At 72.0% G+C, this 54,853-nt stretch carries 55 protein-coding genes, 3 tRNA genes and 5 pseudogenes (1 of these 63 cut by a window edge); 29 read left to right on the plus strand and 34 right to left on the minus strand.

The window, feature by feature from the left end:
• The first annotated feature begins 99 nt into the window (after positions 1–99).
• The 8 genes and pseudogenes from dnaA (at position 100) to FU792_RS00040 (ending at position 12,078) form a co-directional block, all read left to right on the plus strand.
• On the plus strand, positions 100–1,605 hold the full coding sequence (gene dnaA, locus FU792_RS00005) for a chromosomal replication initiator protein DnaA (protein ID WP_022923463.1): 1,506 nt from the start codon (positions 100–102) through the stop codon (positions 1,603–1,605).
• Between the two features lie 523 nt (positions 1,606–2,128).
• Positions 2,129–3,262 (plus strand): DNA polymerase III subunit beta, encoded by a 1,134-nt coding sequence (dnaN, locus tag FU792_RS00010; RefSeq protein WP_022923462.1) that lies wholly within the window; start codon positions 2,129–2,131, stop codon positions 3,260–3,262.
• A gap of 42 nt (positions 3,263–3,304) precedes the next feature.
• The gene (gnd, locus tag FU792_RS00015; RefSeq protein WP_022923461.1) at positions 3,305–4,285 is read left to right on the plus strand and encodes a phosphogluconate dehydrogenase (NAD(+)-dependent, decarboxylating); all 981 of its coding nucleotides are present in this window, start codon (positions 3,305–3,307) and stop codon (positions 4,283–4,285) included.
• A gap of 43 nt (positions 4,286–4,328) precedes the next feature.
• Entirely contained in the window at positions 4,329–5,573 is a 1,245-nt protein-coding gene (gene recF, locus FU792_RS00020; RefSeq protein ID WP_033418344.1) for a DNA replication/repair protein RecF, read from the plus strand.
• On the plus strand, positions 5,570–6,130 hold the full coding sequence (locus FU792_RS00025) for a DciA family protein (protein WP_237739960.1): 561 nt from the start codon (positions 5,570–5,572) through the stop codon (positions 6,128–6,130). Before recF ends, FU792_RS00025 begins: the two co-directional genes overlap by 4 nt.
• 291 nt (positions 6,131–6,421) lie before the next feature.
• Positions 6,422–8,542 carry a DNA topoisomerase (ATP-hydrolyzing) subunit B gene (gyrB, locus tag FU792_RS00030; protein WP_149814915.1) on the plus strand — a complete coding sequence of 707 codons (2,121 nt, stop codon included), beginning with the start codon at positions 6,422–6,424 and terminating at the stop codon, positions 8,540–8,542.
• A gap of 223 nt (positions 8,543–8,765) precedes the next feature.
• A pseudogene (gyrA, locus tag FU792_RS00035) lies at positions 8,766–11,326 on the plus strand (DNA gyrase subunit A).
• Positions 11,323–12,078, plus strand: a complete 756-nt coding sequence (locus FU792_RS00040; protein WP_022923458.1) for a DUF3566 domain-containing protein — start codon at positions 11,323–11,325, stop codon at positions 12,076–12,078. The pseudogene gyrA and the gene FU792_RS00040 overlap by 4 nt, the downstream one beginning before the upstream one ends.
• A gap of 13 nt (positions 12,079–12,091) precedes the next feature.
• On the opposite strand, the gene FU792_RS18255 is transcribed toward FU792_RS00040, so the two are convergent.
• The 5 genes from FU792_RS18255 to FU792_RS17460 all read right to left on the minus strand — a co-directional run bounded on the left by FU792_RS18255 (position 12,092) and on the right by FU792_RS17460 (position 14,535).
• Positions 12,092–12,361: a universal stress protein gene (locus tag FU792_RS18255; protein WP_161600293.1), complete on the minus strand. Its 270-nt coding sequence runs from the start codon at positions 12,359–12,361 to the stop codon at positions 12,092–12,094.
• Entirely contained in the window at positions 12,288–12,989 is a 702-nt protein-coding gene (locus FU792_RS00050) for a universal stress protein (RefSeq protein ID WP_149814437.1), read from the minus strand. Before FU792_RS00050 ends, FU792_RS18255 begins: the two co-directional genes overlap by 74 nt.
• A gap of 69 nt (positions 12,990–13,058) precedes the next feature.
• Positions 13,059–13,295: a helix-turn-helix transcriptional regulator gene (locus FU792_RS00055; RefSeq protein WP_022923457.1), complete on the minus strand. Its 237-nt coding sequence runs from the start codon at positions 13,293–13,295 to the stop codon at positions 13,059–13,061.
• 7 nt (positions 13,296–13,302) lie between these two features.
• Positions 13,303–13,782, minus strand: a complete 480-nt coding sequence (locus tag FU792_RS00060; RefSeq protein WP_149814438.1) for an ABC transporter permease — start codon at positions 13,780–13,782, stop codon at positions 13,303–13,305.
• 174 nt (positions 13,783–13,956) lie between these two features.
• Positions 13,957–14,535: an ATP-binding cassette domain-containing protein gene (locus FU792_RS17460; RefSeq protein WP_275100731.1), complete on the minus strand. Its 579-nt coding sequence runs from the start codon at positions 14,533–14,535 to the stop codon at positions 13,957–13,959.
• Between FU792_RS17460 and FU792_RS17465 the strand changes: the two genes are divergently transcribed.
• The 4 genes from FU792_RS17465 to FU792_RS00075 all read left to right on the plus strand — a co-directional run bounded on the left by FU792_RS17465 (position 14,476) and on the right by FU792_RS00075 (position 15,205).
• A complete protein-coding gene (locus tag FU792_RS17465; protein ID WP_238706015.1) occupies positions 14,476–14,787 on the plus strand; it encodes a hypothetical protein in 312 nt (103 codons plus the stop codon). The genes FU792_RS17460 and FU792_RS17465 overlap by 60 nt on opposite strands.
• A gap of 34 nt (positions 14,788–14,821) precedes the next feature.
• Positions 14,822–14,898, plus strand: a tRNA-Ile gene (locus FU792_RS00070).
• Between the two features lie 28 nt (positions 14,899–14,926).
• Complete coding sequence (locus FU792_RS16565) at positions 14,927–15,070, plus strand: DLW-39 family protein (protein WP_157609162.1); 144 nt, start codon at positions 14,927–14,929, stop codon at positions 15,068–15,070.
• A gap of 62 nt (positions 15,071–15,132) precedes the next feature.
• A tRNA-Ala gene (locus tag FU792_RS00075) sits at positions 15,133–15,205 on the plus strand.
• Between the two features lie 178 nt (positions 15,206–15,383).
• On the opposite strand, the gene FU792_RS00080 is transcribed toward FU792_RS00075, so the two are convergent.
• Positions 15,384–15,629 (minus strand): DUF6457 domain-containing protein, encoded by a 246-nt coding sequence (locus FU792_RS00080; protein ID WP_022923454.1) that lies wholly within the window; start codon positions 15,627–15,629, stop codon positions 15,384–15,386.
• Between the two features lie 151 nt (positions 15,630–15,780).
• Between FU792_RS00080 and FU792_RS00085 the strand changes: the two genes are divergently transcribed.
• From FU792_RS00085 to FU792_RS18260, 6 genes are all read left to right on the plus strand, one after another.
• Positions 15,781–17,619 (plus strand): molybdopterin-dependent oxidoreductase, encoded by a 1,839-nt coding sequence (locus FU792_RS00085; RefSeq protein ID WP_202980393.1) that lies wholly within the window; start codon positions 15,781–15,783, stop codon positions 17,617–17,619.
• Complete coding sequence (locus tag FU792_RS17470) at positions 17,601–18,203, plus strand: molybdopterin dinucleotide binding domain-containing protein (RefSeq protein WP_238706100.1); 603 nt, start codon at positions 17,601–17,603, stop codon at positions 18,201–18,203. Before FU792_RS00085 ends, FU792_RS17470 begins: the two co-directional genes overlap by 19 nt.
• Positions 18,200–18,820, plus strand: a complete 621-nt coding sequence (locus tag FU792_RS00090; RefSeq protein ID WP_202804697.1) for a DMSO/selenate family reductase complex B subunit — start codon at positions 18,200–18,202, stop codon at positions 18,818–18,820. Before FU792_RS17470 ends, FU792_RS00090 begins: the two co-directional genes overlap by 4 nt.
• Before the next feature lie 4 nt (positions 18,821–18,824).
• Entirely contained in the window at positions 18,825–19,826 is a 1,002-nt protein-coding gene (locus FU792_RS00095) for a dimethyl sulfoxide reductase anchor subunit family protein (RefSeq protein WP_022923451.1), read from the plus strand.
• Positions 19,823–20,506 carry a TorD/DmsD family molecular chaperone gene (locus tag FU792_RS00100; protein WP_084484975.1) on the plus strand — a complete coding sequence of 228 codons (684 nt, stop codon included), beginning with the start codon at positions 19,823–19,825 and terminating at the stop codon, positions 20,504–20,506. The genes FU792_RS00095 and FU792_RS00100 overlap by 4 nt, the downstream gene beginning before the upstream one ends.
• A 740-nt stretch (positions 20,507–21,246) precedes the next feature.
• Positions 21,247–21,714, plus strand: a complete 468-nt coding sequence (locus tag FU792_RS18260; RefSeq protein ID WP_149814439.1) for a DUF362 domain-containing protein — start codon at positions 21,247–21,249, stop codon at positions 21,712–21,714.
• On the opposite strand, the gene FU792_RS00110 is transcribed toward FU792_RS18260, so the two are convergent.
• Complete coding sequence (locus FU792_RS00110; RefSeq protein WP_022923448.1) at positions 21,661–22,203, minus strand: hypothetical protein; 543 nt, start codon at positions 22,201–22,203, stop codon at positions 21,661–21,663. The two genes, FU792_RS18260 and FU792_RS00110, sit on opposite strands and share 54 nt — an antisense overlap.
• A gap of 749 nt (positions 22,204–22,952) precedes the next feature.
• On the opposite strand from FU792_RS00110, the gene FU792_RS16570 reads away from it, so the two are divergent.
• Both FU792_RS16570 and FU792_RS00120 read left to right on the plus strand, forming a co-directional pair.
• The gene (locus FU792_RS16570) at positions 22,953–23,177 is read left to right on the plus strand and encodes a hypothetical protein (protein ID WP_161600167.1); all 225 of its coding nucleotides are present in this window, start codon (positions 22,953–22,955) and stop codon (positions 23,175–23,177) included.
• Positions 23,177–23,419: a helix-turn-helix domain-containing protein gene (locus FU792_RS00120; RefSeq protein WP_022923446.1), complete on the plus strand. Its 243-nt coding sequence runs from the start codon at positions 23,177–23,179 to the stop codon at positions 23,417–23,419. The genes FU792_RS16570 and FU792_RS00120 overlap by 1 nt, the downstream gene beginning before the upstream one ends.
• Positions 23,420–23,566: 147 nt before the next feature.
• On the opposite strand, the pseudogene FU792_RS18665 reads toward FU792_RS00120, so the two are convergent.
• The 3 genes and pseudogenes from FU792_RS18665 to FU792_RS00135 form a co-directional block, all read right to left on the minus strand.
• Positions 23,567–24,478: pseudogene (locus FU792_RS18665) on the minus strand (alpha/beta hydrolase); the annotation flags it as partial.
• A 52-nt stretch (positions 24,479–24,530) separates the two neighbouring features.
• The gene (locus tag FU792_RS00130; RefSeq protein ID WP_022923445.1) at positions 24,531–24,842 is read right to left on the minus strand and encodes an AzlD domain-containing protein; all 312 of its coding nucleotides are present in this window, start codon (positions 24,840–24,842) and stop codon (positions 24,531–24,533) included.
• Entirely contained in the window at positions 24,839–25,606 is a 768-nt protein-coding gene (locus FU792_RS00135; RefSeq protein ID WP_022923444.1) for an AzlC family ABC transporter permease, read from the minus strand. The genes FU792_RS00130 and FU792_RS00135 overlap by 4 nt, the downstream gene beginning before the upstream one ends.
• A 75-nt stretch (positions 25,607–25,681) precedes the next feature.
• Here FU792_RS00135 and FU792_RS00140 point away from each other — a divergent pair, with 75 nt between their 5' ends.
• Positions 25,682–26,218, plus strand: a complete 537-nt coding sequence (locus FU792_RS00140; protein WP_022923443.1) for a helix-turn-helix domain-containing protein — start codon at positions 25,682–25,684, stop codon at positions 26,216–26,218.
• Between the two features lie 27 nt (positions 26,219–26,245).
• Here the strand turns inward: FU792_RS00140 and FU792_RS00145 are convergent, their stop codons facing one another.
• The 7 genes from FU792_RS00145 to FU792_RS00175 form a co-directional block, all read right to left on the minus strand.
• Positions 26,246–28,234, minus strand: coding sequence for a cell wall-binding repeat-containing protein (locus FU792_RS00145; RefSeq protein ID WP_022923442.1), 1,989 nt, complete (start codon positions 28,232–28,234; stop codon positions 26,246–26,248).
• Positions 28,235–28,365: 131 nt separating this feature from the next.
• Positions 28,366–28,923 carry an NYN domain-containing protein gene (locus tag FU792_RS00150; protein WP_022923441.1) on the minus strand — a complete coding sequence of 186 codons (558 nt, stop codon included), beginning with the start codon at positions 28,921–28,923 and terminating at the stop codon, positions 28,366–28,368.
• A 33-nt stretch (positions 28,924–28,956) separates the two neighbouring features.
• On the minus strand, positions 28,957–30,147 hold the full coding sequence (locus tag FU792_RS00155; RefSeq protein WP_022923440.1) for an alpha/beta hydrolase-fold protein: 1,191 nt from the start codon (positions 30,145–30,147) through the stop codon (positions 28,957–28,959).
• A complete protein-coding gene (locus tag FU792_RS00160; protein WP_022923439.1) occupies positions 30,144–31,235 on the minus strand; it encodes a type 1 glutamine amidotransferase family protein in 1,092 nt (363 codons plus the stop codon). Before FU792_RS00160 ends, FU792_RS00155 begins: the two co-directional genes overlap by 4 nt.
• The gene (locus FU792_RS00165) at positions 31,225–32,442 is read right to left on the minus strand and encodes an ATP-grasp domain-containing protein (protein WP_149814441.1); all 1,218 of its coding nucleotides are present in this window, start codon (positions 32,440–32,442) and stop codon (positions 31,225–31,227) included. Before FU792_RS00165 ends, FU792_RS00160 begins: the two co-directional genes overlap by 11 nt.
• Before the next feature lie 54 nt (positions 32,443–32,496).
• The gene (locus FU792_RS00170; protein WP_161600168.1) at positions 32,497–34,785 is read right to left on the minus strand and encodes an acyltransferase family protein; all 2,289 of its coding nucleotides are present in this window, start codon (positions 34,783–34,785) and stop codon (positions 32,497–32,499) included.
• A gap of 159 nt (positions 34,786–34,944) precedes the next feature.
• Positions 34,945–36,195: a flagellar basal body-associated FliL family protein gene (locus FU792_RS00175; protein ID WP_022923436.1), complete on the minus strand. Its 1,251-nt coding sequence runs from the start codon at positions 36,193–36,195 to the stop codon at positions 34,945–34,947.
• 124 nt (positions 36,196–36,319) lie between these two features.
• Here FU792_RS00175 and FU792_RS00180 point away from each other — a divergent pair, with 124 nt between their 5' ends.
• On the plus strand, positions 36,320–36,838 hold the full coding sequence (locus tag FU792_RS00180; protein ID WP_022923435.1) for a peptidylprolyl isomerase: 519 nt from the start codon (positions 36,320–36,322) through the stop codon (positions 36,836–36,838).
• Positions 36,839–36,854: 16 nt separating this feature from the next.
• Positions 36,855–37,778: a rhomboid family intramembrane serine protease gene (locus FU792_RS00185; protein ID WP_052327693.1), complete on the plus strand. Its 924-nt coding sequence runs from the start codon at positions 36,855–36,857 to the stop codon at positions 37,776–37,778.
• 64 nt (positions 37,779–37,842) lie between these two features.
• On the opposite strand, the gene FU792_RS00190 is transcribed toward FU792_RS00185, so the two are convergent.
• Entirely contained in the window at positions 37,843–38,106 is a 264-nt protein-coding gene (locus tag FU792_RS00190; protein WP_022923433.1) for a cell division protein CrgA, read from the minus strand.
• Positions 38,107–38,163: 57 nt separating this feature from the next.
• Here FU792_RS00190 and FU792_RS00195 point away from each other — a divergent pair, with 57 nt between their 5' ends.
• Positions 38,164–38,907 carry a DUF881 domain-containing protein gene (locus FU792_RS00195; RefSeq protein ID WP_022923432.1) on the plus strand — a complete coding sequence of 248 codons (744 nt, stop codon included), beginning with the start codon at positions 38,164–38,166 and terminating at the stop codon, positions 38,905–38,907.
• Between the two features lie 25 nt (positions 38,908–38,932).
• Here FU792_RS00195 and pknB read toward each other — a convergent pair whose 3' ends face one another.
• The 8 genes and pseudogenes from pknB to FU792_RS00225 form a co-directional block, all read right to left on the minus strand.
• Positions 38,933–40,987, minus strand: coding sequence for a Stk1 family PASTA domain-containing Ser/Thr kinase (gene pknB / locus FU792_RS00200; protein ID WP_022923431.1), 2,055 nt, complete (start codon positions 40,985–40,987; stop codon positions 38,933–38,935).
• Positions 40,984–41,616, minus strand: a complete 633-nt coding sequence (locus tag FU792_RS18670; RefSeq protein ID WP_338101134.1) for a penicillin-binding transpeptidase domain-containing protein — start codon at positions 41,614–41,616, stop codon at positions 40,984–40,986. The genes pknB and FU792_RS18670 overlap by 4 nt, the downstream gene beginning before the upstream one ends.
• Positions 41,502–42,440, minus strand: coding sequence for a penicillin-binding transpeptidase domain-containing protein (locus FU792_RS18675; protein WP_338101135.1), 939 nt, complete (start codon positions 42,438–42,440; stop codon positions 41,502–41,504). The genes FU792_RS18670 and FU792_RS18675 overlap by 115 nt, the downstream gene beginning before the upstream one ends.
• The gene (locus tag FU792_RS00210) at positions 42,437–43,834 is read right to left on the minus strand and encodes an FtsW/RodA/SpoVE family cell cycle protein (RefSeq protein WP_028130736.1); all 1,398 of its coding nucleotides are present in this window, start codon (positions 43,832–43,834) and stop codon (positions 42,437–42,439) included. The genes FU792_RS18675 and FU792_RS00210 overlap by 4 nt, the downstream gene beginning before the upstream one ends.
• On the minus strand, positions 43,825–44,928 hold the full coding sequence (locus FU792_RS00215) for a PP2C family protein-serine/threonine phosphatase (RefSeq protein WP_238706109.1): 1,104 nt from the start codon (positions 44,926–44,928) through the stop codon (positions 43,825–43,827). The genes FU792_RS00210 and FU792_RS00215 overlap by 10 nt, the downstream gene beginning before the upstream one ends.
• Positions 44,929–44,953: 25 nt before the next feature.
• A pseudogene (locus tag FU792_RS17490) lies at positions 44,954–45,301 on the minus strand (PP2C family protein-serine/threonine phosphatase); the annotation flags it as partial.
• Between the two features lie 2 nt (positions 45,302–45,303).
• Positions 45,304–45,771: an FHA domain-containing protein FhaB/FipA gene (locus tag FU792_RS00220; RefSeq protein ID WP_022923427.1), complete on the minus strand. Its 468-nt coding sequence runs from the start codon at positions 45,769–45,771 to the stop codon at positions 45,304–45,306.
• Positions 45,771–46,640 (minus strand): FhaA domain-containing protein, encoded by an 870-nt coding sequence (locus FU792_RS00225; RefSeq protein ID WP_022923426.1) that lies wholly within the window; start codon positions 46,638–46,640, stop codon positions 45,771–45,773. The genes FU792_RS00220 and FU792_RS00225 overlap by 1 nt, the downstream gene beginning before the upstream one ends.
• 159 nt (positions 46,641–46,799) lie before the next feature.
• On the opposite strand from FU792_RS00225, the gene FU792_RS00230 reads away from it, so the two are divergent.
• Positions 46,800–46,883: transfer RNA gene (locus FU792_RS00230), tRNA-Leu, on the plus strand.
• Positions 46,884–47,015: 132 nt separating this feature from the next.
• Here FU792_RS00230 and FU792_RS00235 read toward each other — a convergent pair.
• From FU792_RS00235 to FU792_RS00255, 5 genes and pseudogenes are all read right to left on the minus strand, one after another.
• Positions 47,016–47,822, minus strand: coding sequence for a hypothetical protein (locus FU792_RS00235; RefSeq protein WP_022923425.1), 807 nt, complete (start codon positions 47,820–47,822; stop codon positions 47,016–47,018).
• A gap of 93 nt (positions 47,823–47,915) precedes the next feature.
• On the minus strand, positions 47,916–48,182 hold the full coding sequence (locus FU792_RS00240; protein ID WP_022923424.1) for a hypothetical protein: 267 nt from the start codon (positions 48,180–48,182) through the stop codon (positions 47,916–47,918).
• A gap of 9 nt (positions 48,183–48,191) precedes the next feature.
• Positions 48,192–48,515, minus strand: coding sequence for a hypothetical protein (locus FU792_RS00245; RefSeq protein WP_022923423.1), 324 nt, complete (start codon positions 48,513–48,515; stop codon positions 48,192–48,194).
• A gap of 53 nt (positions 48,516–48,568) precedes the next feature.
• Positions 48,569–48,865, minus strand: coding sequence for a GNAT family N-acetyltransferase (locus FU792_RS00250; protein WP_022923422.1), 297 nt, complete (start codon positions 48,863–48,865; stop codon positions 48,569–48,571).
• 46 nt (positions 48,866–48,911) lie between these two features.
• Positions 48,912–49,631 (minus strand): annotated as a pseudogene (locus FU792_RS00255) (amidohydrolase family protein); the annotation flags it as partial.
• 73 nt (positions 49,632–49,704) lie between these two features.
• On the opposite strand from FU792_RS00255, the gene FU792_RS00260 reads away from it, so the two are divergent.
• Both FU792_RS00260 and FU792_RS00265 read left to right on the plus strand, forming a co-directional pair.
• A complete protein-coding gene (locus tag FU792_RS00260; RefSeq protein ID WP_149814442.1) occupies positions 49,705–50,601 on the plus strand; it encodes a sodium:solute symporter family protein in 897 nt (298 codons plus the stop codon).
• Positions 50,598–51,323 (plus strand): HAD-IA family hydrolase, encoded by a 726-nt coding sequence (locus FU792_RS00265; protein WP_022923419.1) that lies wholly within the window; start codon positions 50,598–50,600, stop codon positions 51,321–51,323. The genes FU792_RS00260 and FU792_RS00265 overlap by 4 nt, the downstream gene beginning before the upstream one ends.
• Before the next feature lie 18 nt (positions 51,324–51,341).
• Here the strand turns inward: FU792_RS00265 and FU792_RS19005 are convergent.
• A pseudogene (locus tag FU792_RS19005) lies at positions 51,342–51,473 on the minus strand (SRPBCC family protein); the annotation flags it as partial.
• Between the two features lie 331 nt (positions 51,474–51,804).
• Positions 51,805–52,518: an AIM24 family protein gene (locus FU792_RS00275; RefSeq protein ID WP_022923417.1), complete on the minus strand. Its 714-nt coding sequence runs from the start codon at positions 52,516–52,518 to the stop codon at positions 51,805–51,807.
• Between the two features lie 230 nt (positions 52,519–52,748).
• Between FU792_RS00275 and FU792_RS00280 the strand changes: the two genes are divergently transcribed.
• Together FU792_RS00280 and FU792_RS00285 are read left to right on the plus strand one after the other, a co-directional pair.
• Positions 52,749–53,789, plus strand: a complete 1,041-nt coding sequence (locus FU792_RS00280; protein WP_028130734.1) for an SGNH/GDSL hydrolase family protein — start codon at positions 52,749–52,751, stop codon at positions 53,787–53,789.
• A 141-nt stretch (positions 53,790–53,930) separates the two neighbouring features.
• Positions 53,931–54,314, plus strand: coding sequence for a DUF2237 family protein (locus FU792_RS00285; RefSeq protein WP_022923415.1), 384 nt, complete (start codon positions 53,931–53,933; stop codon positions 54,312–54,314).
• A 25-nt stretch (positions 54,315–54,339) separates the two neighbouring features.
• On the opposite strand, the gene FU792_RS00290 is transcribed toward FU792_RS00285, so the two are convergent.
• Positions 54,340–54,853, minus strand: partial view of a hypothetical protein gene (locus tag FU792_RS00290; RefSeq protein WP_022923414.1) — the 3' portion only. Its footprint extends 278 nt past the window's final position; 514 of the gene's 792 nt are visible here — the last part of the coding sequence; its start codon lies off the right edge, out of view — the gene reads right to left on this strand; the stop codon is at positions 54,340–54,342.

Consider the following 54,853-nt stretch of genomic DNA (forward strand, 5'->3'; position numbering starts at 1 on the left):
CGGCACATGCCCACCCTGTCATCCACATCCTGTGGACAAGTGTGTGGACAACCGTCACCGTCGCTTCCTGACCCGGTCCGAGAGGGGCTGAGCCCGCCCATGTCGCAGCCCGCGCCGACCTCCGAGGATGTGTGGGCCCGGGTGGTGGACGAGCTGGAGACCGGGGGGATCGGTGCTCGGGAACGCGCCTTCCTGCAGCTCACCCAGATGGTCGGCCTGCTGGACACGACGGTGCTGCTGGCGGTGCCGTACTCGCATACCAAGGAGATGCTCGAGACGAGCCTGCGCCGCCCCATCGAGGACGGGCTGTCGCGCGAGCTGAACCGGGAGATCCGGGTCGCGATCACCGTCGACGACGCCCTGCGCCAGCGCGTGGAGGACGAGGCGGACGACTCCGAGGACGACTCCCTGACCCGTGAGTCCCTCACCCGGCCGGCGTCCGGGCCGAGCTCCAGCTCCGCTCCTGATCCGGGCGAGCCGGACATCCCCGCCGTCTCCCGGTCGGCGGCGACCAGCGGCATACCGCGACCGGCGACGCCGGCCGGTCCCGCGGTCACGGGTGCGGCCGACGAGGCGCGGCTCAACCCGAAGTACACCTTCGACACCTTCGTCTCCGGCCCCTCCAACCGGTTCGCGCACGCCGCCTCGCTCGCGGTGGCCGAGTCCCCCGCCCGTGCCTACAACCCGCTGTTCATCTACGGCGAGTCCGGGCTGGGCAAGACCCACCTGCTGCACGCGATCGGCCACTACGCCCGCAGGCTCTACCCGGGCGTGCGGGTGCGCTACGTGAACTCCGAGGAGTTCACCAACGACTTCATCAACTCCATCCGCGACGACAAGGCCGGCGCCTTCCAGCGGCGCTACCGCAACGTCGACTTCCTCCTCGTGGACGACATCCAGTTCCTGCAGGGCAAGGAGCAGACCGTCGAGGAGTTCTTCCACACCTTCAACACACTGCACAACAGCGAGAAGCAGGTCGTGATCACCTCGGACCAGCCGCCCAAGCGGCTGTCCGGCTTCGCCGAGCGGATGCGGAGCCGGTTCGAGTGGGGACTGCTCACCGACGTGCAGCCCCCCGACCTGGAGACGCGCATCGCCATCCTGCGCAAGAAGGCGGCGCAGGAGGGGATGCAGCTGCCGGACGAGGTGCTCGAGCACATCGCCAGCCGCATCACCACCAACATCCGCGAGCTCGAGGGCGCCCTGATCCGGGTCACGGCCTTCGCGTCGCTGTCGTCGCAACGAGCCGATGCCGACCTGGCCGCGCACGTCCTCAAGGACATCGTCCCCGGCAGCGACACGGCGCAGATCACCGTGGCGACGATCATCCGCGAGGTGTCCGAGTTCTTCCAGATCACGGTGGACGAGCTCTGCGGGACCTCCCGCTCGCGCACCCTGGTCAACGCCCGCCAGATCGCGATGTACCTCTGCCGCGAGCTGACCGACCTGTCGCTGCCGAAGATCGGTCAGGCGTTCGGCGGTCGGGACCACACCACGGTGATGCACGCCGAGCGCAAGATCCGGGCCCAGATCGGTGAACGGCGGGCGCTCTACGACCAGATCGCCGAGCTCACCGGCAGCATCCGCCGCGCCTCGCAGCGCTGAGCCGACGCCTGCGGTGCCCGGGACCGAGCACCGTCGAGACCCGCACCTTACCCGACGGTATCCACACCTGTGGATAACCCTGTGCGTTGTTGCTCAGCGTTCACCTTCGTCACATCTGTCTCGATCGGGATGCCATCCGCCGTCGGAGGCGACGCTCACCGGCCCTGTGCGCAGGGTGTGGACAGACTGCGGATCATCGCAGGTCAGGCTGGGGAGGAGCGGTGAGCGATGGATCTCGCGCTGGGGATGCTGCGCGACCGTCCCCAGGAGGCCCCGCGCGACCGCGCAGGACGTCCACCGGGCATGCACAGCTCGACAGGCATGGTGCGTCGGCCCGCCACCAGCGAGGACGCCGGTCCGCGGACGTGGTTGTCCACAGCATCCACAACCCCGATGACGATGACGAGTTCCTTGTCATCCCCGGATCATTCCCCTGCGTCCCTGGGGACGTGCGGCAGCGCGGGGCCGACGGACGTGGCAGAGTTGCCCCGAAGACCAACATGTCCGGAAGGTTCGAGGTGTCGTGAAGTTTCGTGTCGAGCGCGATGTGCTCTCCGAGGCGGTGGCGTGGGTCGTCCGCGGCCTGTCCAACCGTCCGCCCGTCCCGGTGCTGGCCGGTGTCCTGCTGACCGCCGACCCGGAGGGAACCCTCACGTTCTCCGCCTACGACTACGAGGTCTCGGCGACCGTCACCGTCGAGGCAGAGGTCTCCGAGGGCGGTCAGGTGCTCGTCCTCGGGCGGCTGCTCGCGGACATCGCGCGGAACTTGCCGGCCAAGCCGGTGGAGGTCTCCACGGACGGCAGCAAGGTCTCGCTGACCTGCGGGTCCAGCAGGTTCTCCCTCATCCAGATGCCCGTGGGCGACTACCCGCAGCTCCCCGGCCAGGCCGAGACCAGCGGGTCGGTGCCCGGCCACTCCTTCACCCAGGCCGTCAACCAGGTCTCGATCGCGGCCGACCGCGGTGACACCCTGCCCATCCTGACCGGGGTCCGGGTGGAGATCGACGGTGAGAAGATCACCATGCTCGCCACGGACCGCTACCGGCTGGCGCAGCGTGAGCTCACGTGGTCCCCCGGCAGCAGTGACGCGGACCACGTCTGCCTCATCCCGGCCCGCACCCTCTCCGAGACCGCCAAGTCACTGGGAGCCAGCGCCTCGGTCGACCTCTCCCTCGGTGAGGCCGGTCGCGGTGACGGTCTGGTCGCCTTCGAGGCAGGGCAGCGGCGCACCACCACCCGGCTGCTGGACGGTGAGTATCCGAAGGTCACCTCCATCTTCCCGTCCTCGGTGGACTCCGTCGCCGTCGTCGACACGCAGGCGTTCATCGAGGCGGTGCGCCGGGTCGCCCTCGTCGCCGAGCGCAACACCCCGGTCCGCCTCCGGTTCTCCGAGGGTCAGCTGGCGATCGAGGCCGGCACCGGGGACGATGCCCAGGGCAGCGAGGCGGTCGAGTCCACGCTCGAGGGACCGGAGATCGAGATCGCCTTCAACCCGCAGTTCCTGCTCGACGGCCTGGGAGTGCTCGGGCAGCCCTACACCCGGTTGTCCTTCACCCAGCCCTCCCGTCCGGCCGTCATCTCCGGCCAGCCCGAGCTCGAGGGCGAGGCCGACGACAGCTACCGCTACGTCCTGATGCCGGTGCGTTTCGCCGGCTGAGGCGGCGACGCGCCAGTCCAGTTTCGACCAAGGAGGAGCACCATGAAGATCGGCATGATCGGCCTCGGCAAGATGGGCGGCAACATGCGCGAGCGGCTGCGCCGCGCGGGGCACGAGGTCGTGGGTTTCGACCTCGACGAGCAGTTGCGCGACGTGGACAGCGTCGAGGCGATGGTGGAGGCCCTCGAGGCGCCGCGCGTCGTCTGGGTCATGGTGCCGCACGGCAAGCCGACCCGGTCGACCGTCGAGCAGCTCGGCGAGCTGCTGCAGGAGGGCGACCTCATCATCGAGGGGGGCAACTCGAAGTACACCGAGGACCGTGAGCTGGACGCGCTCATGGAGCCCAAGGGCATCGGCTACGTCGACTGCGGGGTCTCCGGCGGCATCTGGGGCCTGGACAACGGCTACGGGCTCATGTGCGGCGGCCGCGAGGCCGACGTGGAGAAGGCCATGCCCGTCTTCGACGCGCTGCGCCCGGAGGGCCCGCGCGAGGAGGGCTTCGTCCACGCGGGCGACGTCGGTGCGGGCCACTACGCCAAGATGGTGCACAACGGCATCGAGTACGGCCTCATGCACGCCTACGCCGAGGGCTTCGAGCTGCTCCTCGCCAAGGACATCGTCAAGGACGTCAAGGGCTGCTTCCAGGCCTGGAGCCGCGGCACCGTGGTCCGCTCCTGGTTGTTGGACCTGCTGGTCAACGCGCTCGGCGAGACCCCCGAGCTCGAGGGCATCGACGAGTACACCACGGACTCCGGCGAGGGGCGCTGGACCGTCGAGGAGGCCATCGAGAACGCCGTGCCCATGCCGGTCATCAGCGCCGCGCTCTTCGCCCGTTTCGCCTCCCGCCAGGAGAACTCCCCCGCCATGCAGGCGGTGGCGGCACTGCGCGGCCAGTTCGGGGGGCACGCGGTGCGCATGCTCGACGACGAGGGGACACGCGACGCCGACCAGGTCGAGGTGCACCAGGGCGCCGAGCCCAAGCACGCCGAGCCGGGCGAGTCCCGCCCCGGCGACGGCTCCTGAGCACGGCCGCCGCAGCAGTCGGCCCTGACCGGACTCGACGCGCGTGCACCTGAGTCATCTCGGGATCGCCGACTTCCGGAGCTATCCGGCCGCCGATGTCGACCTGGCCCCGGGCGTCACCGTGCTGCTGGGGCGCAACGGGCAGGGCAAGACCAACCTCGTCGAGGCCGCCGGTTACGTCGCCTCCCTCAGCAGCCACCGCGTCGCCCAGGACGCCCCACTCGTACGGGCGGGCGCCCCGGGGGCGGCGATCGTCCGGGCGACCGTGGTGCGGGACGGCCGAGAGTCCCTGGTCGAGCTGGAGATCGTGCCGGGTCGGGCCAACCGGGCCCGGTTCAACCGCTCGCCGGTCGCGCGGCAACGGGACGTGCTCGGCACGTTGCGCAGTGTGCTCTTCGCCCCCGAGGACCTGGCGCTGGTCAAGGGAGACCCCGGGGAACGGCGGCGGTTCCTGGACGACCTGCTCGTCGCCCGTCAGCCGCGGTGGGCGGCGGTGCGGGCCGACTACGACCGGACGGTCCGGCAGCGCGGTGCGCTGCTCAAGCAGGCCGCCCACCTCTGGCGGGCACCCACGCGCCGGTCCGGCGGACCCCGGCTGGCACCCGGCGAGAGCCTCGAGGACGCGCGATCCTCCGCGCTGTCCACGCTCGCCGTCTTCGACGACCAGCTGGCCCAGATCGGTGGCGCGCTGCTGTATGCCCGGCTGCGGCTGCTGCGGGACCTCCAGCCCTACCTGGACGAGGCATACCGCACCATCAGCGACAGCGACACCCCCGCGCGGGCGACCTACCGCAGCAGCCTGACCGAGGGGTCCGAGACGGCTGGTCGGCTCGCGGCCGGTGAGGTTCCCGAGCAGACCGAGCTGGTCGCCGCGCTCCTGGGCTCGATCGAGGAGCTCCGCGGCCAGGAGCAGGAGCGCGGGGTATGCCTGGTCGGACCGCACCGTGACGACCTCAGCCTCACCCTGGGTGACCTCCCGGCGAAGGGCTACGCCAGTCACGGCGAGTCGTGGAGCCTGGCGCTCGCGCTCCGGCTGGCCGGCTTCCACCTGCTGCGCCACGACCTGGGCACCGACCCGGTCCTGGTCCTGGACGACGTCTTCGCCGAGCTGGACTCGGGTCGGCGCGAGCGGCTGGCCGACCTCGTGGGTGACTGCGAGCAGGTGCTCGTGACCGCGGCGGTCGCGGCCGACGTCCCGGACCGCCTGCTCGGTGAGGGGTCCAGGGTCTTCGACGTGGAGCTGGGGTCGGTCTCCCGCCGCGAGCAGGCCCCGGGTGCGGTGCCGTGACCCCGGCACAGGCCCCTGACGAGACCTCGGGGGACGAACCGGACGAGGCCGCTGGGGCGGCGCCGGAGCCGATGGACGCCGCGCGTGAGGCCCTCACCCGGGCGCGGCGAACGGCCCGCGACAAAGGGCTGCGTCCGGGCGCCGCGGGGCGGACCCGGCGCCACCGGGGGGCGGCGTCCACCGAGCCCGGTGCCGACGGCCGGCGTGACCCGCAGCTCCTGGGGGACGAGGTCGACCGCCTGGTGGCCGGCCGGGGCTGGGCCGACGACGTGCAGGTCGGCGGGGTGGTGGGACGGTGGCGTGCCATCGTCGGCGACCAGGTGGCGTCGAACGTCGAGGTGGTCGCCTTCGAGGGCAGCACGCTGACCGTCCGGGCCAGGTCCACCGCGTGGGCCACCCAGATGCGGCTGCTGACCTCCACCGTCCTCGGGCGGATCGAGGAGCTGATCGGCGAGGACGTCGTGCGCGAGATCGTGGTGCAGGGACCGGCGGGGCCGCACTGGCGCAAGGGCCCGCTCTCCTCCGGCGGTCGCGGGCCGCGGGACACCTACGGTTGAGCCGTAGGGATCAGCGACGGTGCTCGACGGCTGACGCCCCACGAGAGCCCCGAGGCACCGCGCGCGTGGGGGGACCCCTGATTGGGGGTTGCTTCGCTCACAACCGGCCTCTCGGGCCGCGGACGGGTCTGGGGAGGGTGTGGGAACTCGGAAACGGCGCGCCCGCAGGGTAGACTGAGGCGTCTTTGCCCTTTCACCCGAGGAGCCCCCTTGTCCACTGCCGGACCAGAGCACGGCCCAGGCCCCGACGACGGCGCCGACGTCGAGGGCGACCCCGCGGTCGACGTCACGATGCCGGAGCTCCCGGAGGCTGCTGCGGGGAGCGGGGACCCTGGCTCGCTGGCCACCGCCTCGGCCTACGACGCCTCCTCGATCACCGTGCTGGAGGGTCTCGAGGCCGTCCGCAAGCGGCCGGGGATGTACATCGGCTCGACCGGGCCGCGCGGTCTGCACCACCTGGTGTGGGAGATCGTCGACAACGCCGTGGACGAGGCGCTGGCGGGCGAGGCCGACCGGATCGACGTGGCGCTCACCGCGGCGGGCGCCGTCCGGGTCCGGGACAACGGGCGCGGCATCCCGACCGACATCCACCCGGTGGAGAAGAAGCCGGCGGTCGAGCTCGTGCTCACCCAGCTCCACGCCGGCGGCAAGTTCGGCGGCGGCGGCTATAAGGTCTCCGGCGGGTTGCACGGCGTGGGTTCCTCGGTCGTCAACGCCCTGTCCGAGCGGCTGGACGTCGAGGTCCGCCAGCGCGGGAAGGTCTCCACCCAGACCTACCACCTGGGTGTCCCGCAGTCCCCGCTGTCCGAGCGCGCGGCGCAGACCGACGCCGAGCGGCAGAGCGGCACGACCATCACCTTCTGGCCCAGCGCCGACATCTTCGACACCGTCGACTTCGACTACGAGACCCTCCGGGCGCGGTTCCAGCAGACCGCCTTCCTCAACAAGGGTCTGACCATCGCCCTGACGGACGAGCGACCCAGCGAGGTCGAGACCGACGTTGACGCCCTCGACGACGACCCCATCGACGGGGAGGGCGAGCAGGACGAGGACGGCGCTACCCCCGGCGTCGAGCACGGTGACCAGGGTTCGCCCAGCACCGTGAAGGGCCGGCACCACACCTACCGCTACGACAATGGTCTGCTCGACTACGTCACCTACCTCAACAAGTCCAAGCGCAGCGAGCCGGTGCACGAGGACGTCATCGCCTTCGAGAGCACCGACGAGGCGCGCATGCTCAGCCTCGAGGTGGCGATGCAGTGGACCAGCGCCTACACCGAGGCGGTCCACACCTACGCCAACGCGGTCAACACCCACGAGGGCGGCACCCACGAGGAGGGCTTCCGCTCGGCCCTCACCCGGCTGGTCAACGACTTCGCCCGGGAGCAGAAGCTGCTCAAGGAGAAGGACCCCAACCTCACCGGCGACGACATCCGCGAGGGTCTCACCGCGGTCATCAGCGTCAAGCTCGGCGAGCCGCAGTTCGAGGGTCAGACCAAGACCAAGCTGGGCAACTCCGAGGTGCGCAGCTTCGTGCAGACGGCGATGTACGAGGAGTTCGGGCACTGGCTGCAGGCTCACCCGCGCGAGGGCAAGGAGATCGTCGGCAAGGCGGTCCAGGCCGCGACCGCGCGCATCGCGGCCCGCAAGGCGCGGGACGCCACCCGCCGCAAGGGCCTGCTGGAGTCCGGTGGTCTGCCCGGCAAGCTGCGCGACTGCCAGTCCAACGACCCGACGATCTCCGAGGTCTTCATCGTCGAGGGCGACTCGGCCGGCGGCTCGGCGGTGAGCGGCCGCAACCCGCACAACCAGGCGATCCTGCCGATCCGGGGCAAGATCCTCAACGTCGAGAAGGCGCGCCTCGACAAGATCCTGGCCAACCAGGAGGTGCAGGCGCTCATCAGCGGCTTCGGCACCGGGATCGGCGAGGACTTCGACATCTCCAAGGCGCGCTACCACAAGATCGTGCTCATGGCCGACGCCGACGTCGACGGCCTGCACATCCGGACCTTGCTGCTCACGCTGCTCTTCCGGTTCATGAAGCCGCTCATCGAGGCCGGTTACGTCTACCTCGCGCAGCCGCCGCTCTACCGGATCAGGTGGACCAACGCCGAGCACCAGTTCGCCTTCACCGACCGGGAGCGCAACGCCCTGCTCGAGGAGGGTGCGGCCAAGGGCTGGCGGCTGCCCAAGGACACCGGCGTGCAGCGCTACAAGGGCCTCGGCGAGATGGACTACGGCGAGCTGTGGGACACCACGATGAACCCGGACACCCGTGTGCTGCTGCAGGTCTCGCTGGAGGACGCCGCCAAGGCCGACGAGATCTTCGCGATCCTCATGGGCGAGGACGTGGAGTCCCGGAGGGCGTTCATCCAGCGCAACGCCCGCGACGTGCGTTTCCTCGACATCTGATCATGCGGGGGGCTCCGCCCCCCGCACACCCCCCAACCGCGTGGCCCCCGCACACCCCCCGAACCGCGTGACTGCATACCGAAGGACCCATGGCTGACGACCAGACCCCCGACCTGCCCGAGATCCCCGACGCCTCCACCGGGCCCAGAGCGCCGACGCCGCCCTCGAGGCGGCGGTGACCGGCACCGGCGACCGGATCGAGCCGATCGACATCAACGCCGAGATGCAGCGCAGCTACATCGAGTACGCGATGAGCGTCATCGTCTCCCGGGCGCTGCCGGACGTGCGCGACGGGCTCAAGCCGGTGCACCGGCGGGTGCTCTACGCGATGTACGACGGGGGCTACCGCCCCGACCGCGGCTTCAACAAGTGCTCGCGCGTCGTCGGCGACGTCATGGGCAACTACCACCCGCACGGCGACGGCGCGATCTACGACGCCCTGGTCCGGCTGGTCCAGGACTGGTCGATGCGGCACCCGCTGGTGCAGGGGCAGGGCAACTTCGGCACCCCGGGTGACGACCCCGCGGCGGCGCCCCGCTATACCGAGTGCCGGATGCACCCGCTGGCCATGGAGATGGTGCGCGACATCCGCGAGGACACCGTCGACATGGTCGACAACTACGACGGCAAGACCCGGGAGCCCGCGGTCCTGCCGGCGCGCTTCCCGAACCTGCTGGTCAACGGCTCGGCGGGCATCGCCGTCGGGATGGCCACGCAGATCCCCCCGCACAACCTGCGCGAGGTCTCCGAGGGTGCGCAGTGGCTGCTGCAGCACCCGGACGCCTCCCGGGAGAGCTCTTCGACGCGCTGCTGGGGATTATCAAGGGCCCGGACTTCCCCACCGGAGCGCTCATCATGGGCAAGAAGGGCATCGAGGACGCCTACCGCACCGGCCGCGGCTCGATCATCATGCGGGCCGTCGTCGAGGTCGAGGAGATCCAGGGGCGCACCTGCCTCGTCGCGACCGAGCTGCCCTACCAGGTCAACCCGGACAGCCTGGCCAAGTAGATCGCCGACCTTGTCAAGGACGGCAAGGTCACCGGGGTCGCCGACCTGCGCGACGAGACCTCCGGGCGCACCGGGCAGCGGCTGGTCATCGTGCTCAAGCGGGACGCCGTCGCCAAGGTCGTCCTCAACAACCTCTACAAGCACACCCAGCTGCAGCAGTCCTTCGGCGCCAACATGCTCGCCCTGGTCGACGGGGTGCCGCGCACGCTGCCGATCTCGGCCTTCATCCGGCACTGGGTGGAGCACCAGGTCGAGGTCATCGTCCGACGCACCCAGTTCCGGCTGCGGGAGGCGGAGGAGAAGATCCACGTCTTCCGCGGCTACCTCAAGGCGCTGGACCAGCTCGACGAGGTCATCGCGCTCATCCGGCGCAGCCCGTCGGCGGACGAGGCACGCGAAGGACTCAAGACGCTGCTCGGGATCGACGATCTTCAGGCGCGCGCCATCCTGGACCTGCAGCTGCGCCGGCTCGCCGCGCTCGAGCGGCAGCGGATCCAGGCCGACCACGACGAGCTCGAGGCGCAGATCCTCGAGTTCGAGGACATCCTGGCCAAGCCGGAGCGGCAGCGCGAGATCATCTCCACCGAGCTGACCGAGATCGTCGACAAGTTCGGCGACGACCGGCGGACCAAGATCGACCTCTTCGACGGCGACATGTCGATGGAGGACCTCATCCCCGAGGAGGACGTGGTCGTCACGATCACCCGCGGCGGCTACGTCAAGCGGACCCCGGTGCGAGAGTACCGAGCGCAGAACCGCGGCGGCCGGGGCAAGCGCGGCGCTGCGCTGCGGGCCGACGACGTGGTGCAGCACTTCTTCGTGACCAGCACCCACCACTGGATGCTGTTCTTCACCGACCAGGGCCGGGTCTACCGGTCCAAGGCCTACGAGTTCCCCGAGGCCGGACCCACCGGCAAGGGGCAGCACGTCGCCAACCTCATGGCCTTCCAGCCGGACGAGACGATCCGCTCGGTGCTGCCGCTGCGCGATTACGAGCAGGCGCCCTACCTGCTGCTCGCGACGAAGAACGGCCTGGTCAAGAAGTCGCGGCTGCCGGACTACGACTCGGCCCGCTCCGGCGGGCTCATCGCGGTGAACCTGCGCGAGGGCGACGAGCTCATCGGCGCCGCGCTGGCGCACGGCGACGACGACGTGCTTCTCGTCTCCGGCGGTGGGCAGTCGGTCCGCTTCCCGGCGGCGGACGACACGCTGCGACCGATGGGTCGTGCGACCTCGGGCGTGACCGGGATGAAGTTCCGCGGCGAGGACCACCTGCTCGCCATGCAGGTCGTCGCGGCCGGCACCGATCCCTTCGTCTTCGTGGTCTTCGAGTCGGGTATGGCCAAGCGCACCCCGGTCTCGCAGTACCGCGTGCAGGGTCGCGGCGGCCTCGGCATCAAGGTCGCGAAGTCGACCGAGAAGGCCGGTCAGGTCGTCGGGGCGCTGCTCGTCGACGAGACCGACGAGGTGCTCGTCCTCACCGAGCGCGGCAACGTCGTGCGGTCCCGGGTGGGTGGCGAGAACGGCGTGCGCGTCACGGGCCGCGACACCAGCGGGGTCATCTTCGCCCGGCCGGGCAAGGGCGACGCCATCGTGGCGGTCGCCCGCAACGCCGAGGCTGCCGCCGAGGAGGAGCTCGTCGAGGCCGGCGGTGAGCCGGTGGGCGGCGCGGATGCACCGCCCGTGGCGGGCGATGGCGTACCGTCGGGTCAGGTCGAGCAGTCCGAGTCGACCGCCGAGGTCGACACCGACAGCACCGAGGGAGATGGAGCATGAGCGGCACGTCTGGGACGTCCGGGTCGGCTGCGTCCTCCACCGACGAGACGCAGGTGCACGAGAAGGCGCGCCCCGAGGGGACCACGGAGCCCGGTCCGGCGCCGGACGCCGACGGGCAGGCCTCAGGCGAGAGCCGCTCCGCCGCCGCCAAGATGAAGGACGGCGCGCTCGCCCGGACCGCCCAGGGACGGGACCTCGCCGCCCGCAAGGCTCGTGCGCTGCGCGGGGCCACCGCCGGCATGGCCTCCGGGTCGGCAGCCGGGGCGAGCGCGGGCCGCGGAGCCGCCGGACGCGGTGCCGCGGCGCGTGACGGGGCACCGGCCAGCACGGCCCGCACCTCGGGCAACAGGGTTCCCTCGCGACCGGCCCCCCGGCGCGGAGGGCCTCGCCGCGTCCGCCTGACCGCGCAGCGCATCGACCCCTGGTCGGTGCTCAAGATCAGCTTCCTGGTCTCGGTCGCCCTGGGCATCTCCGGCGTGGTCATGGTCGCGGTGCTGTGGACGGTCCTGTCGGGGATGAACGTCTTCTCCACGATCAACGACTTCCTCACCCAGATCACCAGCGGTGAGGCGAGCGGACCGACGATCGACCTCACCGACTACCTCGGCTTCAGCCGGGTGCTGTCGCTGGCGGCGGTGCTCGGCGTGCTCAACGTCTTCCTGCTCACCGCGCTTGCGACGCTGTCGGCGTTCCTCTACAACATCTGCGCCGCCCTCGTCGGCGGCGCCCAGGTGACGCTCTCCGACGAGTGAGCCCGGTGCCCGCTCAGGGCACCACCTGCACCGCGACCTCGCTCAGGTGGAGCATGTGCGAGGTGGTCGACCCGAGCACCATCACCGACAACCGGCCGTGCCCTCGGCTGCCGAGCACGAGCAGACCGGCGCCCTCGGTGGCGGCCAGCAGGCTCTCCTCGGTGCGGCCGGACGGCGTGTCCGTGCTGACGGTGAGCCTCTCGTCGCGCTCACGGACATGGTCGGCGGCGTGCCGGACGACCTCCTGGGCCCGGGCGAGTGCGGCCTCCCCCGCGTCCTCGATCGTGCGGTAGCCCGGGGGGCAGGCCCCAGGGGTCCTCGTGCGGTCGCTCCCAGCTGCAGACCAGCCGCAGCTCGGCTCCCCACAGCTGCGCCTGACGTAGACCCTCCTCCAGGGCCCGGTCCCCGCTGACCGACCCGTCGACGCCCACCACCACCGGGCTCCCGGGGCCGGGGACGGGGGCGTCGTGCGGGACGACCGTGACCGGGCACCGTGAGTGGCCGGTGATCCCGTAGGCCGTGGTGGTGCCGACGAGGGCCCGCCGCACCCGTCCGAGCCCTCGGGTCCCGACGACCACACCGGCGGCCTGCGCCGACGCCTCGTCGAGGGCCTGTCGCGGGCTGAGCAGCGAGGAGCGGGCCGAGACGTCGACCTCGGGCTGCTGCTCGCGGGCGAGCTGTGCACCCGCCTCGGCCGCCCGCAGCGAGGCCTGTCGGACCTTCTCCGGGTCCCACAGGCCCGCGACCTCGTCCTGGGCGTAGACGATCCGGTCCGCCGCGTGGAGCACGACCAGCGGTTGCCGGGCCCGAGCCGCTGCTCCCGCCGCCCAGCGCACCGCCTGCTCCGCGCTCTCGGACCCGTCGTAGCCCACCACCAGGGGGCGTGCCGAGCTTCCGTTCTGGTCGGTCATGATCCACCACTCCTTCGTCACGATCTATGACACAGTGTAGTAGAGACGCGGCAGGTGGGGAAGCCCTGCTCAGCCCCGACCGACCGGGGGGAAGGGGGAGCGGCTGAAGACCGCCTCGACCGGGAGCTCGAAGAACTCCGCGATCTGCAGCGCCAGCAGGAGGGACGGGCTGTACTCTCCACGCTCGAGGTAGCCCACCGTCTGGTAGTGGACCCCGAGCGCCTGCGCCAGCTCCCGCCGGCTGATGCCACGGTCCACCCGGAGCACGGCGATCCGGTTGTGCAGCGGTTCTGACTCGCTCGGCATACCGGGATCAGTATCCCTTCGCGAGCACCCCGCTCGCGCGCCGCCTGCACCGCGCTGCCGGACTGACGCCGCGCCATCCGCCGCAGCAGCACGGGAGCCACGAGCACCCCGACGACGGCCCAGGCGAGGAGCACCCCCAGCGCCAGCACGAGGCGGAACTCCCCCCCACCTCGGCGGCCGCCGCGCTCTCTGGCAGCAGCACCGAACGCACCGCGACGCCGATCCAGTAGAGCGGACTGAGCTGAGCCAGCCACTGCAGCGGCGCCGGCCACCCCGCGACGGGATAGAAGACGCCGGAGAGGGCGGCGACGGCATACATCGAGATCATCGCCCAGGCCAGCCCCATCATGGTGCGGAAGACCGATCCGAGCACGGCGCCCCAGGGCAGCATCGCCACGACGCCCAGCAGGAAGACGAGGCCCAGCAGCAGCCACCGGCCCGGCCCGGTCTCCCTCAGCTCGGGCAGCAGCACCGCGGCCCCGACCATCGCCGGCGCCCACCTGGGCTGCGCCGAACTCCAGGTCGCGCAGGAACCACATCACGACCAGGACGAGCAGCGACATGATGACGGTGGTGATGCCGTTGGCGGAGGTGTACTTGCGGATCAACGTGATCCGCGCCTGCCGCGCAGCGGCGCCGACGACGGCGCGGGGGATGGTGCTCATCGGAGGGCCTCCAGCGGAGTCGGGTCCAGGGTGGGCCGGGTGTCGGGATCGGCGGCCCCGGAGCGCTGCACGATATCGAGGTAGACGTCCTCCAGCGAGGCGGCGCGCACCTCGAGCACCTCCACCTCGCCCGGGCGAGAGGTCAGCACCTGCGTCAGGTATGCCGTGGGGTCCGCCTTGGCGTGCACGCTCACCTCGCCCGTGGCCCGGTCTCGAAGGCGCACCTCGCTGGAGCGCGAGAGCTGGAGCCGTAGGGCGTCCGGCGTGCCATCCGCGACGAGGTCGTGCACGTCGCGGCGGCCGGCGGGATCGAGCCCCGTGGTCGGCTCGTCGAGGAAGAGCAGCTCGGGTCGGCCCACCAGGCCGACGGCGACGTCCAACCTCCGGCGCTGACCTCCGGACAGCCTGTCGATCCGCTGCGCGGCGTGGTCGGCCAGACCCACCCGGGCGAGGAGCTCCTCGGTCGGCCACGGGCGCGGGACCTGTGCCGTGCCGTGGGCGCGTAGTAGGCGCCGATGACGTCGACGAGGTCGCGGACCTTCCAGGTGCCATGGTCCCGCCCTCTGCAGGACCACGCCGACGCGCGAGCGCCCGACTCCGGCGCTGCGGCCGGGTCCGTCCCCAGGACGTTCACCCTCCTGCTGGACGGCTGGCGGAAGCCCTCCAGGATCTCGACGGTCGTGGTCTTGCCGGCACCGTTTGGGGCCGAGCAGCGCGACGACCTGGCCGCGTGGGACGGCGAGGTCCAACCCGTCCAGGACGACATGCTCGCCGTAGGCCATGACGAGGTCACGGCACTCGGGTTTTGGTCGCGCTCTGGCGGGTGAGGTAACCTCGATCCTCGCGTGCGTGCACGTGTGCGGGCCTATAGCTCAGTCGGTTAGAGCGCTGTCCTGATAAGACAGAGGTCACTGGTTCAAGTCCAGTTAGGCCCACCACCCACCGGCGTCGTCGTCGACCCAGGAGATGATCGAGACAATGAAGCGCTTCCTCATGGTGGCCGCTGCCGCGGCCGGTCTGGTGGCCCTCAAGCGGGTGCAGGACCGGCAGGCCGAGCGCGACCTCTGGGCCGAGGCCACCGACGACGTGCCGGGCCAGCCCGGCCAGTAACCCCCAGGACCGCTTGGTCCACCCCTGCGCGGCTTCCCGCGCGGCACAACTGCATACCCCTCGGGGGCGTGGCGCAATTGGTAGCGCATCTGCTTTGCAAGCAGAGGGTTGTCGGTTCGAGTCCGGTCGCCTCCACCCTGGTCAGAGGCCCTTCCCGCTCCGCGGGGAGGGCCTCTTTCATGCCCGTACCCCAGGAAAGTACGGCTGCAAACGCGTCGATTATGGCCGTGACCTGCAGGTATGCGGTTACGCGCGACTCCCGTCGTGCGTATCCGATCTCGCGGTCCGGTTCACAGAACGTCCTGCGCAGCGCTCAGTCCGACCCACCCAGCCCCGCGATGCGCCGTGCGGTCTCGTCGGGGTCGGCGCCGCCGGCTACGGCGATCCCCAGGGCGTAGGCGGCGACCGGTGCGAGCGGCCGGGCGGCGTCGTGGGCGACGTCCTTGGCCAGGTTGAGCACGCGCTCGATCGTGCTGAGGTCCAGGTGCCCGCCGGCGACCGCCCCCACGGCGTCCAGCCACTCCCGGTACTGCGTCTCGATGCCCTCGACGGATCTCATGGGCCCCATCGTCGCGCCCTCAGGGCGACCTGCCACGCCGCGGCAACTTCCCGCAACTCTTATGTCCTACGACGATGCATCGTACGATGGGGTGCATAGCGTCTCCGGGTCTGGGTCGAGTGATGTGGCGGGGCGGGGCTGGGGCCCGGCTGTGGGGCGCAGGAGTTTCCTGCAGTGGAGCGCCGTGGCCGGTGGGGGAGTCGGGCTGGCCGCGTGCACGGGTGCCGAGGAGGGGCAGACGGCCGCCCAGGCCCTGGCCCCCGCGGCCCCGCCGGACCGGACGGTGTGGAACGCGTGCCTGGTCAACTGCGGCTCCCGCTGCCCCTTGCGGTTCGAGGTCCGGGACGACCAGATCACCCGGGTCCTGCCCGACGACACCGGCGACGACGAGATCGGCACCCAGCAGATCCGTGCCTGCGTCCGCGGCCGCTCGATCCGGCAGCGGATCTACAGCCCGGAGCGGCTCAAGACCCCGATGCGTCGTGTCGGCGAGCGCGGCGCCGGCGAGTGGGAGGAGATCACCTGGGAGGAGGCCTTCGACGACATCGCCGACAACCTCCGCCGGGTGCTGGAGGAGTACGGCAACGAGGCGGTCTTCCAGGCCTACGGCACCGGCGTCATCGGCGGGACGATCATCAACTCCTACGGGCCCTACGGCGGGGCGATCCAGCGCCTGATGAATATCTTGGGCGGCTCGCTCACCTACTACGGCGACTACTCCACCGGCTGCATCACCGAGGCGATGCGCGTGCAGTACGGCGGGTGGACCGATACCAACAGCCACGACGACTGGAAGAACAGCGAGCTGGTCGTCATCTTCGGCAACGACCCGATCGAGAACCGGATGAGCGGGGGCGGCGAGGTCTTCGTCACCCAGCAGACGAAGAAGAAGCACCACACCCGCGTCATCGTGGTCGACCCCAGGCTGTCGGACACCGCCCAGCAGCTGGCCGACGAGTGGGTCGCCATCCGCCCCGGCACCGACGTCGCGCTCATCGCGGCTCTGGCGCACGTGATGATCAGCGAGGACCTCCACGACCAGGAGTTCCTGGACAGCCACTGCGTCGGGTTCGACGACGAGCACCTGCCCGAGGGCGTGCCCGCCGGGAGCTCCTACCGGGCCTACGTGATGGGCGAGGGCCCGGACGGGATCGCCAAGACACCGGAGTGGGCCTCCCCCATCACCGGTGTCCCGGTGGCCACCATCGTCGACCTGGCCCGGCAGATCGGACGAGCCGCCGGTCCGGTGGCGGTGATGCAGGGCTGGTCGGCCCAGCGCCAGCAGAACGGGGAGAACCAGTCGCGGGCCATGTTCACCCTCGCGGCGATGACCGGCAGCATCGGTGTCCCGGGCGGCGGCACCGGTTCCCGGGAGGGCGCTTTCATGCTCAGCCTGGCCAAGCCCTTCGACGCCATCCCGAACCCGGTGACGACGCAGATCTCCCACTTCACCTGGACCGACGCCATCGAGCGCGGGCCGGAGATGACCGCGCTCAACGCCGGGGTGCGTGGCGCCGACCGGCTGTCGGTGCCGATCAAGTTCATCTGGAACTATGGCGGCAACACCCTCGTCAACCAGCATTCCGACATCAACCGCACCACTGAGCTGTTGCGGGACGACAGCCTGTGCGAGTTCATCGTCGTCATCGAGAACCAGATGACCGTCTCGTCCGCTACGCCGACATCCTGCTGCCCGACCTGTCAAACGCCGAGCAGATGGACATCATCAACCAGGGGCACGCCGGCACCATGGGTTACACCATCCTGGCGGACAAGGCCATCGAACCGCTCTACGATTGCCGCGGGATCTACGAGATCTGCAGCGAGGTCGCCGCCCGGATGGGCGTGGAGCGGGAGTTCAGCGAGGGCCGCACCCAGGAGGAGTGGGTCGAGCACACCGTCGAGGAGACCCGCAAGACCTACCCCGAGCTGCCGCCCTTCGAGGAGCTGCGGGAGATGGGCGTCTGGAAGATGGTCGGGGAGAGCGTGATCCCCCTGCGCGACTTCCGCGAGGACCCGGAAGCCAACCCGCTGCCCACCCCCTCGGGCAAGATCGAGATCTTCTCCGAGGAGGTCTGGGGGAACGCCAAGCGCTGGGAGCTCCCGGAGGGCGAGCGGATCACCGCGGTGCCGGAGTACGTCCGCACCACCGAGGGTGCCGAAGCCGCCCGCGCGTACACGTCATACCCCCTGCAGCTGATCAACAAGCACTTCAAGGGTCGCACCCACTCGACCTACGGCAACGTGCCCTGGCTGCAGGAGGCCCACCCGCAGCGGCTGTGGATCAACCCGGCGGACGCGACGGCCCGCGGGCTGGACAACGACGACTGGGTCAGGGTCTTCAACGACCGGGGCGCGACCCTGGTCGCCGTCAAGGTGACGCCGCGCATCGCCCCCGGGGTGGTCATGCTGCCGCACGGCGCGTGGTACGACCCCGGACCGGACGGCACCGACCGGGCCGGCACGGCCAACATCCTCACCAGCTGGCACCCGACCTCGCTGGCCAAGTCCAACCCGCAGTACTCCACGCTGGTGGAGCTGGAGAAGACGACCGCACCTGACCTGGAGGCATGATGAGCGACAACCTGGGGTTCTACCTCGACCAGAGCGTCTGCACCGGGTGCAAGGCCTGCCAGATCGCCTGCAAGGACAAGCACGACCTGCCCGTGGGCGTCACCTGGCGGCGGGTGGTGGAGTACACCGGAGGCACCTGGCAGCAGCACGGCGACACGATGGTGCCGAACGTCTTCAGCTACTACACCTCCATCGCGTGCAACCACTGCGAGGACCCGATCTGCGTGGCGGTCTGCCCGACCACCGCGATGCACAAGCGCGAGGACGGCACGGTGGCCGTGGACCCGGACAAGTGCGTCGGGTGCCGCTACTGCGAGTGGGCCTGCCCCTACTCCGCCCCGCAGTACAACCCCGAGCTCGGCCACATGACCAAGTGCGACCTGTGCGCCGACTACCGCTCCGAGGGGAAGAACCCGGCCTGCGTGGAGGCCTGCCCGTCCCGGGCCCTGGACTGGGGCCCGATCGATGAGCTGCGGGCGAAGTACGGCACGGTCGACGCCGTCGAGCCGCTGCCGGACCCGTCGATCACCAGGCCCCACCTGGTCATCACCCCCCACCGGGACGCCCAGCCCACGGGCAGCGGCACCGGCGAGATCGCCAACCCGACGGAGATCTAGTGCCGTGAACGTCCACGAGCTCCCGCTGATCCTCTTCACGGTGCTGGCCCAGATGTCGGTCGGCGCGTTCGTCGCTCTCGGGGTGGTCCAGGTGGTCGGCCGTCTGCGCCACGGCAAGGCCGCCGTCGACCAGATCGCCGACCCCGCCCTTTACGCCATCGGACCTGTCCTGGTGCTGGGGCTGATGGCCTCCATGCTCCACCTCGGCAACCCGTTCAACGCGCTGAACACCTTCCGGCACATCGACTCCTCGTGGCTGAGCCGGGAGATCGTCTTCGGCATCGCCTTCTCCGGGCTGGGCTTCCTCTTCGCGGCCCTGCAGTTCCTCCGCTGGGGCTCCCCCGCGCTGCGGCAGGCCCTCGCCGTGCTGACGGCGCTCGTCGGGCTGGGGCTGGTCTGGGTGATGTCGATGGTCTACGCGTCGCTGCCGACCGTGCCCGCCTGGAACACGTGGGCCACGCCCGCACAGTTCTTCCTCACCACCTTCCTGCTGGGCGCCCTCGCGGTCGGTGCAGCGTTCATGGGCGTCATCATGTGGCGCCGGCAGGGGCTCGCCCGGCGGTTCGCCTGGGTCGAGCGCCTGGCCCCGGTCCGCTGGCTGCTGTCCTTGCGACGTCCGGAGGAGCCGACGCCCGAGGCCGCCGTGGGCGATGCCGGCCGCCGGGAGCTCGTCGAGGCCTCCCTGCGCTGGGTCGCGACCGCCTCCATCCTGCTCCTCGGGGTGCAGCTGGTCGTCATCGTGCTGCAGCAGCGGGACCTGGCCGCCGACCCGGGTATGCCGTCCGCTTCGGTCGCCGCCTACGGCACCGCCTGGTTCGTCGCGCGCCTCGTGCTGCTCGTGCTCGGTGCCGGGCTGCTCGGCCTCACGCTCTACCGCATGGTCGCCTCCCACCGGGCGGCCCTGCTCGTGGCGACCGTGGCCACGGCAGCCTTCGCCACCGTGCTCGTCTCGGAGATCATCGGCCGCAGCCTGTTCTACGACTCGATGGCCAGGATCGGGATGTGAGCAGGGTTCCTGAGCCTGCCGGTGCGGTGCTCGCCGACGCGCTGGACGGTGTCGCGGCGGCTTGGACGGTGCTCTCGACCGCCTTCGGGCGGGAGCCGGAGCAGGCCTTCGTCGACGCCCTGCGCAGCCCCGAGCAGCTGGCGGCTTGGCCCTACGACGACCCGGCCACGAGCGGCGGGGTGCGGTTGCTCGTCCGCTCCGGCCGGGGTCGCTACGCCGGACCGGAGAGCCTGGAGTCGCTGCGCCGGGACCACCGTCGGCTCTTCGTCGGGCCCCGGCCGCTGCAGGCGGCGCCGTGGGAGTCCGTGCACCGTTCGCGCGAGGGCCTGGTCTTCGACGTGCAGACCCTTCAGGTCAGGGAGTTCTACCGCCGCTTCGGCCTGCAGAGCCCGCTGCTCAACAAGGAGCCGGACGACCACGTGGCGCTGGAGGCGTCCTTCATCGCGACCCTCGCGCTGCGCGCCCTCGACGTGCTGGAGGTCGGGGATGCTGACGGCGCGGAGGAGCTGGTTACCGGCATCCGGAGCTTCACCGACCAGCACCTGCAGCAGTGGGTGCCCGACCTGCTCCATCGGGTCGAGGAGCACGCCGAGACCGACTACCACCTCGGGCTGGCCGGCCTGACCCGCGGTGCGCTGGGCCAGCTGCACCACCTCGGCGTCGCCTCGACCCTCTCCTGATGCACCCGGACCCGGTCGCGACCGTCACCACTTGGGCCCGCGGGCTCCCGGCCGACCGGCGGGTCGTCCTGCGCTGCGCGGGGTCGGCCGACGGTGGGAGCGAGGCGACCGTCGCTGGTGGGCTGCACGACCACGTCGTGCGCTGGGAGGGTTGCCTGCGAGCGCTGTCCCCCGCCCCCCTGGCCGAGCTGGTGGCCGCAGCTCCCCTCCTGGTGCTCGACCTCACGGGGTGCTCCTGTGTCGAGCCCGGACCTGCCGTCATCATGGCTACCGGCACCACGTCTGCTGCCCCGACGCCTGCCGGCCACACATCGGCCGCCACCACGCCGGCCGAGCCGGCCGACCCGCCTGCGGCCGCCTTCCTTCACCCGGTGCTGGCCGAGCTGGGAGCCGCCCACCGCCTGGAGGTTCTGGCCTTGACTCCGGGGCGGTCAGGTTACCGGCCCGGGCCGGGGCGGCAGGGCCACGGGCCGGGCCAGCACCGTCGACGCCCTCCCGGTCGGACGCCGTGCCCTCTTCGCCTGGGCCGCACCACGTCGGGAGGCGCACCGGGACGACACGATCCCGACCGTCGAGCGACTGGCCCCCGACCCCTCGGGCGGGCACGGCGAGGCCAGTGACCAGGTCCGTCTGGTCCGGGCCCTGGCCGAGATCCGGCGACAAGCGGTCGGGTCGGCCGGCGGCTCCCCCGCTACGTCGACCGCTGCACACGCCGAGCTGTCCGACCGACCGTCCGGACGATCCTCACGCCACGCAGCGCCCCGCAGCCGCGACCTTCGTTCCAGGGCTGCACAGCCTGCGGCACCTGCGTGCGGAGCTGCCCGACAGCGGCGCTGGATCTGCGCCAGGGCGACGCCGGGACCGTTACCCTCACGCTGGACCTGGCCGCGTGCATCGGGTGCGGCCGCTGTCAGGCCCTGTGCCCGGTGGAGGCCATTCACGACGTCGGCCCGGTGACCTGGGCCCACCTCGCGCGGGAGTCCTCCACCCCTCTGGAGACGATCTGCGTCCAGCACTGCGCGAGGTGCCGCACCCCCTTCGGCGGCGAGGGTGAGCTCTGCCAGGTGTGCCGGATGCGCCGCTCCGACCCCTTCGGCTCCTGGCTGCCGCCGGGCTATGTCGCCCCACGGGTCTACGCCCCGCCGCCGACCGGCTCAGTGACCGGTCTCGAGGAGCAGATATGCCCCGACGACCTGGGCGACCGGTGACCAGACCGGTGTCCTGGCGTCAGTCAGGGCGCTGAGCGTCCGGCGCACCTCGCTCCCCTTGCCGACCAGGCTCATCTGGTCCACCCGCAGGGTCTTCGCGGTGACGACGTCCCCCTCCTCCCAAGCCGCCAGCTCGGTCGTGACCTGCTCGTGCACCGCCCGAACCTGACGACCCAGGCGCGACAGGTGGGGCTGCGCGGCGGTCGCCGCGTCCTCGGCCAGCTCGGCGAGGTCCTCCACCCCGCGTCGCCGAGCACGTCGGACCAGCCCCTCGAGCAGCAGCACGCCGTCGGGCCGCCACTCCGCCTCCAGCCACACGACGGCCTCCCGTAACCCGGCGATGTCGTCCTCCAGCCGTTCCGCCCAGGCGCCGGTGTCACCCGCATCGGTGATCCGCCTCAACGTCCCCCACGCCCGCTCGCGACTGCGGCACACGCGCACCATGGTCCGGACGACCCCGGCGTCCGGCGTCCCCGGTCGTGTCTCCATGGCCTCATCCTGCCGCACCCATGGGGTGATCCTTCCGGCACACCTGCTCCCCCGCCGTTACTCTTGTCGCCTACTCGGCTAGGACGCGCGTGGAAGGCGCGGCGCCCTGAGGTGGCCCTGTCGAGCGACGGCAGTGGCGACACGGCGGGCATCCTCGACGAAGGGCGCGGGAGCGGCCTCAGCCGCTGCGAAGACTGCTTCGGGCAGGCCCGTGCGCAGGCGCTCCACGCGGTCCACGGCCTCGGTCGCCTCCAGAACGTCGCCTCGCTCCTGTCGACGCAGATCACGGCGCACCCTTGCGCTCCATATCGTTATCGATAACATCGAAAAACGATATATCCGCTCGGGGGATATGAGTCAGGGAGGTTCATCATGGGGACGGACAGGAAGCGGCGCGGCATGGACTGGGCACGGTTCGACCGTGGCGACCAGATCGCGACGGCGATCCTGCTGTGGTTGATCGTCGGCTTCTCGGCGGGGTATGCCGTGTTCATCAGTCTCGACTGGATGCTGCGCCGACAGGTGACGCTCACCGAGGTGCCGCTCGAGGTGGGCCAAGACGCGGCGGGCACCGGCCGCATCGTCGGCATGCCGGCTGGCACCGTCCTCGTGGAGGGCGTCTCAGCCGGCCACTTCGCCCTCCTCATGGCGCCGGTCCTGGTCGGTCTGATCGCGACGGTCTGGGGTGCCGTGCTGCTGCAGCGCCTGCTGAAGGACCTGGGCAGGGTGAGCCCTTCAGCCGGGCGAACGTGTCCCGTCTGCGGATCGTCGCGCTGCTGCTCATGGTCGTCCCGTTGGCCAGCGACATGGTCTATGCCATCGGCCGCAGCGAACTGCTGTCGGCGAAGGGGGTCGACGCCTACGTCTTCGTCTTCAGCCCCGGATGGTTGCTCGCGGGCATCCTCGTCGCCGCGGTCGCGCAGGCCTTCGCCTCGGGCGTCACGCTGCGCTCCGATGTCGACGGGCTGGTCTGATGCCACCCGAGGAGGGCCACCGGGTCCGGTGCCACCTCGATGCGCTGCTCGCCGAGCGCGGGATGACGGTCGCGGCGCTGGCCGAGGCGGTGGGCGTCACCCCGGTCAACATCTCGGTGCTCAAGAACGACCGCGCCAAGGCCATCCGCTTCTCCACGCTCACCGCGATCTGTGAGGTCCTCGACTGCCAGGTCGGCGACCTGCTCAGCGTAGGCACCACCCCGGTCGGGCCGAGCGACTGACCGGATTCGGCGCGGGTCAGGGGCTCGAGACCAGATCGAGCAGCTTGACGGTCGCACCCACGATCTGCTCCTGCCCCACCTCGCGCGCCACCCCCGGCGTGCCGTCGCCCGGCTGCTCGCCGTAGTCGCGACGAACGCGTGCACCCCGCCGCGGATCTCCACCACCGAGGTCCGCGGCGGCAGCGTGTCCAGGCTCGCCTCGATGTCCGCCGGCGTCGCCAGCCCGTCCTCGCTCCCGAAGATCGTGGCCACCGCCAGGTCGTCTTGCCAGCTGAGGTCACCCAGGGGGTATGACGCCCACAGGACGAGCCCGTCGACCTCACCCGGGTGATCCTCGGCATACGTCGACGCGGCCACTCCGCCGAGGCTGTGCCCACCGACGCTCCACCGGGTAACCTCTGGATGGTCGGCGATGACGCCGCCGGGCGCGCCCAGCGCGGTGAAGCCGATCGCGAAGGGCTGCTTGACGACGATCACGAGGTGTCCCTCCCCGGCGACCTCGGTGAGGACCGGCAGGTAGGCCCGCGGGTCGACGCGGGCACCAGGCTGAAAGATCAGACCGCCGCCCACCTCCTCCCCGCTCGGCGTCAGCGTGAGCCGGGTGGAGCTCTCGGCGACGGTCACCTCGTCGGTGCCCGCCGTGAGTGCAGCCGCCTCGGGCGTCGCGTCGAACGGTCGCAGCCACGCCACCGCCCCCAGCACGAGCGCCGACACCGCGACCAGGACCACGCGCGCGAGCACGCGGACCGACCGCGGCCGGCGGCGCGCACCACGGCGGTCCGCCGAGCGCCTCCCGCGGCCCAGCCCCAGCGCCAGCAGCGCCAGTCCGGCGATGCCCACCAGCGTCACGAGCACGAGGTATGCCGGGTGTCCCGCGAGCAGCACGCCGGCGCGAGTCAGCCAGACCCACCCTGCCACGGCGACCGCGGCCAGGGCGAGCACGAGGGGGAGCCAGGCCACCGGGCGGGCGCTGGTCGCGGGCACCCGGCGATGCTCATCGGTCACCTGGCGATTCTCCGGCCTGGCGTCACCCTGGGCAAAGTTGTGCACGTCAGGCACACGTCTCGACGGTGCCTCTGGTGCATCTCCTTGCCCAGGTCGGGTCAGGGGGTCAGGGCAGCCCGGCCAGCCGGCCCAGCGCCGCGGCGAGAGCCCCGGCGACCACGACGATAAGGAAGGGCGCCCGCAGCATCAGCGCCACCACTCCGGCGCCCAGGGCCAGCAGCCGCGCGTCGAGAGCCAGCGCCTGGCCGTCGGCCACGGTGTTCATCATGACGAGCGAGGCCAGCAGCCCGACGGTCATGCACCCGGAGATCCGGATGATCGTGGGTGCTTCCAGCACCCGCTGCGGCACGAGGTAGCCGCTGAGCTTGGTCAGATAGGCCAGCGCACAGGCACCCAGGATCCACAGCCACACGGTCATCGCGCACCCCGCTCGGACCTGTCGGCCTCGCTGCGGCCCACCGTGCCAGGAGCCTCGGCGCCGGACGGCTTCAGACCCGAGGCCTCGCGCCGGAGCTGCCACCAGCCGATCGCCCCGGCCACGGCGGCGGCGACCAGGATCGGCACCCCCGGTGGCAAGAGAGGTATGCACAGCACGGTCACCACCGCGCACGCGCTGGCGATCGCCCACGGCTCGGCGCCGCGCAGGCGTGGCCACAACAGGGCGAGGAAGGCCGCGACGGCGGCGCCGTCGAGCCCCCAGGTCTTGGGGTCACCCATCGCGTCTCCGGCCAGGGCGCCGACCAGCGTCATGAGGTTCCACAGCACGAAGATGCCGACCCCGGCGGTCCAGAACCCGCGCGCCTGCTCCGCACGGTCCCGCTGCGCGAGCGCCGTGGCGGTGGACTCGTCGATGGTCACGTGCGCCGCGGCGAGGCGGCGCCAACCGCGGGGCCGCAGCAGGGCGTTGATCTGCATGGCGTAGACCCCGTTGCGCAGCCCGAGCAGCGTGGACGCCCCGGCCGCGGACGCCGCAGCGCCGCCCCCGGCGATGACGCCGATGAAGGCGAACTGCGAGCCGCCGGAGAAGGTGAGCAGGCTGAGGGCGCACACCTCGAGGACCCCGAGCCCGCTCGCGGTGCCCAGCGCGCCGAAGGAGACGCCGTAGGCACCGGTCGCGACGGCGATCGACAGACCGGTGCGGGCGGCGGGGCTCTCACGCAGCAGGGCGGTGGCGGCGGGCATACCGCTAGGATGCAGAGCATGAGCAGCGTTCGTCAAACCGAACATTTCGACCATTCTGGTGAACGTGGTCAGGCGGTGGGCCGTCTCGCCGCCGCCGTGCGTGCCGAGCGCGACCGCGCCGGGCTCAGCCTGTCCGAGCTCGCCCGGCGGGCCGGTCTGTCCAAGTCGACGTTGTCGCAGCTCGAGGCCGGGAAGGGCAACCCGGGCGTCGAGACGGTCTGGTCGCTGGCCACCGCACTCGGCGTGCCGTTCTCGGCGCTCATCGATCCGCCGCAGCCGGAGCGAGCCCTCGTGCGCGCCGGGGCCGGTGACCCGACCCGCTCCGACCTCGCGGACTACAGCGCCCTGGTCCTGTCGCACAGCCCGCCGAACGTGCGGCGCGACCTCTACCGCATCGACGCTGAGCCGGGCGCCGTCAAGGTGTCGGCCCCGCACGCGGCGGGGACGGTCGAGCACGTGGTCCTCATCACCGGCCGCGCCCGGGCCGGCGCGCAGGACGACCCGACCGAGCTCGGACCCGGCGACTACCTCCGGTACCCGGGCGACGTCGACCACGTCTTCGAGGCCCTGGAGGCCGGCACCAGCGCGGTGATGGTGTCCCAGCAGCGCTGAGAGCCCCCGCCCGGGGAGGCAGGCGGGTCAGCAGGTCCGCGCGCCGGCGTCCCAGGCGAGCACGCCGGAGCCCCCGGCCAGCCGGGACAGCCCGATGCCGAGCGAGTCGTAGACCTCGTCGACCGAGCTGGTACGGCAGCTCTGCCGGGTGAGCAGCAGCGGCGCCGAGCGGTCCGCCGCCAGCTGCGTCCCGGCGACAGCGTCCACCGGCGCGCTCCCGGCCGCGACGACGGCGCTGGAGGCCTCCTCGAAGGCGTCCTCGGCGATGAGTGCGCTGGTGGTGTAGCGGTTGCTGCCGCCGATACGCTCGACGGAGGCAGCCGGCAGCAGCCGCTGGGCCTGGCGCAGCACCGCGTCGTCCACCGCGCCGGTCCCGCCGAGCACGACCACCCGTGAGGGCGCCAGCTCGGCGAGCCGCTCGGCCGTCACCGACGGCAGCGTCGTGGGCTGCGTGAGCAGCATCGGCGCCTCGGTGTGCGCCGCGGCCGCCCCTCCGCCGAGCGCGTCGGCGAGGTTGCTGCCGCTGGCGAGATAGACGGTGTCACCCGACCACTCCTGCTCGTGGCTGAGCTGGACGGCGGTGTCGTAGCGGTTCGCTCCCGCGACCCGGCGCACGGCATACCCTTGGCGCCGCAGCGTGGTCTCCACCTGTCCCGAGACCGCGGTCTCGCCCCCGACGACGACGACCTCCTCGGTGCCCAGCTCCTCCAGCGCCGCCAGGGTCTGGCTCGGGAGCACCTCGGTGCGGGTGAGCAGGACGGAGGAGTCGTCGCGGCTCGCGACCGGTCCCACGCCGAGGGCGTCGGCGATCTCGGTGCCCTGGGTGAGGTATGCCGTCCGGGCACCATGCACCGCCGCCTCCTGCGCGAGCCCGGCCGCGACGGCGTAGCGGTTTCCCCCGCCGATGCGCTGCACCGCGGAGCGGTCCTGCGCCTGCTGTGCGCCGACCTGGGCACGCAGCGTGCCGAAGAGCTGGTAGAGCTGCCACCCGGGGCAGCTCGTCGCGTAGACGTCGCGGTGGCCGTGCAAGGCCGGGAGCCGACGGGTCCAGCCGAGGTAGTCGTTGGTGTAGGTGACCGTGTCGGTGACCTCGACGTCGTGCTGGTTCAGGACCCAGGCCGAGGTGACCGAGAGGGCGCCGAGCTCGGCGGCCGGGACCGGGCTGATCTCGTGGTTGCCCAAGCTGCTGAGGCCGAACCAGTCGGCGTTCATGCCGTAGGAGTGGGCTCCCTGGACGTTGCCCTCCAGCCCGCCGGAGCGGCCCTCCCAGGCCCGCCCGTAGCGGTCCACCAGGGCGTTGTAGCCGACGTCGCGCCAGTCCAGCGTGCGCGCGTGGTAGTTGTAGACGGCCCGCAACATGGCCGGTACGTCCTCCGGCGCGTAGTAGGCGTCCGTCGCCGTGTGGTGGATCGTCACGCCGAGCTTGGGTCGGTCCAGGACCGGCCCGGAGCTGGGGATGAGGTCCATGTCGCCGGCCCAGTCGGCGCGGCGGCCGATGATCACGCCCTCGCTGGCGGCGTCGGCGGTGGGCATCGACTCGACCTGGGCCACGTCCTGCGCGGTCACCTGGGTGGTCCACGTCTCGACGCTGGCGTCCTGCGTCTGCGAGGACAGCTCGACCTGGACCTGTTCGGCGTCGAGGACGATCGAGGCCTCGGTCCCCCACTCCCCGGTGGCCTGCATGTCCGGCCCGGTGGCGACGCCCTTCTCCAGCGAGGTCCAGTCACCCCACTCCTGGCCGTCGTGCAGCCGCATCCGGGCCCCCGCCTTCGGCTCACCGGTCCAGCGCATCCCGATGACGGTCACCTCGCGCGGGTCGAGCGCGAGCGTGCCGCGCAGGACGTCCTGGCCCTCGGTGGACGTCGCGGACCGCACCGGCTCCAGGTCGGTCGACCGGTGCTCCGCGCCGTCGACGCTCCGGGTCTCGTCGGCGACGGCGACGGTGCCGGAGGTGACCGGCACGAGCAGCGAGGCCGCGGCGAGCGCGGACAGGACGAGTCCTCGGGATGGGCGCATGGCAGAGCTCCTGGGTCAGCACGGCGGCCGACGGTGACGCGGTCAGGGGGACCTGGTCACGATAGCCTCATCAGCCCCACGAGTTCACTACTCTTTGCCAAACCCATACCTTCTGAACTGCATCTTTGCGCTTACTGCAGGAACATCGCCGGGTCGAACTCCTCGATCGGGATGATCCGCAGCCGGGGTAGCGTGGTGTTGAACGCGCGCGTGTCGTGCTCGAGGTCGAAGAACTCCATGCCCTGCGCCACGAGTCGGTGGAAGCCGGAGTTGCGGAACTCCTCGAAGGCGATGAGGCCGACCCGACGCTCGCTGTCGAGCAGGGGGGTCACCGCCTCGAGGAAGTCCCCGTCGTGGCTCACGAGCATGACGTCGTCGGTGCGCTGCTGCAGCGCTTCCAGGGTGCGCTGGATCGCGATGTCGACGACCTTCTCCTCGGCGCTGCCGGACAGCGGGACCGGGGTGTAGCCCAGTGCCCGCAGCGCCTGGACGAAGGACATGGGCAGGCCGCTGCTGGCGTTGAGGAAGAACAGCCCCGCGGCGTCCTGTCCCCAGGTGTCCTGGGTGAAGGTGAGCAGCCGGTCCCACCGCGGCCGTTCCTCGGGCTGTGGTCGGCGCCCGAGGATGGAGTTGCCCAGCGTGGCATCGATGTTCTCCCCGTCCACGAGGAGGTAGGTGAGCTGGCCCATGAGGGACCTCAGGCTTTCTTTCGGTATATCGGATTATTCGTAGACGAACTTCTGCGGTCCCGGGAAGATCCACGACAGGCCGTCCCGCAGCCGGTCGCGCCAGTTCTCCCAGGAGTGCCCGTCGCGAGACTCGACGTACTGCACCCGGGCGCCGGTGGACTCGAAGACCGGCACCATCGACCGGTTGGGCACGATGAGGGGCTCGTAGACGCCGCAGGTGATGAACATCCGCTCGGCGACGCGCTGCGGCTCCTCCCGGTAGCGGTTCATGAACTTCACCACCGGGTCGAAGGCCGGCCCCCCACCGTGGTCGGACCCGATGTCGGTGAAGACGAAGGACCCGGACTGCAGGAAGAGGTTGTCCCACACGCCGGGATCGCGCGCCGCCGCGGACAGCGAGGCGACCGCACCGAAGCTGGCGCCCATGAGGCAGCGCGCGTCGGCCCGGCGGATCACCGGCAGCTGCTCCTCGATCGCGGGCAGCAGCTCCGTGGTGAGGTGACGCGCGTGCGGGGCGTAGTTGGGGTACTCCCGGAGCCGGTCGCCCGGGTTGGAGAAGACGACGATGGTCTCGGCCATGTCCAGGTCGTGGATGAGGTTGTCGAGCACCGTGCGCATCGCGGTGTAGGTGAGGTAGTCGTCGCCGTCGTGCACGACCAGCAGCGGGTAGTGGCTGCTGCGGCGGAAGCGTGCCGGGAGGTAGACCCGGTTGTGCGTGGTCCGACGCAGGGCCCGGCTCGGCAGCGGGAGGTCGATCAGCTCCCCGGCACGTGCGTCCGGCTGCGGCACGACCCACTCCGGGGTCTCGTAGCCGGCCGCCTGGCAGACGCTGGAGGACCCCACGGGGCTGTGCGCGACGTGCGGGTTGAGCGGGTCGTTGAAGGTCTCGACGGCCTCGCCGACCCGCACCTCGATCTGGTACTCCACCCGGGACGCGGCGGGCAGCTCGATCGTGACGTACCACAGCGGCTGCACGCCCTCGGGCACGTCCAGCCGCTTCATCGGCACGTGCTGCGGCTGGTTGACGATCCGGTGGCGCACCGCGACCGCGTCCGCGGGTCCGCGGTAGAGGAAGGTGCACTTCTCGCCCTCCACCACCGGGACCTCGTGCTCGGCGAGGAAGCGCGTGATGACGTCCTCGTCGAGGCGACGGGCGCGCAGCGCGTTGATGGCCAGCTTGCCCTTGTGCCGGGGCGGCATGGGGTATGTCTGGGGCTGGCTCACGACCACTCCTCCCGCGCGGGGTCGACCGGGGCGGCGCCGGGGGAACGGTCGGTGGCACCGGGGTCGATGTGCCGCACGGGGTGGCCCGAGGGGCCGAGCACCCGGGCGCCCTGGGGCAGTCGGCCCTCCGGCGTGAGGTCGACCCGGTCACCCGGGTCGAGGGGCAGCGGGACCCGCGGGCGGCACCGGCTCACCAGGGTCGTCACGCGGCCCGGGTCGTCGAGCGCCAGGCGGTCCGCGGCCGACGGGAGCGCGACCAGACCCCGGGTCAGCCCGAGGCCGTCCATGAGCATCTCCGCGACACCGGGGGCGATGACGGAGTCGTCGTAGAAGAGCAGCACCCGTTCGGTGAGGGCCATCGCCCCGGCACCCCAGGCGATGACCGGCCGGTGGACCCGGGCGTGCACACCGCTCGGATCGGTCTCGTCCTCGACCGGGTGGGCCAGGACCGGCGCGAGGTTGAACATGTGCAGGGTGCCCAGCAGCACCCCCACGTGCCCCCCGGTGATGACCACCACGTCGCAGCCGTCGACCAGGGCACCGACCTCGGCGCGGCCACGCACCACGGCGTCGCGCTCCTCCGGACGGTGCCGGGCGTAGAACTCCTGGTGCAGCTCGGCGACCCGGCGGACGTGCCGTTCGTCCAGGTCGCGCATGATGCCCAGCACGTCCTCCAGGGCCATGCGGTGCACCCGCTCGTCGCGTGGCTCGTGCGCCCGGATGCGGCCCAGGGCGTCGACCGCGTGCCGCAGCCCGATGAGGTAGAGCTCCTGCATCTCGGTCAGCACCTGGCGACGCCGCCGGTCGGCCTGCTCCAGCTCGGGGTCGGCCTCCCAGATCTGCTGCATGCGCTGCCAGAGGCCGAGGTTGACGCACCGCCCACCCAGCTGCTCGACCAGCAGCGCGTCGTCGTGCTCCCGGTCACGCCAGCCGGCGGTGATGGTCGCGACCCCGGCTCCGTCCAGGTCGAGCGAGGCCATGACGCGGTCCAGCTGCGGGTGGCGCTGCGGGCCGAGCAGGGTGATGCGGGGCGGGGACGAGGGTGCCGCGCCGCGCTCGGCGAGGTGCCGGTCGGCGTCAGCCGGCATGGACGTGCACCGTGCGCCCCACGTCGTCGAGCATCCCCCGGAGCGCGTCGAAGTCCGGGTGCCGCATCCGGATCCACGCGTTGGCCATGAAGCCGGCCTCGACCGGCTGGGTCCCCGTGCCGGCCACCGGCACGTGGGCGTCGATGATCCACCGGCCGTAGCGGTTCTCGATGTCCTCGAGCCCGCTGTAGCCGGTGATGACGCCGTCCCGGTCCGGGCGCAGCGCCACGATGCCCGCGCTGTGGCTGCGGCTCGCGTGCTCGCGCACCTCGCCGTGCACGAGCGACTGAGCCCAGGCGGCATACACGTCCATGTCGTTGGCCGCGCAGTAGAGGTCCCAACAGCCGACGCCGGGCGGGCGGCACCCGATCTCGGAGAACTTCAGCCCCTTCGGGCCGTGGAACCACTCCATGTGGGTGGCGGAGGTGCCGATGCCCAGGGCCTCGTTGACCCGGTGACCCATCTCGCGGATCTCGTCGTAGAGGCCGCCGCCGTCGATCCGGTTGGTGGCGATGAACTGCGGCGAGATCCAGCGGGTGCGCATCGCCTCGAGGACGCCGGGGAAGTAGTGCGAGGCGAAGTCGACCGCGATCCGCCCGTCGATGGAGACGGTGTCGTAGAAGCCCTCGTGCCCCTCGATGAACTCCTCGACCGCGATGGAGGAGTAGCCGCCCATCCGCTCCAGCGCGGCGGCCAGCTCGGTGTCCGAGTCGAGCCGGACGGTGTCGGCGGCGCCCGCGGCGTCCCGCGGCTTGAGGATCAAGGGGTAACCGACCGCTGCGGCGAAGTCGCGCACCTGGTCGGCGTCGTCGGCCCCGGTGGAGGCGGCGGTCGGCACCCCGGCGGCGCGCAGCGCCTCCTTCATCGAGGGCTTGTCGCGGCACAGCCAGGTGGTGCGCACCGAGGTGCCCGGTATGCCCAGGTCCTCGCGCACGTGCGCCGCGACGAGCTGGTGGGACTCGATGGTGGACTCCAGCCGGTCCACCCACACCATGCCCTGGACCCGGCGCACCGCCTCGGTCATCGCCTGACGGTCCGTGACCGAGCCGACCTGCTCGTAGTGGACCATCCACGACTTCAGCTGGTCGTCCAGGTAGTCCAGCGGGGTCTCACCGATGCCGATGACATTGGCCCCGGCCTGCGCCAGCGCCCGGGCGAACTCCCGCTGGTTCTTCGGGAAGTGCGGCTCCACGAGGACGATGTTCACGGGTCCGAGCCTGCCACATCCTGGCGCTGCGCGGGGATCGGGTCCGGGGTGCGCTCACTCCCGCCGGGCGAGCTCGTCGAAGGCGCGCGCGACGACCTCGGCGTAGACGTGCATACCGTCGATGTCGGGGTGCACCCGGTCGCTCTGCAGCACCTCGGGCTGCTCGCTGATCGTGGCGTTCCAGTCTCCGACGACGGCCTGCGGGTAGTCCGCGACGACGGCGCGGAGGGTCTCGTTGGACTCCTCGGTGAAGGAGGCCTGGACGTAGAGGTCCATGACCACGACGTTGCGGTCCGGCCCCAAGGTGTCGAGCACCGAGCGCAGCGCGGCCTCGTCCACCCCGGCGTTGGTGCCGAGGTGCAGGACGACGTTGCCGCGGACCTCGCCGGCCTCCACCCCGGCCGTGACGACCTCCACGGACTCCGCCCATCGCCGGTTGGACTGGGCGAGGTAGCTGGTGTCGGGGAAGCGGTAGCTGAGGCCGTCGGCGCTGGTGACGACCAGCGAGTCACCGATCGCGGTGAGCTCGGACCCCGGGGGCACGAGCAGACCGTCCTCGTCGGGGCGGAAGGTCGACTCCCCCACCTGCACCTCACCGGGTGCGGGTGCCGGGGCGGCGTCGGAGTCCTCGCCGTCCTCGGCGCGCTCGGTCGTGCCCTCGGCGCCGGCGGCCTCCTCGTCGGAGGACTCGCCGTCCGCTGCGGTGGCTCCCGCGGCAGGCATGCTGCCCAGGGTCGCCCCGAGCCCGGCGGCGTCGCGGGCGAGCGAGGTGCCCGACGCGGGTGGCGCGTCAGCCCCGGAGTCGATGCGGGCCTGTGACTCCTCGATCTGGCGCTGGGTCGCCGACTTCTCCGGGGCCGTGACGAGGGCGACCACGGTGCCCACGAGCAGGACCGCGAGCCCCGCGGCGACGAGCCGGGGCGTCCTGCTGCGGTGCCACCCCGTGGTGAACCAGCGGACCGTGTCACCGAGGCTGGCCCGGATGCCGCGTCGGCGCACCGGGACCTCCAGGCAGCGCCACGAGAGCTCGGCCAGCACCAGCGTCAGGAGCAGCGCACCGAGGAGGACGCCGGACCCACGGAGGGTGCCGGCGGCATAGGGCACGAGGGCGCCGGCGATCACCAGCACCGGCCAGTGCCAGAGGTAGATGCCGTAGGAACGTCGACCCAGCCACACCAGGGGCCGCAGGGACATGGCCCGCCGCCACGGCGAGGGCGCCTCGAGCAGGCCGGCGATGAGGACGACGGTGGCGAGCGAGGCGAGCGCGATGCCGCCCCGGAAGGTCAGTGCGGAGTCCTCGCTGCTCCAGCGCACCAGGGCTGCGAGGGTGAGCAGCGCGGCGAGCACCGCCGGGCCCCGCACGCGGCGCCAGCTGCGCGAGCGCAGGCCTGCCCGGTGCGTCGGGTCGGCCCATGCCAGCGCCAGGGCCGCACCTCCCATGAGTCCGACGAGGTGGGTGTCGGTGCCGTAGTAGACGCGGGTCGCGTCCGAGCCCGGCGTGAACAGCGCGGCCATGAGCAGCGTCGAGACCAGACCCGCGGCGGCCACCGCGCCGACCCGTGCCCGGGTGCTGGGGGCGAAGGCGAGCACCACGACCAGCGTGAGCGGCCACAGCAGGTAGAACTGCTCCTCGACCGCCAGGCTCCAGAAGTTGACGAAGAGGATCGGGCTCGTGCTCTGGAAGTAGCTCGCGCCGGCCGCGATCTCCAGCCAGTTGCTGGTGAACGTCAGGGCGCCCGCCGCCTGCCGGACGATCCCGACGAGCAGGTCGCCGCCGACGAGGCGTGCCGCCACGACGCTGACGACGACGACCGCCAGCAGGGGCGGCACCAGGCGGCGGGCCCGTCGGCGCCAGAAGGACAGCAGGTCGACCCGCCCCTGGGCGTCGATCTCCCGGAGCAGCAGGGTGGTGATGAGGAAGCCGCTCACCACGAAGAAGACGTCGACGCCCAGGAAGCCGCCAGGCAGGGCGGCCGGGACGAAGTGGAAGGCCAGCACCGCGATGATGGCCAGCGCCCGCAGCCCGTCGAGGCCGGGGATCTGCCCGGGGCGCGGATCGACGTCACGAGGTCCGCGGCCGCGGCGGCGGGGGCGTCGGGTGCCCGTCGGGGCGGCGAGCAGCGCCTCCGTCGAGGCGCCCTGCACCGTCGTCGACCCGGTGACCGGCGGGCTGCTCGTCGGGAGGCCGCCGGGGTCGACGAACGCCCGCTCACCGCCCGGGGCAGGTGCGGCGGGCGCGTGCTCGGGGTCGCCCTGGGCATACCCCTCGGCGTCGGTGGCACCGTGGCGGTCGAGATCGTCCCGGTCCGGGTGGGAGGCGGGCAGCGACATCTGCCGTGCCACCTCCTTCGTCGACCTGACCTGCTGACCTGAGGGCCGCTGGCGACCAATCTAGGCGCGGCGTCCGCGCTGGTCGGGGAGGTCGACGGTGTGTCGCGAGGTGGTCGCCCGGACGTGACGAGGCGCCCACCCGGTGGGGATGGGCGCCTCGTGGACGTGCTCTCAGACGGAGGCGGGTCGCTCGTCGCCGTCGCCGTCGTCGTCGTTGTCGTTGTCGTTGTGCGGCAGCGTGTCGTGGCTGTGCTCGCGTGCCGACTGGATCTCCTCGGTCGGCGACTCGCCGACGGCCTGCTCCTCCACCGAGCTCGGCGTCTCGGTGCCGAGGTCGTCGATCTGCTCGGTGTCGAGCATGCGCGCCTGACCGTCGTCGCTCATGGTCGTCTCCCCCTCCATGGTGGTGGCCCCGGCCGCCCCGCCCACCGCACCGGTGGTCGTCGCGGTCGCGGCGGTCGCCGAGGGAGTGGACGCGGTCGAGGTGGTGCTGCCGGCCCAGGGGTCGGGTCGGCCGTCCTTGCTCGCCCACGGGTCCGCGGCGGGCTGGCTCTGCTGCTGCGAGAGCCACCACGCCACGCCGGCGCCGACGGCGGCGAGGATCCCCAGGGCGATGAGCTTGCCGCCCTTGCGCCGCGGAGCCTTGGGAGCGCCGGTGACGGTGGCCACGACGCCCTCCTCCTGGGCCAGCAGGCGGTCCTTGCCGGACTGCACCTCGGCGAGCATCTCCTGGATCTTGGGCAGGAACTCGTCGTTGATGAGGTCCCGGACGTGGTCGACGGTCGGGGCCAGCCCGGCGACGCCCTCCTGGGCCCGCGGGACGGCGACGTCGATGCCGTGGTCGACACCGGCCACGGCACGGTCGCGGGTGGTGGCGGCGAGCCCGGCCAGCGCAGCCGCGCCGGCACCGGCCTTCGCGGCGGCGGCCTCACCGAGCGGCCCGGTCTCCCGTGCCCGCTGCCAGGCCTCGGAACCCCGGTCGCGCAGCGCCTCGGCCGCGTGGCCGCCCTGCTCGCGCCACGACTCCGACTGCTTGCGCAGGTTCTTGGCGGTCTTCTTCCCGCGCGCGCGGGTGTCCTTGGCGAGCTCGGCGGCACGCTTCTCCGCCTGGGCTCCCTGCTTCTCGGCGGCCGCCCGGCCGTGCTTGCGGGCCTCACCGGCCGCTGCGCGGGCCTGCTCGGCAGCCTTCGCCGCCGAGGCGCGGTCCTTGCTCGCGGCCTTGAGCGCCTTGGCCCGGGCCTTCTGGGCGTGCCGTCGGCCCGAGGTGTCGTCCTTGGGCGCGGTCGCCTCGGCCAGGGTGGCCAGGACGGCCGCCCCGAGGTTGCGGGCGCCCGACGCGGCGCTGGCGCCCGCCTCGGTGGCGTCCTGCCGGGCACGGCTGGCCTGCGCGGCGGCACGGTCGGCATCGGTCTTGAAGAACACGTGCTGTCCCTCCTGTTGTCGGTCTGGGCCCCATCCTGCCCTGTCCCGCTGACGAACTCCACCTCACCCTGCCTGCGCCACGGCGCGGCGCGGGCGGTATACCGATCGTGCGAAACTGGGAGGCATGAACGTCACGCTGCACACCAACCACGGCGACATCGCGCTGGTGCTCTTCGAGCACGCGGCACCCAAGACGGTCGCCAACTTCACCGGGCTCGCGACGGGCGAGAAGGAGTACTCCGACGACGCCGGGCGCACCAACCCGCAGCCGTTCTTCGACGGGCTCGCCTTCCACCGCATCATCCCGGGCTTCATGATCCAGGGCGGTTGCCCGCTCGGCGAGGGCTTCGGGGGCCCGGGCTACACCTTCGACGACGAGATCAGCCCGGACCACGACTTCACCCAGCCCTACATGCTCGCGATGGCCAACGCCGGCAAGCGCATGGGCAAGGGCACCAACGGCTCCCAGTTCTTCATCACGGTCGAGCCGACCACCTGGCTGCAGGGCAAGCACACGATCTTCGGCGAGGTGGCCGACCAGGCCTCGCGCGACGTCGTCGACGCCATCGCCGCGGTGCCGACCGGGGCCGGCGACAAGCCGGTCGAGCCGGTCGTCATCGAGCGCGTCAGCGTCGAGGGCTGACCAGGCCCGGGGACCCGTGAGCGAGCCCGCTGCCGCGCCGCCCCCGGACGGGACGGGCGGCACCCAGGGTGGGGGCCCGCCGGTGTGCCCACGGCACCCGGACCGGACGAGCTACATCCGGTGCCAGCGCTGCGAGCGGCCCACCTGCCCGGACTGCCAACGGCCGGCCGCGGTCGGCGTGCAGTGCGTGGACTGCGTGCGCGAGGGCTCGCGCGGCGCCCCGGTGGCGCGCACCCGTTTCGGGGCGCCGGCGCAGGCCGGTCGCCCCGTGGTCACCTGGACCCTCCTCGGCCTGTGCGTGCTGGTGTATGTCGGTCAGCTCGCCAACCCTGTCGTCACCCGCGAGCTGGCCTTCGTCGGCGTCCTGGCGGGCGTCGAGCCGTGGCGGCTGCTGACCACCGCCTTCGTGCACTCGCCCTCGAGCCTGCTGCACATCGCGTTCAACATGTACATCCTCTTCGCCTTCGGCCCGATGCTGGAGCAGGCGCTGGGCCGGGCGAAGTTCGCGGTCACCTACGTGCTGTGCGCCCTCGGCGGGTCGGCGGGGGTGCTGCTGCTCGCGAGCCCCGACCCGGGGTGGTACACCGCCGTCGTGGGCGCCTCGGGCGCGATCTTCGGCCTGCTGTTCCTCTACGTCGTCCTGACGCTGCGGCAGGGCACCGTGCCCACGAGCCTGCTCGTCATGATCGGCGTCAACCTGGCGCTGCCCTTCTTCGTCTCGGGGATCGCCTGGCAGGCCCACGTCGGTGGCGCGGTGACGGGCGCCGCGATCGGTGGTCTGCTGGTCCTGACCTCGGCACCCGGGCGCTCGCCGGAGGCGACCCGTCGTCGGGCGCTGACCTGGCCGGCCCTCGCCGGGATGCTGGTGCTGATCCTGCTCCTGGCCGGGGTCCGGCTGTGGCAGGTCATGGGACCGATGGCCTTCGGCTACGCCGCCTGACGTCCCTGGAGACCCGAGTTACACCGGTGTCGTTATCCCCATGCTGGGGACGGGCTGTGGACAACTAGCGCCAGCGGGTGGCCATCGCGAAGCCCACCATGATGAGCCCCATCCCGATGCCGAGGTTCCAGTAGCGGATCGAGGCGATCGGCCACTGCCCCCCGGTCACGTAGAACACGGCCACCCACAGCACGCCGACGATCATCAGCGCGCACATCACCGGCACGAACCAGGAGGGGTTGCCCGGCAGGCTCTGGGTCTGGGGCGTGGTCTGGCTGGTGCGTTCGGCGCGCTTGCGCGCACCTTGTCGGCCGCGAGACTCGGGCACGTCCGTCTCCTTCGTGGTGGGAGTCGTCAGGATATACGCCCGATACGCTGGGCGGTGATGACCGATGACGTGGGCCAGGGGAGCCCGACGGCGCGCCGTGGGCGGGTCGCCGGCGTGACAGCGGTATGCCTGGCCGCCGGGCTGCTCTTCGGCACCAGCGCCTCGTTGGCCCGGGACGGCGGTGGCGCACCGGCGGATCTCGTCGACCTGATCACCGAGCGCGACGAGCAGGTGCGCGACCTGACCCGACGCGCGGAGGACCTGGGCGGCGAGGTGGAGCAGCTGCGCGCGCAGCAGGCCTCGAGCGCCGTGGCCGTCGACGAGAGACGGGCCGACGGGCTGGCGCTGGGCGTGGGGACCGCCGCGGTGACCGGTCCGGCGCTCGGCGTGACCCTCGACGACGCCGGCTACAGCCTGGACACCCTGCCCGAGGGTTACTCCGTCGACGACGTGGTCGTGCACCAGCAGGACCTGCAGGGGGTCGTCAACGCCCTGTGGGCCGGCGGCGCCGAGGCGATCATGGTGCAGGACCAGCGCATCGTGTCGACCAGCGCGGTCCAGTGCGTCGGCAACACCCTCTACCTGCAGGGACGGGTCTACTCCCCGCCCTACACCGTGACCGCCGTGGGCGATCCGGAGGCGATGCGGGCCGCGCTCGGCGCCGATCCGGTGGTGTCCACCTATCGCGACTGGGCCGACGCCGTCGGGCTCGGCTACGAGGTGAAGGACCTCGGGGAGACCGAGCTCCCCGCCTTCGCCGGCACGGTCCGGCCCCAGCACGCCACCGTGACCCAGCGCTGACCGCGGGAGTGGGTGCTGCCGGCGCCTACTCGGTCGGGTCGTCCTGGGTGGGCGGGTCCTCCGACGGTGGGTCGTCCGGAGGCCCGGGCTGCGTGGGCTCGGGGTCGGTGGGGACCGGGGGGATGCTCGAGGTCTCGGTCGGCTCCTCCGTCGGCTCCTCGGTCTCCGTGGGCTCCTCGGTGGGCTCCTGCGTCGGGGTGTTCGTGACAGTCTCGGTGATGACCTCGGTCTCGGTCTGCACCGGCTCGGCGGCGACGACGAGGCCCACGGTGCTGCCCTGCTCCACGGTGTCACCGGCCTCGACCGACTGCTCCAGCACCGTCCCGGCGTCGGCCTCGGCGGTGCGGCGCGTCTCGATCTCCCACTCCAGGGTCTGCTCGTCGAGCAGCAGCACCGCCTCGTTCTGGTCCAGACCCACGACGTCGGGCACCTCGACCTCGCCGCTGGCCACGGTCAGGACGATCTCGTCGCCCGGGTCGATCTCCTCGCCCTCGCCGGGGTCGCTGGAGACGACCTGACCGTCCTCCCAGTCCGGGTCGTCGGTCTGCTCGGACTCACCACGGACGTTGGTGAAGCCCTCCCGCGCGAGCAGGTCCCGGGCGGCCTGCTCCTCCAGCCCCTGCAGCCGTGGGATGGTCTGCGCCTCCGGGCCGGCCGAGACGGTCAGCTCCACCTGGCCGCCGCGCTCCAGCTCCCCGCCGGGCGGGTCCTGCTCGATGACGATGCCGGGCTCCTCGTCGCTGTTGCGCTGCACCGCGTCCTCGGCGACGGTGAAGCCGGCCTGGGTCAGCGTGGTCCGCGCCTGCGCCTCGGTGCTGCCCACGGTGCTCGGCACCACCAGCATCTCCGGACCGTCGTCGCCGTTCGGCCCCATCACCTGCCACAGGACCCAGGCGACGCCCGCCAGCGCCACCGCGGCCAGCGCCCCGAGCAGCAGCGCCGCGCCGGGGTGCCGTCGCTCGCGGACCGGCAGCTCGTCGGTGCGCTCGTAGCGATCGTCGTCCGTCCCGCCGGCCGGGAAGATCCCCGTCGGTTCCTCGGGGTATGCCTGTGGCTCGCGCGCCCCGCCGGCCACCGGGACCGCCTGGGTCGCGGCGGCGGACGAGGCCGCGGCGGAAGCAGCACCGGCCGCGGCCGCACCGCCCAGGCCGAGGACCCGGTCGTAGGTCGCCTGCGCCGGCGCGGAGACCGGCTCGTCGGCCCGGGCGGCGTTGAGGTCGGCCCTGAAGGAGCCCGCGTCCTGGTAGCGGTCCTCGGGCTTCTTCTCCAACGCGTGCAGCGAGATCGCGTCCAGCGCCTCGGGCAGCCGCGACCCGTGCGTCGAGGGCGCCTTCGGTGCCTCGCCGAGGTGCTGGTAGACCAGCGAGACCGGGTCGCCCTGGAAGGGCGTGCGCCCGGCGAGCAGCTCGTAGAGCAGGCAGCCGACGGAGTAGAGGTCGGAGCGGCCGTCGACGTCGAGACCCTGCGCCTGCTCCGGGGAGAGGTAGCGGGCGGTCCCCATGACGGCCTGCGTCTGGGTCATCGTCGCCGCCGTGTCGGCGATGGCGCGGGCGATGCCGAAGTCCATCACCTTGACGGCGCCTGCCCCGGTCACCATGACGTTGGCCGGCTTGATGTCGCGGTGCACGAGGCCGCGGTCGTGGGCATACTCCAGGGCGGAGAGCACGAGCGCGGTGATCCGCGCCGCCTCGTCGGGGTCGAGGGTGCCGTGCTCGTTGAGCAGCTCGCGCAGGGTCTTGCCCTCGACCAGCTCCATGACGATGTAGGGCACCTGGACCGTGGCGCCCCCGGACTCGGTGACCGCCTGCTCGCCGGAGTCGAAGACCCCCACGATCGCGGGGTGCGACAGCCCGGCCGCCGACTGCGCCTCGCGGCGGAAGCGGGACAGGAAGGTGGAGTCGCGGGCGAGGTCGGTGCGCAGCACCTTGATCGCGACCGGTCGCCCGAGACGCAGGTCGTGCCCGAGGTGCACGTCGGCCATACCGCCGCGGCCGATGAGCTCGCCGAGCTCGTAGCGCCCGCCCAGCACCCGGGCCGGCGGCTCCGGCGGCGGGGTGGCCTGCGTGGGGTCGTCCGTCATCGCTGCACTCCTGCCTCCAGCATGGCCCGCGCCACCGGCGCGGCGACCAGACCACCGGTCTCGCCGACCCAGTTGTCGGTCGCGGACTCCACGACGACGGCGACCGCGATCTGCGGGTCGTCGGCGGGCGCGAAGCCGGTGAACCACGCGTGCGCGGCGCCGCTCTCGCCGAACTCCGCGGTGCCGGTCTTGCCCGCCACCTCGATGTCCGGCAGCGCCGCCGACTGCCCCGAGCCGCGTTCGACGACCTGGGTCATCATCTCGGTGAGCTGCTCCGCCGACTCCTGGGAGACGGCGCGCGAGCGCGTCCTCGGCTCGTTGCGCTCGATGACCTCGAGGTCGGAGCCGCGGACCTCCTCCACCAGGTAGGGCGTCATCGTCACCCCGCCGTTGGCGATGGCCGCAGAGATCATCGCCACCTGCAGCGGGGTCTCGCGGACCTCGAACTGGCCGATGCCGGTCAGGGCGAGCTGGGCGTCGTCCATCTCGTCCGGGTAGATCGAGGGGGTCACGCTCATCGGCACCTCCAGCGGCTGGCCGAAGCCGAAGGCCTCGGCCTGCTCCCGGACGGAGTCGGCACCGAGCTCGCCGGCGAGCCAGGCGAAGGAGGTGTTGCAGGAGACCTGCACCGACTCCGCGAGGGTCGGCCGCCCTCGGGGTCGCAGGCGACGCCGCCGAAGTTGGGCAGCTCGGTCTCGGTGTTCGGGAGGGTATACGTCAACCCGCCCTCGAGCTCGGTGTCCGGGGAGTACTCCCCCGACTCCAGCGCCGCCGCCGCGAGGACGAGCTTGAAGGTCGACCCGGGCGGGTAGAGGTCGCCGCCGATCGCGCGGTTGACCAGCGGCTCGGCCGGGTCCTCGTTGAGGGACGTGTAGGCCTCGTCCACGGCGGCCAGCTGGTGGCTCGCCAGGGCGTTGGGGTCGTAGCTGGGCCGGCTGACCATGGCCAGGATCTCGCCGGTCGCCGGGTCCAGCGCGACGGCGGCGCCCCGCCGGTCGCCCAGGGCCTCCGCCGCGGCCGCCTGGACGTCGGGGTCGATGGTCAGCTCGAGGCTGGCCCCGGAGGCGGGCGTGCCGGTGACGACGTCGGAGAGGCGCTGGTAGAACAGGCTGTCGTCGGTGCCGGCGAGCACCGGGTCCTCGGCCCGCTCCAGCCCGAGACCGGCGCCGTAGGTGAAGGAGTAGTAGCCGGTGACGTGGGCATACCGCTGCGCCTGGTCGTACTGCCGCAGCCACTCCAGCTCGTCGTCGGTCGGCTCGGAGGTCGCGATCGGGGTGCCGTCCACGAGGATGGCGCCGCGGTCCCGGCTGTAGTTGTCGATGAGGGTGCGGCGGTTGCCGGGGCGCTCGCGCAGGTCCTCCGCCTGGACGAACTGGATCCACGTCGTGGAGATCAGCAGGGCGGTGAACATGGCGAAGACGACCAGGGCCAGCCGGCGGATGGGGGTGTTCATGCGCTCGCCCCCTCGCGCTCGGCCTCGTCGATGCTCGGGTCCTGCCGCCGCTCGGAGATGGGGCGGCGGGCGTGGTCGCTGATCCGCAGCAGCAGCGCCACGATGATCCAGTTGGCGAGCAGCGAGGAGCCGCCCGCCGACAGGAAGGGCGTGGTGAGACCGGTCAGCGGGATGACCCGGGTGATGCCGCCGACGATGACGAAGACCTGGAGCGCCACGGTGAAGGACAGGCCGACGGCCAGCAGCTTGCCGAAGCCGTCGCGGGAGCCGATGGCCGTCCGCAGACCGCGCTCGACGAGCAGGGCGTAGAGCAGGAGCAGCGCGAAGAGCCCGATCATGCCCAGCTCCTCGCCGAAGCTGGCGACGATGTAGTCGCTGTTGGCGTAGTAGGTGATGTAGGGGAAGCCGCCGCCCAGCCCGGAGCCGAAGATGCCGCCGTGCGCCAGGCCCATCAGCCCCTTGGCGACCTGATCGGACTGCTCGGCGGCGAAGGGGTCCAGCCACAGCGTGACGCGGGCCTGGACGTGGTCGAAGAGCCGCCAGGCGAGCACGCAGCCCGAGGCGAAGAGCGCCAGCCCGATGACGATCCAGCTGGTGCGCTCGGTCGCGACGTAGAGCATGGCGACGAAGAGCCCGAAGAAGAGCAGCGAGGAGCCCAGGTCGCGCTGCAGCACCAGGATGAGCACCGACAGCGTCCAGATGACCAGGATCGGGCCCAGGTCGCGGGCCCGGGGCAGCTGCAGGCCCAGGACGCGGCGCCCGACGAGGGACAGCGCGTCCCGGGTCGAGACGAGGTAGCCGGCGAAGAAGACGGCGACCGCGATCTTGGCCAGCTCGCCCGGCTGGAAGCTGAACGGCCCGATGCGGATCCACAGGCGTGAGCCGTTCACCGTCTCCCCGATGACCGGCAGCATCGGCAGGAGCAGCAGCACGAAGCCGAGCGCCATGGCGATGTAGGTGTAGCGCCGCAGCACCCGGTGGTCGGGCAGCAGCACGAGCACGGCCGCCGCGATCACCATCGCCAGCCCGGTCCACAGCAGCTGCCGGCTCGCCACGCCGTCGGTGCCCCCGGCCGTCTCCACGAGGTCGATCCGGTGGATCATCACCAGACCCAGGCCGTTGAGCAGGGTCGCGAGCGGGAGGAGGAGCGGGTCGGCATACCGGGCCCGGGCGCGCAGCACCGCGTGCAGGCCGAGGGCGAGCACGCCGAAGATACCGACGTGCAGCCACACGTCGGTGGGCAGCGCGCCCTCGGCGGTGAGGTTGACGGTGACGTAGGCGAGGGTGACGACGCCGACGGCCAGCACGAGGAGCAGCAGCTCGATGGTGCGGCCGCTGCGGACCTCGAGGCTGGTGACGGTGGAAGGGGTGGGAGTCGTGGCGCTCACGGGCATCCCTCCGGCCACACGACCGTCGCGGTCGGCCCAGTGTCCTCCGAGCCCGTCGGAGCCGCGGTGGCGGTGCTGGTCTCGGTGCCCCCGAGGGCGCTCCCGCCCAGCTCGAGGGAGTCCCGCAGCAGCTCCCGGGCCGGTCCCGACGCCGCCGCGGAGCGCTGGGCGTCGGCGAGGCTGTCGGCGGTGACGGTGTCCATGTCGTCCGGGATCTCGGTGCCCTGCGACCCGTCGGGCAGGAGCACGGTGGGCACGCAGGCGGCTGCTGTGAGCGCCCGCAGGTCGGCGACGATGCGCTCGGCGTCGTCCTGCCCGTCCGCGGACAGGGTGCCCTGCACCCGGCGCTGGTAGTAGTAGGGCAGCTCCTCGACGGGCAGGTCGGTCTGCTGCTCGGCCGTGGACAGGCTCACCGGCCCGAGGTCCTGGGAGATGCCGCGGTAGATCGTGACCATGCCGTCCTGCTCGCCCACGTAGTACTGCTGCTGGCTCCAGGTCCACGCCGCCCAGCCCCCGGCGACGAGCACCGCGAGCACGGCGACCGTGATGCCGGCCAACCGCAGCGTCCGGACCCAGGGCCGGCTCTGCTCCTCGGCGAGGACCGGTCCGTCGTCCACGGTGGAGACGCCGGAGGCCTCCCGGGTCAGGGCGGCAGCCTTCTCAGCCGGGCTGAGGTGGCGCAGCGGCCGGTTGCCGCGGCGCTCGCTGGCGGCGCCCACGACCTGCGGCTTGCTCGTGCCCTCGCCCGGGGAGACGGCGTCGGCCACGACGACGGTAACGTTGTCGCGGGTGGAGGCGCGCAGCGCGGTGTGCACGAGCGCGTCGGCGACCTGACCGGGGGTGCGGCCGGGTTCGGCGAGGATCTCGGTGACCACCTCGGTGGAGACGTAGTCGGTCAGCCCGTCGCTGCAGATGAGCACCCGGTCGCCGGAGCGCAGCTCGCGCAGCGACAGGTCGGGGTGGTCCTCGGGGCGGCCGGTGAAGACCCGGGTGACGAGCGAGCGCTGCGGGTGGTGGCGCCTCCTCCTGGCTGATCCGGCCCTCGTCGAGCAGCTTCTGCACGAAGGAGTGGTCGGTGGTGATCTGGGTGAGCCGCCCACCGCGCAGGAGGTATGCCCGGGAGTCGCCGATGTTGGCGACGGCCAGCTTGGTGTCGACCCGGAGCATGGCGATGCAGGTGGTGCCCATGCCGTCGGAGTCGGGGTAGACCTCCATGACGTCGGCGAGCCGGTTGTTGGCCTCCTCCAGCGCGTGCTCGAGGATGTCCAGGGCGTCGTCGGCGCCGTGCGACTCCCCGTCGAGGTGGACCAGCTCGCCGACGACGAGGGAGGAGGCGACGTCGCCCGCGGCGTGCCCGCCCATGCCGTCGCAGAGGACGAGCAGCTCGGGCCCGGCATACGCGGAGTCCTCGTTGCGGGCCTTGCTGCCGAGGCCGATGTTGGTGCGCGCGGCGTAGCGCAGGGCGAGGGCCATGGTCAGCGGCGCAGCTCGAGGACGGTCTGGCCGATCCGGATCTGCGCGCCCGGGTCGAGCTTGGCCCCGGTGCCGATCCGGGCCCCGTCGACCTCGGTGCCGTTGGTGGAGCCGAGGTCGTCGGCGTACCACGCGTCGGAGCCGGGGTAGATCCGCAGGTGGCGGCCGGAGGCGTAGTCGTCGGTGAGGACGAGGGAGCACTCGGGGTTGCGGCCGACGAGGACCCCGGAGTCGTGCAGCGGCACCGACGTGCCCCGGAGCCGTCCCTCGGTCACGACGAGGTGGGTCGGGGTGTTGCGTCGTTGCTTGCGGTCCGAGCGGGACTCCGGCCTGCGGGTCGGGCCGGCGTTGCGGGTGAGCACGCGGGTGCCGTAGAGGTCGCCGCGCAGGGCACCGACCACGGCCACGACGAACGCCCAGAGGAGCACCACCACGCCCAGCCGCAGCAGGTTGAGGGTCAGCTCACCCATCAACCCTCCAGCTGGACCGTGATGTGGGTGCGCCCGAGGGTGATGCGGTCGCCGGTGCGCAGCTGCTCGCTGCCGACCTGCTCGCCGTTGAGGTAGGTGCCGTTGGTGGAGCCGAGGTCGCGCAGGATGACCTGCTGGTGCGGCCCGTCGTGGCTGATCCGGATCTCCGCGTGCTTGCGGGAGGCGCCCGGGTCGTCGACGACGACGGTGCACTCCTCGTCGCGGCCGAGGGTGGTGACGGCAGCCGTCAGCGGCACCTGCCGACCGTCGATGTCCAGCGACGGGCCGCTGCGGCGCCGCGGTCGGGAGGACTCGCGGGGACGCTGGTAGGCCGCCTCCTCGTAGCCGCGGTCGGCGCCGGTCTGCTCGTCACGGGGGCGCTCGCTCTCGGCCCGACGGGCGTCCTGCTCCCGGGCCTGCTCCTCGCGACGGGCGTCCTGCGCCTGCTGGGCCTCGGCGAACTCGCGGGCACCGCCGCGCCCGCCGGAGCCGCGGCGGCCGTCCTTGGCGGCGGGGCGCACCCGGAAGATGCCGGTCTCCAGCTCCTCCCCGGCCACCAGCCGGACCTCGAACGGGCCGGGCGCGACATACCGCTGCGCGTCGGCGTGGTCCTCCGCGGCGGCGACGAGCTCGTCGGTGAGGGCGTGGGAGTAGGAGGAGAGGCGCTCGAAGTCGCTCTCGGCCAGCTCGACGGTAAAGACGTTGGGGACCATGGTGCGGCCGGGGCCGAGGACGGCGGCGCGGTCGTCCATGGCGCCGCGCATGGCGGAGGCGATCTCGACCGGCTGGACCTCGGCCTTGAAGACCTTGGCGAAGGGCTGCTTCACGGCGCGCTCGAGCCGCCGCTCGAGCTTGTCGAAGACACCCACGGCCCTCTCCTGACTGGTGGCACGGTTGATGGCTGGCGCCTCGATGGTAGCCGCCACGGGTGGGAGGACCCTGGAGGCTGGCCCGGCGCCCTGGGCCTGTCGGAGGCCCTGGTGGATTAGGGGTGCAGGTGGCCGCGGTGGTAATCTTGTCCGGCACTCGCGCGAGTGGCGGAATAGGCAGACGCGCACGGTTCAGGTCCGTGTGCCCGCAAGGGCGTGGGGGTTCAACTCCCCCCTCGCGCACCGTGTCCTGTCTCAAGACAGAGGAAACCCCCGGACCCTCGGTCCGGGGGTTTTTCTGTGGATGTGGGTGGGCCGACGCGGGTCAGGGGCGGCTGCAGTGATGTCGGGCGGGGAGGGGTCCGCCCGGGGAGCTCAGCCCTCGAGCGGCACGACCTGATGGATGAGATAGCAGGACGTGCCGTCGGAGTCGGCGAGATCTCGTCCGACCGAGAGGTAGCGCGGGTCGCCCTCCGGGGTCATCGCCACGAGGGCATGGTTGCGCGCGCGCACCCCGGCGGCGGTCTCCTCCAGCAGCTCCTCCAGGGTGGGCGCGGTGGCGAGGGCGAGGTCGCTGGGGTCCTCGCCGAGCTGCCGGGCGCCGGTCACCTCACCCTGGGCCACGTCGATCTCGAAGGTACCGACGAAGGCTCGCTCGCCGCAGAGGCTCGTGACCTGATAGCGGTATGCCTCCGGCGCAGCCCATCCCGGCATCTCCCGGCGCGCGTCGGGGACCGGCAGGTGCCACCGGACCGGCCCGGTCTCGCACGCCGGGGTGCCGGCCGCCTCGCCGGTCCCGAGGCAGGCGGCGTCGACGAGGTCCTTGCCGACGGCGTCCGGGCCGAGCTCGAGCTGGATCATCTCGGTGTCGTTGCCGGGGCACTCGCCAGCGTCCACGTGCTCCACCCGGGTGTCGATGACGACCTGGCCCTCCTCGACGACCACCGTGGGTTCCAGGACCCGTCCCGTGACGCCGCTCGCGCAGCCCAGTCTCGTCACGGCCAGGTGCACGACCGCCCCGTCCGCGGCCGGTTCCGGCGCCCGGGTGACGGTCCAGGTGGCAGCGTCACCACCCGCCGTGGTCGAGGGCATACCGCAGGACGCCAGCGCGGCGGTGACGACGACCGAGGACGCGCTCGCAGCCCAGCGTCGCCCGTGGCGTGGTGCGCGTCGACCGACCATGGCAGACACCTCTCTCGAGCAAGACCTCGGTTCGACGGCCTGAGCCTGCCGCGGGTTCCGCCGGCACCGCGATGGAGAACGGCCCGGATCCCTTCACCCGAGCCGGGAGATGACACCGCCCGCTGGGCGCCATGTAGGTGTCGAAGCGGCCAGCCGCCGGGTGAGGTCGCGGATCCGATCATCCATCCAGGCCCAGATCTCGGCGCCGAAGTCGACGCCGGACACCGGCTCGGTGCTGAGCATCACGTGATCGAGCCGTCCCTTGACGGTGCTCACGTCCGAGGGCAGGTCGTCGCGGGCGGAGGTCAGGTCGGAGACCAGGTCCTCCATGGCGCCGATGTCGATGCTGACGAGGGCCATGTCCGGGGCCTACCGCGGGCCCATGCGCTGCCAGCGCACCTGCCAGGCCGTCGAGGTGACGCGCTCGGGCTGGGCGACGATCGCCGCGTCGAGGGCGTCGAGGGCGTCGATGGCCGCCGGCCCCGCGTCGTTGAGCTTGGTCCGGTAGGTGTCGAGCTCGCCGGAGAAGTCCTCACCCATCGGCCCCTCCCAGGCGCCGGAGTCCATGGCGCGACGAGCGGCGGACAGGGCGTCCTCCAGCCGGGCTGCGGGGTCCACGCTGGACGACCGTGCGCTCTCCAGCGCGTCCTTGTAGGTGTTGTTCACCATGACGACCTCGTCGTCACCGGCCATGACCCCTCCTGACGTGGTGTTTCGTCATCGGAGCAGGAGGTTAGCAGCGCGTCTCAGCCCGGCGAGCCGTAGAGCAAGGGCGCGTAGTCGGGGTGACGGTCGATCCACCCCTTGATGAAGGGGCAGATGGCGAGGACCCGGCGGGTGCCCTGATCACGGACGTCGTCCAGGGCGTACCGGGCCAGCGCACTGCCGACGCCTTGCCCCTCGAAGGCACCGTCGACCTCGGTATGCGTGAAGACCACGAGGATGTCGGTCAGCTGGTACTCCGCGAACCCGGCCAGCTCACCGTCGACCCGTGCCTCGTAGCGCGTCTGCTCGTCGTTCCTGGTCACCTGGACGTCGGCCATACCCCAGCCTCTCGCGCCGCGCGGCGCCCGTCCACCGGCCCGGTGATCAGCCCTCGTGCACCACGCGTCCGCCCTGGACCACCATCCGGACGTGCTGCTCCGGGGACGCCAGGACCTGGGCGTCCTCGAGCGGGTTGGCGCGCAGCAGCACGAGGTCGGCCGCCGCCCCCTCGGCCACGACACCGAGGGTGCCCGTCTGCTCCAGGAGCTCGGCACCGACGAGGGTCGCCGACCGCAGGATGTCCTCCGGTGACTGCACCTGCGCGCGGATCCGGAACTCCTCGCTCTGGTGCCGGTGCATCGACCCCAGCAGGTCGGTGCCGAGGGCGATCTTCACCCCGCCACGGCTGGCGAGGTCCAGCGCATGCAGGCCGGCCTCGAGCACGTCGCCCACCTTGGCCTGGCTGGCCGGGGGCAGCCCGGCGTCGGCGCCCTCCTTCTGGAGGTACTCGTAGGTGACGAGGGTCGGCACGAGGAAGGCGTCGTGCTCACGGAACAGCTCGACGCTGGAGGCGTCGATGAGGTTGCCGTGCTCGATGCAGCGCAGACCCAGCTCCAGCCCGCGGTTGACCGCCCGTGCGGTGTAGGCGTGCCCGGTGACGTAGCGGTTGGCGTTGGTGGCCTCCTCCACGACCGCCTCGATCTCGTCGACCGAGAACTGCAGCGAGTCCACCCGGTCCGTCGGGGAGGCCACGCCCCCGGAGAGCATGAGCTTGACGTGGTGGGCGCCGGTGCGCAGCTGATCGCGGGAGGCGCGGCGCACCGCTTCGACCCCGTCGCAGACCCGCGGCCGTCGTCATCACCTTCCTCGCGATCGGCGGTGGCCTGAAGTCGGTCGCGTGGAGCGACTTCATCTCGGCGTTGGTCATCGTGGCCAGCCTGTTCGTGGGCTGCCGCTGGTCCTGGGCGGTGAGATCGGCGGCTGGAGCTCCTTCTGGGAGGGTTTGCCGCAGACCCACACGACGCTCTCGGGCGGGCTGCCCGTGCTCGCGCTGCTCGGCTACTTCCTCCCGCTCTTCCTGCTCATCTTGGCCGACCAGAACATGTACCAGCGGCTGGGGGCCGCCCGCTCGGAGGAGGAGGCGCGGCAGTCGACCGCCGGGTTCTTCCTCTCCAGCTTCCTCGTCACCGTGCCGGTGGCCCTGCTCGGCTCCGCAGCGGTGGTGCTCCTGCCCGACATCCAGCCGGACACCGCGATCCTGTCGCTGGCCGGCGAGGGCTACCTGCCGGTCGTCGTGGGCGGACTCCTCCTGGGTGGGGCGCTCGCCTTCATCATCACGACCGGCTCCTCCTTCCTGCTCTCCGGTGCCGGCAACGTGGTCTACGACGCCGTGCAGCGGATGATGGGCGTCGAGCTGGACGAGCAGGGCCGGTTGCGCGTCCACCGGCTCGCCGTCCTGGGGATCGCGGTCGTCGCCTACGTGCTCGGCCGCTTCTTCCCGACGGTGCTGGAGCTGCAGCTCTACTCCTACACCGTCTATGGCGTCGCCATCGCCCCGCCCGTGCTCGCCATCTTCTTCTGGTCACGCGCCACGCGGTGGGGGGCGCTGGCGTCCATGACGGTGGCGGTCGTCCTCACGATCACCTGGGAACAGCTGGGCCGACCCGGGGACGTCCACGCCGTGCTGGTGTCGCTCCCGGTCACCGTGGCGACCCTCATCCTCGTCAGCCTGCTCACCCCCGGCGGGGGCGACCGCCCTACGGACGAGGTGGCCGCGGCGGGGGAGCCCGCATGATGCGGCTGCAGGACTACCGGTCGCTGAGCTTCGACGTCTACGGCACGCTGATCGACTGGGAGGTCGGGCTCGCCACGGTCCTCGCGCCCTGGGCCTCCGAGCAGGGTCTGGATCTCGACGACGAGGCCCTGCTGCGCACGTATGCCGGGCACGAGGCGGCGGTGATGCGCGAGCGACCGCGGGAGGCATACCCACGGGTGCTCGCCGAGGCCTTCCGGCGCACGGGCCGCACGCTCGGGTCCCGCGTCGACGACGACTGGGCACAGCGTCTCGGCGGCTCGGTGCCGGACTGGCCCGCCTTCTCGGACTCCCGCGCCGCGATGGCCAGCCTCGCCGAGTACTTCGACCTGATCATCCTGTCCAACGTGCACCGGGCGGGTTTTGCCGCGAGCAACCGCCAGCTCCGGGCCCGGACCACGGCCGTCGTCACTGCCGAGGACGTCGGCGCCTACAAGCCCGCAGACCCGCACTTCCACGCCCTGGGCAAGGTGCTCGACGACCTGGAGATCCCGGCCGAGGAGCACCTGCACGTCGCGCAGAGCCTCTTCCACGACCACGTCCCGGCAGCGGCGCACGACCTGGACTCGGTATGGATCAACCGTCGCCACGACCGTCCGGGGTGGGGTGCCACCCCGGAGCCGGAGGCGGCGTGGACCTACCTGGCCGAGTACCCCTCGATGGCCGCCTTCGCACAGTCCGTGCAGGCCGACGAGCGCATCTGAGGGATACCCGGCCGCGGGTCAGGCGGCGAGGAAGGCGTCGATCTGGTTGATCGACTCGGTGGCGCCCTGCTCCATGCCCATGTCGAGCACCTGCTGCAGCGCCTCCGCGCTCTCGTAGACCGAGGTGAAGGTGGCGCGGGTGCCGCCGTCGTGCTCCTCGAAGGCTTAGGTGTTGCGGGAGACGGGCATGCGCTCGGCGGGCTGCCAGCTCTCCGCGTCCGCGAAGCGGTCCTCGAAGGCGAAGCGGCGGGGCTCTTCTACCTCGGTCAGCTCCCACATGCCGCCGAACCGCTCGCCCTCCGGGCTCGTCGGCCCTACACGGAGGGCGCGATCGGGCTCTACACCGAGGACGCGCGGGTGCGCTTCGCGGATCTGCGGACCGGTCGATGACCAGGTATACAGCTCTCTAGCGTGAGGGTGAGAGAAGGCAAGACGTCGTGATCGACCGCCGCTGTCGCCGCCGGAGGGGCCGGTCCGGGGCTCAGCCGAGGAAGTCGCTGAGCCCGCTGCTGCGACGCTCCCCGGAGCCGGTGTTCGCGGCATTCTCCGCGGGCTGCACGAGCACGTGCCCCTGGCCGGAGAAGGCCATCTGCACCATCTCACCCGTCCCCCCGCGCAGCATCGAGCCGATCCCGCCGGTGTCGGTGCGGATCTGCATCCGGACCGCCTGGGTCCAGAGCACCACCGCCTGCGCGTCGGCGAAGGTCGGTGTCGAGACGTCCAGCGCGATCGGCTCGCCCTTGGTGGTGATCGCGACATACCCGCTGCCGCGCAGCGAGACGTTGAACAGCCCACCGGCCATCATCCCGCCACGTGCCGACACCCGGTGGATGTCCCAGTCGATCGAGGAGGAGAAGGCGAGCACGTTGGCGCCGTTGACCGACACCATGTCGTCGTCCAGGTAGAGCACCTGGACGTCCGCCGCGTCGTCGGCGAGGAAGAGCTCCCCCTGTCCGCTGCACTCCATGATCGGGACGCCCTCGCCGGTGAGCGAGGACTTCAACATCTTGCTCAGCCCGCCGGAACCCTTGTTGGCGAAGCGGATGTCGCCCTGGTAGGCCACCATCGAGCCGGTCCTCGCCATGACCGGCCCGTAGTCCATCCGCACCTTGAGCATCTTGCTGCTCTGGCGGGTGAACTGGTCCCGCGCCTCGGTCTCCTTGAACTCCTCGAACAGCGATCCGTGGATCGGCATGGTCCTCACCCTTCTCGTCACGGTCCCTGCTGAGTATGGTGCGGGTCGAGGTCGGCGCTCAACCCACGGGAGGTGCGGCGAGGGGCGGTCTCGACGCGCGGTCGCGTGGCCCGGACGCCGTCGACGAGGCGCTGCGGGCGATGCCGCGGGCCCTCATCATCCCTGGCGACCACATCGCTCCTGGTGAGCGCTGCGCCGCACTGAGCGGCCGGCTGTGCTTGGCTGGGCCCATGTCAACGACGACACGGACCCTTCTCGCCACCGCCAGCGCTCTCGCGATGGGCGCCACCCTCGCGGTCACCCCGTCCTCGGCCGCCAGCTCCGCCTACGTCGCCCTCGGCGACAGCTTCTCGGCGGGGACGGGCACCTTCGACCGCACGGACTCGTGCTACCGCTCGCCGCGGGGATATCCCGAGCTCGTCGCCCGGGCGAAGGGCCTGGACCTGGACTACCAGGCGTGCTCCGGGGCGGAGACGGCCGATGTGCTCGCCGACCAGCTCGACACGCTGGGCCCGGGGACCGGCCAGGTCTCCGTGACGATCGGTGGCAACGACGTCGGCTTCGCCGACGTGCTCACCGAGTGCGCCCTCCCCGGGTGGATCAGCGACTGCGACGGGGAGATCGACGACGCGCTCGTCGTCCTGCGGACCGAGCTGCCCGGTCGGCTGGACGAGGTCTACGGCGCCATCGACGACCGGGCTCCGGACGCCACGGTCGCCGTCGCCGGCTACCCGTACCTCTTCAACGGCCGGGACTGCAGCTGGCTGACCTTCTTCTCGCGCGGCGAGATGGCCCGGCTCAACGACGGCACCGCCGAGCTCGACGAGATCATCGCCGACCGCTCCACCGCCTCCGGCTTCACCTACGTCGAGGTGCGGGACGACTTCGCCGGCCACGCCGTCTGCGACACGCAGCCCTGGATCAACAACCTGTCCTTCCCGATCGACGAGTCCTTCCACCCCAACCGTCCGGGCAACCAGGCCTATGCCGCCGCCGTCGCCCCGGCCCTCGTCGGGTCGACGATGCCGGCCGCCCGGATGGCGACGCAGCAGGCCACGCCTGCACCGCCGCCCGACGTGCGGGAGCAGGCGCGGGCGGTGCTGGAGCTGAGGCTGGACAGCAGGGCGCACCTGCGGCAGGCGAAGGAGGCGGGGCTGCGGCCGGGCGAGGTGCGCAGCGCCGTCGCCAAGCTGCGCAGCGGGGACGAGCGGGTCGTGCGGGCCGGGCTGGCGCAGTTGCAGGCCCTCGACGCCCGGGTGGAGCAGGGCTGAGAGGCCGGCCGACCGGGGACATCCCGCCGGGGCGGTCATTCGCCGGACACCCGGGTGATTCGGTGCGGACACCGACCGGGGATCTACCGCCGGGGCCGTCCTTTGCCGGTCGCCCGGTCGTCGGCGTGAAATGCTGGCGGCATGCGCAACGTCCTGGGCACCCCGCTGCGGGAGTGCGGCACCGACCCGGTGACGGGCTTCACCCGGTCCGGGTGCTGCGAGGTCACTCCGCAGGACGTCGGCGTGCACGGGATCTGCGCCGTGGTGACCGAGGAGTTCCTGGCGCACCAGTTCTCGGTCGGCAACGACCTGCTCACACCGCGTCCGAGCTGGGGATTCCCCGGCCTGACGCCGGGGGACCGCTGGTGCGTGGTGGCGCTGCGCTGGCTGCAGTCCCACGAGGAGGGACGGGCGGCCCCGGTGGTGCTCGCCAGCACCCATGAGCAGGTGCTCGAGCTGGTGCCGCTGGAGCTGCTGCGTCGGTATGCCGTCGACGTCCCGGACGACCTCTCGGGGTGGGGCTGAGCCCGCTGACGGCGGGTCGGCGTCCTCAGCCCGGGGTGGTCCCTGCCGCGTCCGGACCCGACCCCGACTCCTCCGGGCCACCGAGCCGGATGCGCTCGTCCTCGGCGGCGCGGCGGCCGACGGACAGCAGGAACAGCCCACCGAGCAGGTCGAGGATCCCGATCACGAGCAGCATGATCGTCAGCACCCCGCTCTCCCCGGAGGCGAGCCGGTTGGCGGCGAAGACGGTGATGGCCACGCCGAGCACGAGGTAGACCCAGCCACGGCGGCGCAGGCTGGAGGGGTCCCGCCGCGCGATCTCGGCCGCCGAGGGCCGGGCGATCCCGGTCTGACCTGCCGTGGCCTCGGCAGGCTCCGCGCCAGGCGCCCCCTCGCGGAAGGTCCCGTCGAAGGGCTCCTCGGTCTGGTGGTCGAAGGGCTGGTAGCCGGTCTCCGCGGCGACGATCCCCACGGCGCGGCGAGCCTCCTCGAGCACCTGTGCACGATCGGGGCCCGAGTCCTCGGAGGGCTCCTCGCCGGGCTCGCGCTCACCCAGGCTC

The sequence above is a fragment of the Serinicoccus marinus DSM 15273 genome (genome assembly GCF_008386315.1).
Taxonomy (GTDB): Bacteria; Actinomycetota; Actinomycetes; order Actinomycetales; family Dermatophilaceae; genus Ornithinicoccus; species Ornithinicoccus marinus.

Coding starts and splice junctions, on each gene's coding strand:
- dnaA (WP_022923463.1), top strand. CDS start 100: ATGTCGCAGCCCGCGCCGACCTCCGAGGATGTGTGGGCCCGGGTGGTG.
- gnd (WP_022923461.1), top strand. CDS start 3,305: ATGAAGATCGGCATGATCGGCCTCGGCAAGATGGGCGGCAACATGCGC.
- gyrB (WP_149814915.1), top strand. CDS start 6,422: ATGCCGGAGCTCCCGGAGGCTGCTGCGGGGAGCGGGGACCCTGGCTCG.
- FU792_RS00040 (WP_022923458.1), top strand. CDS start 11,323: ATGAGCGGCACGTCTGGGACGTCCGGGTCGGCTGCGTCCTCCACCGAC.
- FU792_RS00050 (WP_149814437.1), bottom strand. CDS start 12,989: ATGACCGACCAGAACGGAAGCTCGGCACGCCCCCTGGTGGTGGGCTAC.
- FU792_RS00055 (WP_022923457.1), bottom strand. CDS start 13,295: ATGCCGAGCGAGTCAGAACCGCTGCACAACCGGATCGCCGTGCTCCGG.
- FU792_RS00060 (WP_149814438.1), bottom strand. CDS start 13,782: ATGGTCGGGGCCGCGGTGCTGCTGCCCGAGCTGAGGGAGACCGGGCCG.
- FU792_RS17465 (WP_238706015.1), top strand. CDS start 14,476: ATGACGTCGACGAGGTCGCGGACCTTCCAGGTGCCATGGTCCCGCCCT.
- FU792_RS16565 (WP_157609162.1), top strand. CDS start 14,927: ATGATCGAGACAATGAAGCGCTTCCTCATGGTGGCCGCTGCCGCGGCC.
- FU792_RS00080 (WP_022923454.1), bottom strand. CDS start 15,629: ATGAGATCCGTCGAGGGCATCGAGACGCAGTACCGGGAGTGGCTGGAC.
- FU792_RS17470 (WP_238706100.1), top strand. CDS start 17,601: ATGGTCGGGGAGAGCGTGATCCCCCTGCGCGACTTCCGCGAGGACCCG.
- FU792_RS00090 (WP_202804697.1), top strand. CDS start 18,200: ATGATGAGCGACAACCTGGGGTTCTACCTCGACCAGAGCGTCTGCACC.
- FU792_RS00110 (WP_022923448.1), bottom strand. CDS start 22,203: ATGGAGACACGACCGGGGACGCCGGACGCCGGGGTCGTCCGGACCATG.
- FU792_RS00120 (WP_022923446.1), top strand. CDS start 23,177: ATGCCACCCGAGGAGGGCCACCGGGTCCGGTGCCACCTCGATGCGCTG.
- FU792_RS00130 (WP_022923445.1), bottom strand. CDS start 24,842: ATGACCGTGTGGCTGTGGATCCTGGGTGCCTGTGCGCTGGCCTATCTG.
- FU792_RS00135 (WP_022923444.1), bottom strand. CDS start 25,606: ATGCCCGCCGCCACCGCCCTGCTGCGTGAGAGCCCCGCCGCCCGCACC.
- FU792_RS00145 (WP_022923442.1), bottom strand. CDS start 28,234: ATGCGCCCATCCCGAGGACTCGTCCTGTCCGCGCTCGCCGCGGCCTCG.
- FU792_RS00150 (WP_022923441.1), bottom strand. CDS start 28,923: ATGGGCCAGCTCACCTACCTCCTCGTGGACGGGGAGAACATCGATGCC.
- FU792_RS00160 (WP_022923439.1), bottom strand. CDS start 31,235: ATGCCGGCTGACGCCGACCGGCACCTCGCCGAGCGCGGCGCGGCACCC.
- FU792_RS00180 (WP_022923435.1), top strand. CDS start 36,320: ATGAACGTCACGCTGCACACCAACCACGGCGACATCGCGCTGGTGCTC.
- FU792_RS00195 (WP_022923432.1), top strand. CDS start 38,164: ATGACCGATGACGTGGGCCAGGGGAGCCCGACGGCGCGCCGTGGGCGG.
- pknB (WP_022923431.1), bottom strand. CDS start 40,987: ATGACGGACGACCCCACGCAGGCCACCCCGCCGCCGGAGCCGCCGGCC.
- FU792_RS18675 (WP_338101135.1), bottom strand. CDS start 42,440: ATGAACACCCCCATCCGCCGGCTGGCCCTGGTCGTCTTCGCCATGTTC.
- FU792_RS00210 (WP_028130736.1), bottom strand. CDS start 43,834: ATGCCCGTGAGCGCCACGACTCCCACCCCTTCCACCGTCACCAGCCTC.
- FU792_RS00220 (WP_022923427.1), bottom strand. CDS start 45,771: ATGGGTGAGCTGACCCTCAACCTGCTGCGGCTGGGCGTGGTGGTGCTC.
- FU792_RS00235 (WP_022923425.1), bottom strand. CDS start 47,822: ATGGTCGGTCGACGCGCACCACGCCACGGGCGACGCTGGGCTGCGAGC.
- FU792_RS00240 (WP_022923424.1), bottom strand. CDS start 48,182: ATGGCCCTCGTCAGCATCGACATCGGCGCCATGGAGGACCTGGTCTCC.
- FU792_RS00245 (WP_022923423.1), bottom strand. CDS start 48,515: ATGGCCGGTGACGACGAGGTCGTCATGGTGAACAACACCTACAAGGAC.
- FU792_RS00250 (WP_022923422.1), bottom strand. CDS start 48,865: ATGGCCGACGTCCAGGTGACCAGGAACGACGAGCAGACGCGCTACGAG.
- FU792_RS00265 (WP_022923419.1), top strand. CDS start 50,598: ATGATGCGGCTGCAGGACTACCGGTCGCTGAGCTTCGACGTCTACGGC.
- FU792_RS00275 (WP_022923417.1), bottom strand. CDS start 52,518: ATGCCGATCCACGGATCGCTGTTCGAGGAGTTCAAGGAGACCGAGGCG.
- FU792_RS00280 (WP_028130734.1), top strand. CDS start 52,749: ATGTCAACGACGACACGGACCCTTCTCGCCACCGCCAGCGCTCTCGCG.
- FU792_RS00285 (WP_022923415.1), top strand. CDS start 53,931: ATGCGCAACGTCCTGGGCACCCCGCTGCGGGAGTGCGGCACCGACCCG.